This is a genomic window from Halodesulfovibrio sp., from assembly GCF_015482765.1.
GTDB lineage: Bacteria > Desulfobacterota > Desulfovibrionia > Desulfovibrionales > Desulfovibrionaceae > Halodesulfovibrio.
Genome location: NZ_JADMLB010000021.1, coordinates 1 through 57,671, shown reverse-complemented (window position 1 = coordinate 57,671; position 57,671 = coordinate 1). Strand labels below are relative to the sequence as shown.

At 45.4% G+C, this 57,671-nt stretch carries 54 protein-coding genes and 1 tRNA gene (1 of these 55 running past the window's edge); 23 read left to right on the top strand and 32 right to left on the bottom strand.

Annotated features, from left to right (window positions below):
• Positions 1 to 234 carry the end of an AMP-binding protein gene (locus tag QZY95_RS03780; RefSeq protein ID WP_290919505.1) on the top strand. It extends 1,419 nt beyond the left edge of the window, so 234 of the gene's 1,653 nt are visible here — the last part of the coding sequence; its start codon lies off the left edge, out of view; its stop codon occupies positions 232 to 234.
• Between the two features lie 82 nt (positions 235 to 316).
• Here QZY95_RS03780 and QZY95_RS03775 read toward each other — a convergent pair whose 3' ends face one another.
• Positions 317 to 2,443, bottom strand: coding sequence for a Tex family protein (locus tag QZY95_RS03775; RefSeq protein WP_290919503.1), 2,127 nt, complete (start codon positions 2,441 to 2,443; stop codon positions 317 to 319).
• Positions 2,444 to 2,536: 93 nt separating this feature from the next.
• Between QZY95_RS03775 and QZY95_RS03770 the strand changes: the two genes are divergently transcribed.
• Positions 2,537 to 2,773: a hypothetical protein gene (locus QZY95_RS03770; protein WP_290919501.1), complete on the top strand. Its 237-nt coding sequence runs from the start codon at positions 2,537 to 2,539 to the stop codon at positions 2,771 to 2,773.
• 151 nt (positions 2,774 to 2,924) lie between these two features.
• On the opposite strand, the gene QZY95_RS03765 is transcribed toward QZY95_RS03770, so the two are convergent.
• On the bottom strand, positions 2,925 to 3,377 hold the full coding sequence (locus QZY95_RS03765) for a hypothetical protein (protein ID WP_290919499.1): 453 nt from the start codon (positions 3,375 to 3,377) through the stop codon (positions 2,925 to 2,927).
• 285 nt (positions 3,378 to 3,662) lie between these two features.
• Positions 3,663 to 4,178, bottom strand: a complete 516-nt coding sequence (gene tpx / locus QZY95_RS03760) for a thiol peroxidase (RefSeq protein WP_290919497.1) — start codon at positions 4,176 to 4,178, stop codon at positions 3,663 to 3,665.
• A gap of 329 nt (positions 4,179 to 4,507) precedes the next feature.
• On the opposite strand from tpx, the gene QZY95_RS03755 reads away from it, so the two are divergent.
• Complete coding sequence (locus QZY95_RS03755; protein ID WP_290919495.1) at positions 4,508 to 5,860, top strand: NAD(P)/FAD-dependent oxidoreductase; 1,353 nt, start codon at positions 4,508 to 4,510, stop codon at positions 5,858 to 5,860.
• A gap of 32 nt (positions 5,861 to 5,892) precedes the next feature.
• On the opposite strand, the gene QZY95_RS03750 is transcribed toward QZY95_RS03755, so the two are convergent.
• The 5 genes from QZY95_RS03750 to QZY95_RS03730 all read right to left on the bottom strand — a co-directional run bounded on the left by QZY95_RS03750 (position 5,893) and on the right by QZY95_RS03730 (position 9,250).
• Complete coding sequence (locus QZY95_RS03750) at positions 5,893 to 6,630, bottom strand: amino acid ABC transporter ATP-binding protein (RefSeq protein WP_290919493.1); 738 nt, start codon at positions 6,628 to 6,630, stop codon at positions 5,893 to 5,895.
• A complete protein-coding gene (locus QZY95_RS03745; RefSeq protein ID WP_290919491.1) occupies positions 6,620 to 7,408 on the bottom strand; it encodes an amino acid ABC transporter permease in 789 nt (262 codons plus the stop codon). The genes QZY95_RS03750 and QZY95_RS03745 overlap by 11 nt, the downstream gene beginning before the upstream one ends.
• A gap of 85 nt (positions 7,409 to 7,493) precedes the next feature.
• Positions 7,494 to 8,234 carry a basic amino acid ABC transporter substrate-binding protein gene (locus QZY95_RS03740; RefSeq protein ID WP_290919489.1) on the bottom strand — a complete coding sequence of 247 codons (741 nt, stop codon included), beginning with the start codon at positions 8,232 to 8,234 and terminating at the stop codon, positions 7,494 to 7,496.
• Positions 8,235 to 8,376: 142 nt separating this feature from the next.
• Entirely contained in the window at positions 8,377 to 8,976 is a 600-nt protein-coding gene (locus QZY95_RS03735) for a lysine exporter LysO family protein (RefSeq protein WP_290919487.1), read from the bottom strand.
• Positions 8,966 to 9,250, bottom strand: a complete 285-nt coding sequence (locus QZY95_RS03730) for a LysO family transporter (protein WP_290919485.1) — start codon at positions 9,248 to 9,250, stop codon at positions 8,966 to 8,968. The genes QZY95_RS03735 and QZY95_RS03730 overlap by 11 nt, the downstream gene beginning before the upstream one ends.
• 204 nt (positions 9,251 to 9,454) lie before the next feature.
• Here QZY95_RS03730 and QZY95_RS03725 point away from each other — a divergent pair, with 204 nt between their 5' ends.
• Complete coding sequence (locus QZY95_RS03725) at positions 9,455 to 9,772, top strand: cupin domain-containing protein (protein WP_290919484.1); 318 nt, start codon at positions 9,455 to 9,457, stop codon at positions 9,770 to 9,772.
• 62 nt (positions 9,773 to 9,834) lie between these two features.
• Positions 9,835 to 10,170 carry a cupin gene (locus QZY95_RS03720; RefSeq protein WP_290919482.1) on the top strand — a complete coding sequence of 112 codons (336 nt, stop codon included), beginning with the start codon at positions 9,835 to 9,837 and terminating at the stop codon, positions 10,168 to 10,170.
• A gap of 105 nt (positions 10,171 to 10,275) precedes the next feature.
• Here QZY95_RS03720 and QZY95_RS03715 read toward each other — a convergent pair whose 3' ends face one another.
• From QZY95_RS03715 to QZY95_RS03680, 8 genes are all read right to left on the bottom strand, one after another.
• Positions 10,276 to 11,154: a VacJ family lipoprotein gene (locus QZY95_RS03715; protein WP_290919480.1), complete on the bottom strand. Its 879-nt coding sequence runs from the start codon at positions 11,152 to 11,154 to the stop codon at positions 10,276 to 10,278.
• 11 nt (positions 11,155 to 11,165) lie between these two features.
• Positions 11,166 to 11,825 carry an ABC transporter substrate-binding protein gene (locus tag QZY95_RS03710; RefSeq protein WP_290919478.1) on the bottom strand — a complete coding sequence of 220 codons (660 nt, stop codon included), beginning with the start codon at positions 11,823 to 11,825 and terminating at the stop codon, positions 11,166 to 11,168.
• 109 nt (positions 11,826 to 11,934) lie between these two features.
• Entirely contained in the window at positions 11,935 to 12,381 is a 447-nt protein-coding gene (gene mlaD, locus QZY95_RS03705; RefSeq protein WP_290919476.1) for an outer membrane lipid asymmetry maintenance protein MlaD, read from the bottom strand.
• A 37-nt stretch (positions 12,382 to 12,418) separates the two neighbouring features.
• Positions 12,419 to 13,237 (bottom strand): ATP-binding cassette domain-containing protein, encoded by an 819-nt coding sequence (locus tag QZY95_RS03700; protein WP_290919474.1) that lies wholly within the window; start codon positions 13,235 to 13,237, stop codon positions 12,419 to 12,421.
• A gap of 18 nt (positions 13,238 to 13,255) precedes the next feature.
• Entirely contained in the window at positions 13,256 to 14,062 is an 807-nt protein-coding gene (locus QZY95_RS03695) for an ABC transporter permease (RefSeq protein WP_290919472.1), read from the bottom strand.
• A 100-nt stretch (positions 14,063 to 14,162) separates the two neighbouring features.
• Positions 14,163 to 14,969, bottom strand: a complete 807-nt coding sequence (locus QZY95_RS03690; protein WP_290919470.1) for an SPOR domain-containing protein — start codon at positions 14,967 to 14,969, stop codon at positions 14,163 to 14,165.
• Between the two features lie 25 nt (positions 14,970 to 14,994).
• A complete protein-coding gene (gene argS, locus QZY95_RS03685; RefSeq protein WP_290919468.1) occupies positions 14,995 to 16,641 on the bottom strand; it encodes an arginine--tRNA ligase in 1,647 nt (548 codons plus the stop codon).
• Positions 16,642 to 16,949: 308 nt separating this feature from the next.
• On the bottom strand, positions 16,950 to 17,900 hold the full coding sequence (locus QZY95_RS03680) for an ACP S-malonyltransferase (protein ID WP_290919565.1): 951 nt from the start codon (positions 17,898 to 17,900) through the stop codon (positions 16,950 to 16,952).
• Positions 17,901 to 18,091: 191 nt separating this feature from the next.
• On the opposite strand from QZY95_RS03680, the gene QZY95_RS03675 reads away from it, so the two are divergent.
• Positions 18,092 to 18,736, top strand: coding sequence for a 16S rRNA (guanine(527)-N(7))-methyltransferase RsmG (locus QZY95_RS03675; protein ID WP_290919466.1), 645 nt, complete (start codon positions 18,092 to 18,094; stop codon positions 18,734 to 18,736).
• Positions 18,737 to 18,955: 219 nt separating this feature from the next.
• Here the strand turns inward: QZY95_RS03675 and QZY95_RS03670 are convergent, their stop codons facing one another.
• A complete protein-coding gene (locus QZY95_RS03670) occupies positions 18,956 to 19,171 on the bottom strand; it encodes a hypothetical protein (protein WP_290919464.1) in 216 nt (71 codons plus the stop codon).
• A 62-nt stretch (positions 19,172 to 19,233) separates the two neighbouring features.
• Positions 19,234 to 19,713 carry a 23S rRNA (pseudouridine(1915)-N(3))-methyltransferase RlmH gene (locus QZY95_RS03665; protein ID WP_290919462.1) on the bottom strand — a complete coding sequence of 160 codons (480 nt, stop codon included), beginning with the start codon at positions 19,711 to 19,713 and terminating at the stop codon, positions 19,234 to 19,236.
• Positions 19,714 to 20,002: 289 nt separating this feature from the next.
• Between QZY95_RS03665 and QZY95_RS03660 the strand changes: the two genes are divergently transcribed.
• The 5 genes from QZY95_RS03660 to QZY95_RS03640 all read left to right on the top strand — a co-directional run bounded on the left by QZY95_RS03660 (position 20,003) and on the right by QZY95_RS03640 (position 26,119).
• Entirely contained in the window at positions 20,003 to 20,641 is a 639-nt protein-coding gene (locus tag QZY95_RS03660; protein ID WP_290919460.1) for an L-threonylcarbamoyladenylate synthase, read from the top strand.
• A gap of 361 nt (positions 20,642 to 21,002) precedes the next feature.
• Positions 21,003 to 21,464 carry an NUDIX hydrolase gene (locus QZY95_RS03655; protein WP_290919458.1) on the top strand — a complete coding sequence of 154 codons (462 nt, stop codon included), beginning with the start codon at positions 21,003 to 21,005 and terminating at the stop codon, positions 21,462 to 21,464.
• 115 nt (positions 21,465 to 21,579) lie between these two features.
• Positions 21,580 to 23,034 (top strand): glycogen synthase GlgA, encoded by a 1,455-nt coding sequence (gene glgA / locus QZY95_RS03650; RefSeq protein WP_290919455.1) that lies wholly within the window; start codon positions 21,580 to 21,582, stop codon positions 23,032 to 23,034.
• Positions 23,035 to 23,058: 24 nt separating this feature from the next.
• Complete coding sequence (gene glgB / locus QZY95_RS03645) at positions 23,059 to 24,978, top strand: 1,4-alpha-glucan branching protein GlgB (protein ID WP_290919452.1); 1,920 nt, start codon at positions 23,059 to 23,061, stop codon at positions 24,976 to 24,978.
• Between the two features lie 235 nt (positions 24,979 to 25,213).
• Positions 25,214 to 26,119 (top strand): isoaspartyl peptidase/L-asparaginase family protein, encoded by a 906-nt coding sequence (locus tag QZY95_RS03640; RefSeq protein WP_290919450.1) that lies wholly within the window; start codon positions 25,214 to 25,216, stop codon positions 26,117 to 26,119.
• A gap of 66 nt (positions 26,120 to 26,185) precedes the next feature.
• Here the strand turns inward: QZY95_RS03640 and QZY95_RS03635 are convergent, their stop codons facing one another.
• From QZY95_RS03635 to QZY95_RS03585, 11 genes are all read right to left on the bottom strand, one after another.
• The gene (locus QZY95_RS03635; RefSeq protein ID WP_290919448.1) at positions 26,186 to 26,824 is read right to left on the bottom strand and encodes an NAD(P)/FAD-dependent oxidoreductase; all 639 of its coding nucleotides are present in this window, start codon (positions 26,822 to 26,824) and stop codon (positions 26,186 to 26,188) included.
• A 160-nt stretch (positions 26,825 to 26,984) separates the two neighbouring features.
• Positions 26,985 to 28,139 carry a dual specificity protein phosphatase family protein gene (locus tag QZY95_RS03630; RefSeq protein ID WP_290919446.1) on the bottom strand — a complete coding sequence of 385 codons (1,155 nt, stop codon included), beginning with the start codon at positions 28,137 to 28,139 and terminating at the stop codon, positions 26,985 to 26,987.
• Positions 28,136 to 30,583, bottom strand: coding sequence for a PEP/pyruvate-binding domain-containing protein (locus tag QZY95_RS03625; RefSeq protein WP_290919444.1), 2,448 nt, complete (start codon positions 30,581 to 30,583; stop codon positions 28,136 to 28,138). The genes QZY95_RS03630 and QZY95_RS03625 overlap by 4 nt, the downstream gene beginning before the upstream one ends.
• Positions 30,584 to 30,759: 176 nt before the next feature.
• Complete coding sequence (locus tag QZY95_RS03620; RefSeq protein ID WP_290919442.1) at positions 30,760 to 31,125, bottom strand: response regulator; 366 nt, start codon at positions 31,123 to 31,125, stop codon at positions 30,760 to 30,762.
• Between the two features lie 126 nt (positions 31,126 to 31,251).
• Positions 31,252 to 33,300: a PAS domain S-box protein gene (locus QZY95_RS03615; RefSeq protein WP_290919440.1), complete on the bottom strand. Its 2,049-nt coding sequence runs from the start codon at positions 33,298 to 33,300 to the stop codon at positions 31,252 to 31,254.
• Positions 33,290 to 34,282 (bottom strand): phosphate/phosphite/phosphonate ABC transporter substrate-binding protein, encoded by a 993-nt coding sequence (locus QZY95_RS03610; RefSeq protein WP_290919437.1) that lies wholly within the window; start codon positions 34,280 to 34,282, stop codon positions 33,290 to 33,292. The genes QZY95_RS03615 and QZY95_RS03610 overlap by 11 nt, the downstream gene beginning before the upstream one ends.
• 56 nt (positions 34,283 to 34,338) lie before the next feature.
• Entirely contained in the window at positions 34,339 to 35,025 is a 687-nt protein-coding gene (locus tag QZY95_RS03605; RefSeq protein ID WP_290919435.1) for a hypothetical protein, read from the bottom strand.
• A gap of 81 nt (positions 35,026 to 35,106) precedes the next feature.
• Positions 35,107 to 36,270 (bottom strand): sulfite exporter TauE/SafE family protein, encoded by a 1,164-nt coding sequence (locus QZY95_RS03600; RefSeq protein ID WP_290919433.1) that lies wholly within the window; start codon positions 36,268 to 36,270, stop codon positions 35,107 to 35,109.
• Between the two features lie 76 nt (positions 36,271 to 36,346).
• Positions 36,347 to 37,123, bottom strand: a complete 777-nt coding sequence (locus QZY95_RS03595) for a DUF169 domain-containing protein (RefSeq protein WP_290919431.1) — start codon at positions 37,121 to 37,123, stop codon at positions 36,347 to 36,349.
• 427 nt (positions 37,124 to 37,550) lie between these two features.
• Entirely contained in the window at positions 37,551 to 38,213 is a 663-nt protein-coding gene (locus QZY95_RS03590) for a DUF4136 domain-containing protein (protein WP_290919429.1), read from the bottom strand.
• A gap of 668 nt (positions 38,214 to 38,881) precedes the next feature.
• Positions 38,882 to 38,975: transfer RNA gene (locus QZY95_RS03585), tRNA-Sec, on the bottom strand.
• A gap of 218 nt (positions 38,976 to 39,193) precedes the next feature.
• Between QZY95_RS03585 and ftsH the strand changes: the two genes are divergently transcribed.
• From ftsH to cbiB, 11 genes are all read left to right on the top strand, one after another.
• Positions 39,194 to 41,227: an ATP-dependent zinc metalloprotease FtsH gene (gene ftsH, locus QZY95_RS03580; RefSeq protein WP_290919426.1), complete on the top strand. Its 2,034-nt coding sequence runs from the start codon at positions 39,194 to 39,196 to the stop codon at positions 41,225 to 41,227.
• A gap of 2 nt (positions 41,228 to 41,229) precedes the next feature.
• A complete protein-coding gene (gene folP / locus QZY95_RS03575; protein WP_290919424.1) occupies positions 41,230 to 42,087 on the top strand; it encodes a dihydropteroate synthase in 858 nt (285 codons plus the stop codon).
• A 47-nt stretch (positions 42,088 to 42,134) separates the two neighbouring features.
• Complete coding sequence (gene cdaA, locus QZY95_RS03570) at positions 42,135 to 42,860, top strand: diadenylate cyclase CdaA (RefSeq protein ID WP_290919422.1); 726 nt, start codon at positions 42,135 to 42,137, stop codon at positions 42,858 to 42,860.
• Between the two features lie 3 nt (positions 42,861 to 42,863).
• Positions 42,864 to 43,766 (top strand): CdaR family protein, encoded by a 903-nt coding sequence (locus QZY95_RS03565; RefSeq protein ID WP_290919420.1) that lies wholly within the window; start codon positions 42,864 to 42,866, stop codon positions 43,764 to 43,766.
• A 176-nt stretch (positions 43,767 to 43,942) separates the two neighbouring features.
• The gene (glmM, locus tag QZY95_RS03560; protein WP_290919418.1) at positions 43,943 to 45,295 is read left to right on the top strand and encodes a phosphoglucosamine mutase; all 1,353 of its coding nucleotides are present in this window, start codon (positions 43,943 to 43,945) and stop codon (positions 45,293 to 45,295) included.
• A gap of 13 nt (positions 45,296 to 45,308) precedes the next feature.
• The gene (gene galU / locus QZY95_RS03555; protein ID WP_290919416.1) at positions 45,309 to 46,172 is read left to right on the top strand and encodes a UTP--glucose-1-phosphate uridylyltransferase GalU; all 864 of its coding nucleotides are present in this window, start codon (positions 45,309 to 45,311) and stop codon (positions 46,170 to 46,172) included.
• A gap of 73 nt (positions 46,173 to 46,245) precedes the next feature.
• Positions 46,246 to 48,612, top strand: a complete 2,367-nt coding sequence (priA, locus tag QZY95_RS03550) for a primosomal protein N' (RefSeq protein WP_290919414.1) — start codon at positions 46,246 to 46,248, stop codon at positions 48,610 to 48,612.
• A 10-nt stretch (positions 48,613 to 48,622) separates the two neighbouring features.
• A complete protein-coding gene (locus QZY95_RS03545; RefSeq protein ID WP_290919412.1) occupies positions 48,623 to 48,976 on the top strand; it encodes a hypothetical protein in 354 nt (117 codons plus the stop codon).
• A 376-nt stretch (positions 48,977 to 49,352) separates the two neighbouring features.
• On the top strand, positions 49,353 to 50,606 hold the full coding sequence (locus QZY95_RS03540; protein ID WP_290919410.1) for an outer membrane protein transport protein: 1,254 nt from the start codon (positions 49,353 to 49,355) through the stop codon (positions 50,604 to 50,606).
• A gap of 107 nt (positions 50,607 to 50,713) precedes the next feature.
• Positions 50,714 to 51,172, top strand: a complete 459-nt coding sequence (locus tag QZY95_RS03535; protein ID WP_290919408.1) for a tRNA (cytidine(34)-2'-O)-methyltransferase — start codon at positions 50,714 to 50,716, stop codon at positions 51,170 to 51,172.
• A gap of 6 nt (positions 51,173 to 51,178) precedes the next feature.
• Complete coding sequence (cbiB, locus tag QZY95_RS03530; RefSeq protein ID WP_290919406.1) at positions 51,179 to 52,117, top strand: adenosylcobinamide-phosphate synthase CbiB; 939 nt, start codon at positions 51,179 to 51,181, stop codon at positions 52,115 to 52,117.
• A 99-nt stretch (positions 52,118 to 52,216) separates the two neighbouring features.
• Here the strand turns inward: cbiB and QZY95_RS03525 are convergent, their stop codons facing one another.
• Positions 52,217 to 53,380 carry an NAD(P)/FAD-dependent oxidoreductase gene (locus QZY95_RS03525; RefSeq protein WP_290919404.1) on the bottom strand — a complete coding sequence of 388 codons (1,164 nt, stop codon included), beginning with the start codon at positions 53,378 to 53,380 and terminating at the stop codon, positions 52,217 to 52,219.
• 99 nt (positions 53,381 to 53,479) lie between these two features.
• Here QZY95_RS03525 and QZY95_RS03520 point away from each other — a divergent pair, with 99 nt between their 5' ends.
• Positions 53,480 to 54,463, top strand: a complete 984-nt coding sequence (locus QZY95_RS03520) for an alpha/beta fold hydrolase (protein ID WP_290919402.1) — start codon at positions 53,480 to 53,482, stop codon at positions 54,461 to 54,463.
• 132 nt (positions 54,464 to 54,595) lie between these two features.
• On the opposite strand, the gene typA is transcribed toward QZY95_RS03520, so the two are convergent.
• Positions 54,596 to 56,443 carry a translational GTPase TypA gene (gene typA, locus QZY95_RS03515; RefSeq protein ID WP_290919400.1) on the bottom strand — a complete coding sequence of 616 codons (1,848 nt, stop codon included), beginning with the start codon at positions 56,441 to 56,443 and terminating at the stop codon, positions 54,596 to 54,598.
• 339 nt (positions 56,444 to 56,782) lie between these two features.
• Positions 56,783 to 57,610, bottom strand: coding sequence for a purine-nucleoside phosphorylase (locus QZY95_RS03510; RefSeq protein WP_290919398.1), 828 nt, complete (start codon positions 57,608 to 57,610; stop codon positions 56,783 to 56,785).
• Positions 57,611 to 57,671 lie beyond the last annotated feature (61 nt).

The following is a 57,671-nucleotide window of genomic DNA, read 5'->3' as shown; positions in this document are numbered from 1 at the left end:
GTTACCGGTGTTCCGGACGACTTACGCGGTCAGCTGGTTAAAGCAACAATCGTGCTTGCTCCTGATTACGAAGAATCTGAAGAGCTTACTAAAGAGCTTCAGAATCATGTAAAAAAGGTTACAGCTCCGTATAAGTATCCTCGAATTGTGAACTATGTGAAAGAGTTGCCGAAGACTATCTCCGGTAAGATTCGTCGTGTAGAAATTCGTCAGCAGGATGCTCAATCTGAATAAGCGCCAGTTGTTGAAATAACAAAGCCCCTCCGGTTTGGTGATACCAAATTCAGAGGGGCTTTTTTTATTGCATATATGTAGATTAGACGTTCTTCATGCTGAGTGAAATTCGCTTTCTAGCAGCATCCACCTCAAGAACTTTAACTTTTACCTTTTGTTGAACACGCACAACTTCGGAAGGATCGCTTACAAAACGATCTGCCAGTTGAGAAATATGCACAAGCCCGTCCTGATGAACTCCTACGTCAACAAATGCTCCGAATTTAGTCACATTGGTTACAATCCCCGGAAGTGTCATCCCCTCATAGAGGTCAGAAATTTTGTGGACATCGGCAAATTCAAATGCAGTGAATTGTTCACGCGGGTCGCGACCGGGACGAGCAAGTTCTTTCATAATGTCGTTCAAGGTTGGCAGGCCGATCTGGTCGGAGACATATTTTTCTAACTGTATTCTGGAAGCAATATCTTCCTTTCCGATTAATTCTGGAAGCTTTACCGCAAGATCTTTAGCAATCTGCTCAACCACTTTGTACGATTCAGGATGCACCGCAGAGGCATCAAGCGGGTTTTTAGCGTTATGGATGCGTAAGAATCCAGCGCATTGCTGGTAGGCTTTAGGGCCAAGACGCGCAACCTTTAACAGCTCCTTGCGAGAGGAGAATGCACCATTCTCTGCACGGTAACCGACAATGTTTTGGGCAAGCACTGGGCCGAGACCTGAAACATGAGTAAGCAGTTCTTTGCTGGCGGTGTTAAGCTCGACACCGACGCTGTTAACACAAGATGCAACAACATCATCGAGAGATTTTTTAAGCTCAGTCTGGTTTACATCGTGCTGATATTGCCCGACTCCGATTGATTTAGGATCAATCTTAACCAATTCAGCCAGAGGGTCCATAAGTCTGCGACCGATGGAAACAGCGCCTCGTACCGTGATGTCTTCATTTGGGAATTCTTCACGGGCAACTTCGGAGGCAGAGTAAACTGACGCTCCAGATTCGTTTACCATATTGATGGTTACGTCGGGAATATTGAGGGCACGTACAAAGCTTTCTGTTTCGCGGGAAGCAGTACCGTTGCCAATGGCGATGGTTTCGATGTCGTACTTTGCCACAAGGCTTTTAACACGCTCACCAGCCTGTGCCTCTTTCGCTGCACCAGATGTGGGGAAAATAGTCTCGTTGTGAAGCAGATCGCCATGTTCAGAAAGACAAACAAGTTTTGCGCCGGTTCTGAAACCCGGATCAAGTGCAAGGACTCTTTTTTGACCGAGCGGCGCGGCAAGAAGAAGTTCGCGCAAGTTGGACGCAAAAACAGAGATAGCTTCTATATCCGCACGAGTTTTTAATTCTGTACGGATGTCGTTTTCCAAAGAAGGTGCAAGAAGCCGTTTATATGCATCTTCGCATGCCAAACGAACTTGTTTCCCGCATTCGTTACCGGAAGTAACAAAGTGTTGGGAAAGTGCATTCAAGGCAAGTCCTTCCTCTGGTCGTATGGAGAGGCTAAGGAGTCCTTCCTGCTCTCCGCGAAACATTGCAAGAAGGCGGTGACCGGGGGCTTTGCTGATAGCTTCTTCCCAGTTTATGTAATCTTTATAAGTTGCAGCATCCTCTTCCTTTTTTCCACGGGCAAGCTTGGATGTACAAATACCTTTAACCGTAAAAATTTTGCGAAAAACAGTTCGAGTAGGCGTGTCTTCACTGATTCGCTCTGCGATAATATCGCGTGCACCTTTTAAAGCAGCCTCGGCATCGGGCACATCTTTTTCATCAGAAATATACGCTGCAACCAGAGAGCTTAGCTTGCAATTTTCCTGTTCAAAGAGAAGGTTGGCCAGAGGTTCTAACCCTTTTTCTCGTGCTGTCTGTGCTCTGGTGCGCCGCTTAGGCTTGTAAGGCAGGTAGATGTCTTCCAGTTGAGAAAGAGTGGTTGCTTGTTGCAATGCCGTTGTGAGCTTGTCTGTAAGCTGGTCACGTTCTGTGAGAGATGCTATAATAGAATCTCTGCGCTTGTTGAGAGCTGTTAACACTTCATGCTTGTCTCGAATATCCGCGATAGCCACTTCATCCAGCGAACCGGTTGCCTCTTTTCTGTATCGGGCGATAAAGGGAACCGTTGCTCCTTCTGCTAATAAATCTAAAACAGAAGCGACGTTTTTTTCGTTCAGTCCAAGTTCTTGAGCTATAATTTTTTGTGAGTTTGTCATTATAAATAATGCTCTCTTTCTTGCGTATGGTATGTTAGTAGTTACTTACAGTGTATTCAAAACCGCATTGCCCATGTGGGAAAGGAGGAAGTTATGACGTTTACGTACAAAGATCTGCCAGTAGTTCTTCACGAAACAGAGTTACTGACCCTTAAAGATGGTACGCAGTTGCGTTTTGAGTCCAACGGCGGGGCGCAGGAAGTTTTTTTAAATGATGACTGGACCTCATGCGCCTCTTTGTTCCAAGGAATGGACCACAATCTTAACGCGGGTGGTGAGCAGATTCATCTTATCTCAGAACCCGATGGTCTTCGAGTAGAACTGAAGTAGCTTGATATGACAAGCGGGAAATTGTGTACCGTTGTTTGGGGCACCCTAACAATGTAAAAGACCAAATACCGAAAAGGTATTTGGTCTTTTTTAGTTTTCAACCTACGAAACTATTTAGCTTTTGAGCAGTCTTAGTAATTGGTGCAAAAAATTACTGTTGTACTTGTTCTTCTCCTCGCGCGCCCAACGCGGTTCGAAGGTAGTCACCAAGAAAATTGCCGACTTCATCTGTGTTGCCGGCTTCTACGCCAAGCTCTGCCAAATCTTTTGCTATCTGTTCTTCCATTCGCTCTGATTCCATGAACATGAGGTACACTAGAGCGATAGTTGCATTACTTTCTTCTGTGTTGTCACACATATCAACAAGTTGTGCTGTTTTAACGGTTTGCAACATGCGGTCTGCAAACATTTCAGCCCATTTTTTGTAGATTGTGTCCGGTAGGGTTGGAATATGCTGAGAGATTTCAGCAGAAGCATCTTTTCCGATGTTTGGAAGTGTTACGTCCATAAATTCCTTAAGCGCCTCTGAGCGGGTGCCTGTGGAATCGTCTATACGGTCCATAACTGTTGCAATGAGGTGTTCACGTATTGCAAGTATATCCATAGTAAATCCCTTTGTTTCTGGCGAAAATACATAAAGGCATTTTCCAAAAAATGCACGTGCAGAGTACAGAATTGTGACTGTTGGGGCAATAGGAATGCCGAAAAAAGATGCAACTATGCATTAGTTAAAGAAATAGAAAGACGTAGCAGAACTAAAGGGGGAGAGAATAGTTTTTGAGGAGGCGGTAGGGTGTGAGAAATACAGTTCCCATAAAAAAACAGCTTAGCCCCTGTTCAACGGTCATGAACAGGGGCCTTGGGCTTTTCCAAAGAGGATGTATGCGTATTATAAAGCTGCATGTGCAGCTTGGATTGCTGCGTCATAATCTGGTTCGTTGGTTACTTCCGGTACGATTTGGGAGTAAACAATTTTATGGTCACGGTTGATGACAAATACTGCGCGTGCAAGCAGACGAAGTTCTTTGATTGCAACACCGTATGCATGACCGAGAGAAAGATCTTTATGATCTGAAAGTACTTCAACAGATTCGATACCTGCTGCACCGCACCAGCGTGCCTGAGCGAAAGGAAGATCTGTTGATACTGTTAATACTTCGATATCTTCGTGAAGGTCTGCTGCTTCCTGATTGAAACGACGAGCTTCCACGTCGCATACCGGGGTATCAAGAGAAGGAACAGTAACTAAAAGGATAACTTTACCTTTGTAGTCTTCAAGAGTTTTAGGAGTCAGGTCAGTGGTAAGCAGTGAAAAATCAGGAGCTGCGTCACCCACTTCTACTGGGGAACCTTCGAGAGTCAGACCATTGCCTTGGAAAGTGATAATACCGGAACGTTCAATCATGTGAATTCTCCTGACAATAAAGTTTATAGTATGGCGTTGTTAAGCCGTGTTCTCTTCTGTTGAATACTTTCTACACAAAAAAGAACTTAATGGGAATAGTTATTGTTAATAAAATTAGAAAAAGTTATCGTCCAACTAATCTTCATCTTGGCACTATCCTGTTTATACCGGAAAAAGGGGTGCTTTCACTTATTTTATGATCGGGGTACGAACCCTTGAGACGTTATAAAAACGGTATGTCAGCCAAGTGAATTGTAGTAATAGTTGGAGAAAGATTGAGTCAGAGATAGTATTACACGTCTATACTGGTTGCGTAAGGAGAGTTGTTCATGACCAAAGTGGAAAAGCCGGATGTACTTGTTATCGGATCAGGGCCAGCAGGTGGTGCAGTTGCCAGAACTTGTGCTGCTGAGGGCAAAAGCGTTGTTGTTGCCGACTACCAGCCCTTTGGTGGAACGTGTCCTCTTCGAGGATGTGAGCCTAAAAAATTTCTTTTTGATGTAACGAATGTCGTCTTGCGCCGTAAACATATGACAGAGCGTGGGTTGCGTGGTTGCCTTTCTGTTGATTGGAATAAAATGATGACAGCCATGGCGGAAATGAGAGATCCAATACCGCCTTTGGTTGAGAAATTTTATGAAAGTCATGGAATTACAGGTGTTCATGGCAAAGCACAGTTTTCATCTCCTGATGTGGTTACGATAAATCGGAAAAAGTATGAGCCCGAAAAGATTGTTATTGCAGCAGGTGCAACTCCACGAAGTTTGGAGTTTCCGGGGCATGAGCTGCTGACATCCACAGATGAATTTTTTGAGATGAAGGAACTTCCTTCACGCGTAGTATTCATTGGCGGTGGATTTATTGCGTTTGAACTTTCGCACATAGCTGCCATTGCCGGAGCGCAGGTTGATGTTGTTTTGCGCAGCGAGCGTTTTTTACGCCGTTTTGATGCATCACTCGTGGATAGTATGATTGATGCCAGTCGGGACATGGGCGTGCGGTTCCATACTATGATGCCTCCAAACTCTTTACGAAAAGAAAGTGATGGGCTGGTACTTACTGCCGGTGAAGATAATATTGAGTTTAAAGCTGACTGTGTTGTACTTGCTGCCGGACGGGTAGCTCATGTAGATGCTCTTAATCCCAAGAAAGGACAGTTGGAACTTAACCAAAAAGGCGGCATAAAAGTTAACGAATTTATGCAGAGTACAACAAACCCTCGTGTATACGCCGCAGGAGATGTTGTGGGAAACAGTATGGAGCTGACTCCGATTGCTTCTATGGAAGGCATGGTCGTTTCACATAATATTTTACATGGAAACGAAGAGCGTCCGGATTACTCCGTTGTGCCATATACGTTGTATACACACCCACCGTTAAGTACTGTCGGCATGCGTGAAGAAGAGGCTCAGGCGCAAGGTTTGTCGTATAAGGTCTATGAAGGAAGTGCGGCAGGCTGGTCAGAGTATCGCCGTATCGGTGAATTGTATCCTTCCTATAAGATTCTTGTATCAAAAGAGGATGATACAATTCTCGGTGCAAGTATGAATGGACATAATTCAGAAGAGATTATCAATATTTTTGCATTTGCGATGCGCACCGGTACAACGGTGGCTGAGCTTAATAAATGGCTTTGGGCGTATCCGTCATTCGGGTACACACTGCGCTATATGCTAAAGTAATAAAAAAAGCCGGCTAAGCCGGCTTTTTTATTTTAAAGGATCTGTTCAAGGAATTGTTTGAGGCGAGGATGTTTAGGGTTTGTGAAGAACTCTTCAGGTGTACCCTCTTCAATAATTTCGCCGTGATCCATGAACACAAGTCTGTCTGCAACTTCGCGGGCAAAGCCCATTTCATGAGTTACGCAGACCATTGTCATGCCTTCTTTTGCAAGGCTGGTCATTACATCCAGAACTTCACCGATCATTTCTGGATCGAGTGCGGATGTAGGTTCGTCAAAGAGCATAATTTTTGGATTCATAGCCAAAGCACGGGCAATTGCCACACGCTGCTGCTGACCACCGGAAAGCTTAGCAGGGTAGACGTGTGCTTTATCTGAAATTCCAACTTTTTTAAGCAGCTCTAAGGCGATAGCTTCAGCTTCTTCTTTAGGCATTTTTTTGAGTCGCATGGGAGCCATAACCAAGTTCCCGAGTACGGTTTTATGCGGGAAAAGGTTGAAGCTTTGGAACACCATGCCCAGCTCTTGACGGACAGTGTTGATATTGCATTCCGGTGCAGTAATATTCTGACCGTCTACAATGATGTGCCCTTTGTCTATTTTTTCAAGACGGTTGATCGAGCGTAACAATGTTGACTTACCTGAACCTGATGGTCCGAGGATAACGACTTTTTCACCTGAAGAAATGTTCAGGCTTACATCATTAAGCGCTGTGAGCTGTCCAAAAAACTTATATACGTTTTCTACTTGGATGATTGGATTAGTCGTCATAGTAATTCAGTTTGTTTTCCATGATACTTACTGCTTTGGAAAGAAGCAGGGTAATCACAAGGTAGATGAGAGCTACCATAAGGTAACATTCAAAATAGTTAAACGTAACGGACGCGTACTCTCTGCCTCTGCGCAGTAATTCAGAAACTGCGAGAATGGATACCAGAGAGGAGTCTTTAAGCAGTGCAATAAATTCGTTACCGACAGGTGGAAGAATAGTTCTCCAAGCCTGAGGAAGAATTACCATGAACATGGTCTCGGTTTTGTTGAAGCCGAGAGAGCGGGCTGCTTCTGCCTGTCCGGAGTCTACAGCATCAATCCCTGCGCGGAAAACTTCACCCATGTACGCGCCATAACAGACGGACATGGCGATGATTGCGGCGGTAAGGTCTGGAAGCTGTACGAATTCACCGATTGCATAGTAGATGAAAAACAGCTGAACCAGAAGTGGAATACCGCGAATAATTTCCACATAGGTTGAAGCAACAAGGTTAATAATACGGTTTTCAGACAAACGTCCCATACCGGTGGCAAGTCCGATAGGGATAGTGAGCAGAATGGCACTGATGGTAACTTGGAACGTTACCAGAATACCGTCTGGTAAAAATTTCAGAATATCAAGGTACGGGTCCGGATTTTTGACGCAAAGGTAGATGATGGAACAGATCGCAAAGATAAGCGAGATGCTCCATGCAGTGATTACGTTTTTGTCTTTACCGGAGGGGATAAGCATACCGTCTGTGACGGCAATGCGTACTTCTTTTTTTTCTACGCTCATAGTGTGTATCGCTGTTTTTTGCAGTAAAAAGAAAGGACTGGCAGCTCCATACGTACCAGTCCCTTGTTGGTTCTATAGAGGCTTCTTATTGACCGATCCACTTTTTGCGGAGTTCGGCTTCGATACCTTTAGCTTTTACTGCTTTGATACCTTTGTTGAGGAGATCAAGAAGTTCTTTGTTACCTTTTTTAACTACGAAGCCGTAGTATTCAGGCTTGTCAGATTTTACGATGAAAGCAAGTTTGAATTTGCCAGCATATTTTTTGTTACGAAGCACGTAGTCAGCAGCAATTGCGTCATCGCAAATTACGCCGTCAATACGGCCTGTGTACAATGCTTCAACAGCAAAGCCGATTTCATCATATTCTTTAGTGTTCACACCTTCAGCGCGTTTTGCCATGAAAACACCGGTGGTGCCGATCTGTCCGCCGAGTGTTTTGCCTTTAAGGTCAGCAAGAGAAGCGCCTGAAGCGTCAACAGGAAGGATAACAGCCTGAGTTACTTCAAAGTACGGATCAGAGAAGTCAAATTTTTTCTGACGTTCTGGAGTGATAGATACGGATGAAGAAATCATGTCGTATTTTCTGCCAACCAGACCAGCAAAGATGCCATCCCAAGCAACGCTTTTGTGCTCAACGGTAATGCCAACTTCTTTAGCGATAGCATCACAGTAATCTACAGAGTAGCCGACAATGTTTTTGTTTGCGTCAACAAATTCCATTGGAGGCCAGGTAGCATCGTGTGCAATTACAATAGATTTCTGTGCAAATGCGAAGGAAGCGGTCATAGCAACCATTACCAGCGCAAGAACTATTTTTTTCAGCATAGGATTCTCCTGCTTTGCAAAATTTGTGTTTGATAAACGTCCCGCTTATAAACTGGCGTTGTGAGCGCTAAATGTCAACAGGTAATCGCTTGAATTACGTGAAAAAATACAAAAAAGTAATTTTATGTAGTACTTTTAGGTACTACGTCATTATGAACGTTACAATAAACGGTACAAGTATTGTTAAAACCATGCCGCTGAAGACTGCTATGATGCCGTAACGTTCGCTTGTAAACTTAACAATTATTGGAAGCGTGGTATCCATAGCGGTTGCGCCACCGGATGCAACAGGAGCAAGTTTACCAAAAAAGCGAACAAGAACAGGTGTGCATAAAAGTGTGATTATTTCGCGTATAATATTCGAAAGTAATGCAACAGACCCGAGGACAGGATCACCTAAATTCGTGATAATTACAGTGGAAAGAGAATAGTATCCAAAGCCGGCACCAACGGCGAGCACATCCCGTAACGGCATATCTGTAAGGATACACCATGCCGCAAGAGAGCCGGCAGCAGTTCCAGCAATTACTGCAACAGGTACGAGCAATACTTTTAGATGCATTTGGCGGAGTATTTGCCAGCAGTGGGTGTCAAACCCGATGGACATACCTACAAGAAAGAGCAGCGCGTAGAGCGTGTAGGTGGATAACGCGTCATTCAGCAGCCATGCCGGAACAGATTCCATATGTCCTACGATGCAGCCGGCGATAAAGAAGGACAGAATAATAAGGCTACCTTTCATCGAATTTTCCCTTCAGAAACAATTTATCAAGTAAAAAGACTGCGCAGGCACTGCCTAATACACATAACCCGCTGATACATGCAGCTTGAACGCCGATTGTCCCTAACTGGGTAACAATGGTTTCATTGGAACCGGTAGTAACGCCGAGCATAAAAAGCAGAACGTAGATTGACCACATGGTGAGGCGGTTAACAGTATTCACAACGCGTGTGTTGTTACGGAAAAGGAATCCCAGCGGGATGCCAATAAGTATGCAAAGAACGGTGATAAGCACATCGCCTCCGGACAGGTGATAAAGATATTGAGAGCAAGCTCTAAAAAAGTGCGGGTATACTCCCATAGAATTATTGTCAAATAGCTCTGCGAAAAAATAAGGAGCAATGTGATGAAGATCACACAAAAGGCGTGACTTTCATCACATATTTATACTGTCAATTCGTTAGGGTGGAACCATACACTGAATCAAAGGAGCTTTCCTATGCATAAAAATAGAATTCCTAAAAGTCGTAGTTTTAATCCGGATAGAATGCATGTGCAGTTGGTTCATGAATCAGAGCATGTAAAAGTTATGAACTTTAATCTCAAAGCCGGACAGGAAATGCCTGTGCATTCTCATAATCTGGACGGCGAACTGGTTATGGTTGTACTCAGCGGTGAAGGTCAGCTTCTGGGAAAAAACGGAGCGCTTGATTCAATTGCTGCTGGTGATGTGATCATATGTGAAATTAGAGTACCTCACGGAGTTAAAGCCAAAAAAGACATGAGTCTCGTGGTGACAATAGCACCTCCGATTTAAAGTAATATACTATCTGCATAGGAGCTTTTCCGAGTACACTGTAAAGTGGAAAGGAGGCTCTTATGCTAAAATATAGTCTTATGAAAAACGAGGTATTCCATCCGGAAAAGGTGTTTGAAGAGCTTGTTCACGAATCTGATGAACTTAACATTACAACGTTGCATATTAAAGCCGGGTATGAGTTACCGGCAAAGGCTTCTGATGAAGCTGGTGAGGCTATGCTTGTGGTGCTGAGCGGTGAAGGTTTGCTGCTTGGAAAGCATGGTGTATTGGATTCGCTTGTTCGAGGAGATGTGATTTTAACCGATTTACGAGTTCCTCATGGGCTACGTGCAGAAAAAGATATGTGCGTACTCGCAAGCTATACACCTTTGATGGAAGCATGTGATAAGTCATAAGGGAAGTGCTTATTACATGGTACTGCTACACTCTTAGCATGAAGAATAACAAGTATGAAAAAGCATAAAAAAAGACGCCGTATTCAGTGAATACGGCGTCTTTTCTTAGTTTTCAATTTGTGCTTTTCGCAACTGGGAGTAAGCATTTCGTAAGCCGATATATGGCTCTACAGCAGTGCTGACGATATTCTCGTATACTCCGATTCGCTTATCTAACATGTTAAATTGCGAACCAGCAAAAAGAACGTAGTTCAGATATACAGGATTTAAAGAAGGAGGCAAGAAAGACTCTCCGACTAACCCTGCGGTATCTCGGAAGTTTGAAGCACCGAAAAATGGCAGTACAAGGTATGGCCCAGCGGGAATTCCCCAAGTGCCGAGTGTTTGACCAAAGTCTTCACGCTCACCTGTATGCGGAATAACTGGCTTAAGGTCTTTTGCAAGGTCGATAAGACCGCCGAAACCAAATGCTGTGTTAACGATAAATCGGGACATCTCGATACCTGCTAACGCTAATTTGCCTTGCAAAATTGCGTTCACAAAGCGGCGAGGCATACCGAACCAGTTTACAACAACATTATTAATCCCTGTACGTGCAAAGGAAGGAACAACAATTCGGTACGCAGCATGTGCAGGCTTACCAACATCAATGTAGATCCAGTCGTTTACAGCAAACCACATTCTGTTCCACCCTTCAAAAGGGTCGCTAACAGTAACGGCTTCGTTTTCTGCTTCGTATTCTGAATCATCAAAGTAGTCTTCAGAGTCTTCAAAATAGTCGTCATCTTCAATGAATGGCTCATCACCTTCGGTATATTGCACATCGTTCTCTGCTATCAACGGTGTTGAAGAGTAGAGTAAAGATCCCGCTGGAGCAGTCACAGAGGTATCTTTTGTCATTGCAAGCGGGATTTCGCCATCTGCAAAAACTGGTTGTGCACTAAAAAAAAGTAGAGCAAGAATAAGCCAAAAACCGTGTCTCATTATTACCTCAATTACTGTTTATCGGCTGCTTCTTCTGCCTGCTGCTGACGAATGAGCACGGCTTTTTGCTGAAGCTTGGCAATAAGTTCATCAGGTGTACCGTTACGTAACAGCTCTTTGAACTGTGTGCGGTAGTTTTTTACAAGACTTACGCCTTCTACCAGTACGTCATAAACCATCCATTTGCCGTTTTCACGAAGCATACGGTAGTTTACCGGCACATTTTCGCTTTTGTACTTAATAGATGTACGAACTTCGACTTTGGTTCCTTTTTTGTTTGTGCGGGAACCGAGAATGTCGAGAGTTTGTCCGCTGTAATTACTTACTTGTTTGAAGTACGTCGCTTTAAGCAGTTTTACAAAGGCATCTTTGAATTCTGTCTTTTGGGTCGGAGTGAACGTTTTCCACTTTTTGCCGACAGTGCGCATAGAGAATTGATCCATGCTGAAGATATCAAGAATCAGGCCTTCAAGCTGTGAGATGACGCTACTGTCTTCTCGCAGGTTATTCAAGTTTGCATTGTTCAGCGTCAATGTAATTTCATCGACAGCATGTTGTAAGGTTTGTTCTGCCTCTTGTTGAGCATTCGCAAATGCGGAGCAGGTGAAGAGCAGGGTTGCTATCAACAGGCCACAAGTTGAAACTAGAATATTTTTGCAGGTTTTAGGCATAAAACCTCCCCCGTATGTATATGTATAATTTAAAACGTGTCGGTGTATGAAAGAAGTGCTGCATGTAGCCCACGTAACTGGCGTAGCTTACGTGTGGATTACGTGCGTATTACACACCGCCGAAAACGTATTTACTGATGAGTTCTTCAATATCGACAGCTGACTCAGTATCTGTGATTTCGCTGCCTTCTTCCAAGTAATCTTCAGAACCGCCGGGTGTGAGCTTAATGTACTTATCGCCAATAAGACCGCTGGTTTTGATTGATGCAATAATATCATCGCTCAGTTGAACATCATTTTCGATTTCGAGAGCAACTTGTGCGAGATATTGGTCTTGATCCAAGGTTACAGAGGCTACTTTACCAACTGGAACACCCGCGATTTCAACTGCAGCACCGGCACGGAGCCCTGTTGCAGATTCAAAAATTGCGTAGACTTTATATGTATTGGAAGAGCCAAGCTGCATTTTGCCCAGCTGGATAGTCAAATATCCCACACAAAGTAGGCAGATTAATACAAAAATGCCTACGGCGGTTTCTTTGTTGTATGCTTTCATAGAGACTGCTCTTATTATTTATTATAGAATAATTCTACTACTTTTTTAGCCACTTAGACAATTCTTCCTGTACATCGGCTCCAAGGCTGATGACAGGCTGCGTTGTGCTGTTCGGTTGGCGACCGAGCAGTTGCTTCAAGTACGGATCGTTATGTTTTTTAAGACCCTCAAGGTCACCGCAGTAAGCAGCTTGTCCTTCATGGATGACAAGAACATTGTCTGCAATTTTATACAGACTTTCCAAGTCATGGCTGACTACCACTATAGACATAGAAGGAAAATGTTCTTTCATGCTCAGTAGCAGTTGATCCATCTCTGCGGCATTGATCGGGTCCAGACCGGAGGTCGGTTCGTCACACAGCAGGATTTCAGGATCCATCACGATTGCCCGTGCCAGACCGGCGCGCTTACGCATACCGCCGGAAAGTTCGTTGGGGTAGTAGTCTATATAGTCCGCCAGACCAACCAATCCAAGTTTGTGAAGCACAATAGTACGAATGGTCTTAGGCGGAAGTTTTGTATGTTCTGCCAAAGGCAGACCTACGTTTTCTCCAAGAGTCAGTGACCCCAGCAGCGCTCCGTCCTGAAACAGTACTCCCATGCGGCGACGAATTTTTCTGAACTGATCTTTCGGTAAAGAAAAAAAGTCATGACCACCTATGTGGATTTTCCCTTGCATGGGATGGTTGAGTCCCAGAATGTGTCGAAGCAGGGTCGATTTGCCACAGCCTGAACCGCCAAGGATTACAGATATCTTCCCGGCGGGTAAGGAACCGTTAATTCCTTTGAGGATTTTCGTATTGTTGTATCCACCCCAAAGGTCTTGAAGGTCAATATCCCAAGTCGTTGTTGACATAGTGTTATCCGCCCTGTGCTATAAAAGGAAGGAAGTGATTATATAGTCACTTACAAGAATTAAGACACAGGAGAGTACAACAGCAGCAGTTGTGGAGTTTGATACACTCTCAGGCCCTACGCTGTCAGTTCGTCTATGGGTGTTGTACCCTTGGTAGCAGCTGATGGTGGCAACAATAATCCCGAAGACGAGTGCTTTCAAAAAGCCTCCGGTTATGTCTGCCATGACAACGTTGGTATCAATTCGGTAAAAGTATACACCGGAATTGATGCCAAGCATTGTGACACCGGTCAAATAGCCACCTAAAATTCCAATTACATCGAAAAGTGCCGTGAGTAGAGGGAAGCAGATAATGCTGGCGGCAATTCGTGGAGACACGAGATATGCCATCGGATTGATGTCCATGACATCAAGTGCATCAATCTGGTCGGAGATACGCATAACCCCGATCTCAGCAGCCATGGATGAGCCGGCGCGACCGGTAATCATGATAGCTGTAAGAACAGGACCGAGTTCTCTGATGAGTGTGAGTGATACAGCAGCACCGAGTAAGCCCTCGGAGCCGAACTTGACGAGTGTATAGTATCCCTGAAGTCCTAACACCATACCGGTAAAAATACCGATAAGGGAGATGACGAAAAGGGATTTTGATCCGATAAAATACATCTGACGAATGATCTTAGTCAGCTGCTTCGGAGAGGAGAAGATGAGGCGTACACCTTCTATGAGAAAAAGAAAAATTTCCCCGAGACTGGAAACAAAGTCGATAGTTGATCGACCGAGTGCTGCAATCGCAGTAGTCCGGGTGCCTGTTTGCTGTTGCATGTATGCAGGCTCCTTGTAGTCACAATTTGAGTCGGACGATGATAGTGAAGTTATGTTCAGTCCGTCAAGTGAAGCCTGCAAAACATGCTATAGTAACTTGTTAACGTTGTTTTTTCTTTCGAAGCAATGGTTTGCTGTACCCTGCGACTGCAAGGCGGCTTTTAAAGCTTGAGAGATCGTCAGGAGACCCCACAAAGTGCACGTTTACGCGATACCATTTTTTTGTATCAATAACGGCAGTTGCAAGAGAAGTAGTAAAACCTTTAGCAGAAATTTTACTACGCAACTTTGTGGCGGCTTCTTTGTTAGTAGATGCGGCAACCTGATAAATGTATTCAAATGTTGCTGCACTCTTTTGAAGTTTTTCTTGTTTTTGCGCGACAGTTTTTGTCGGAGTGACAACAGGTTGTGTAATTGGTTGAACCTTTTTAACCACTTTTGGAGCCTCTGCCTTATGCTTTACAACAACCTGTGCTTTTTGGGGTTGTTGTGCAGTTTTCGGACTGTTTGAAGCTTCTTTGGCTTTTAATTGCTCGAAGAAATTGAGCTGTTCCGGTTCAATTACAGTGCCCTTTTGTTTTGCATCAGGTGTTACCTGTGCAGTACTCTGGACGCGCGGGGTGGATGTTTTGCTGGACTGTTCTGTAGAATTGGCACCAATGTTCTGCTCAACAGGCACGGTGGTTACTTCTACTACCTGCTGCTGAGAAGGCATTATGTGCTTTAATTCCGGCAGCGCTTCTTCCGGCTGGTATCCTCGACCTACAAGCAGACCGAAGATAAAGACCCAGATAAATCCGACAAGAATAATAACAGTCAGGCCAATCAGTTCAGGAAGACGCAGGGAAAAAGTGAAAATCTTTTTCCCTGTGTCTTTATCTTTTGATGTAGTCGGTGCGAAGCCCATTCAGGCAAACATCCTCGTAGTTAAATTACATAGACTCAGGCGCTTCAACACCCACAAGGTTAAGACCGTTACGGATAACCTTGGAAACGCTCTGAAGCAGGCAAAGGCGAGCTGCAATAACGTTTTCGTCCTTAGCATTAAGGATTGGGTTGTTTGCGTAGAAGCTGTGCAATGCACTTGCGAGTTCCTGCACGTAGAAACTAATCTGGTGAGGAGCAAGCTGACGTGCTGCTGAATCAACAACATCTTCAAATTGATCGAGAAGTTTAATCAAGTCAAGCTCACTGGCTTCTTTTATTGCAGAAAGAATTTCCGGAGTGGCTTTTTCAGGTACAGCAATGCCGCGTTCCGCTGCTTTTCGCAGAACAGAACAGATACGGGCGTTTGCATACTGAACGTAGTACACAGGGTTGTCCATGGACTTTTGCTTCACGAGTTCAAGGTCAAAGTCGAGATGGCTGTCACTTTTACGGGAAAGGAACATGAAGCGTGCTGCGTCGCAACCAACGTCTTTAACAACTTCTTCAAGAGTGTCGAACTGGCCGGCACGGGTGGACATAGCAATCTGTTCACCGTTGCGGAGCAGGTTAACAAGCTGAATAAGGATAACGTCGAAGCTGTCTTTAGGTTTACCAAGAGCTTCAACAGCTGCACGCATACGAGGAACGTAACCGTGGTGGTCTGCACCCCAGATGTCTACGTTCAGCTCGAAACCACGGTCATATTTATTGTCGTGGTATGCGATGTCTGAAGCAAAGTAGGTAAGAGAACCGTCAGACTTACGGAGTACGCGGTCTTTGTCGTCACCGAATTCAGTGGTGCGGAACCAGAGTGCACCGTCCTGCTCGAATGCAAGACCGGCTTCTTTAAGGCGGTTGAATGTTTTTTCAACTGCACCTGCGGTAACAAGGGAGCGCTCAGAGAACCAGTTCTGGTGCTCTACGCGGAATTCAGCAAGGTCTGTTTTGATACCGTCAAGGATCTGGTTCAGAGCGTATTCGCGGCAGACTTCAAGGGCATCATCTTTTTTAAGCAGATCCGGATGCTGTTCCAGAACTTCTTGAGCGATGTCTTTGATGTAGTCGCCGCGGTAAAAATCTTCAGGATCAGGAAGGTCTTCGCCTTCAATCTGACGTGCACGGAAGAGAACAGACTGGCCAAGGATAAGCATCTGACGGCCAGCATCGTTGATGTAGTATTCAGTGTGTACGTCGTAGCCTGCAAAGCGCAGAAGACGTGCAAGGCTGTCACCAACTGCTGCACCACGGCCGTGGCCAATGTGCAATGGACCTGTAGGGTTTGCAGAAACGTATTCAACCTGAACTTTTTTGCCTTTGCCCTGATCGATGGAACCGAAGCTTTCGCCGCGTTCTTCGATGATAGCAATGGTGCTTCTCCAGAAATCAACGGAGAAGGTAATGTTCAAGAAGCCCGGGCCTGCAATCTCAACGTTGTCGATCATTGGATCTTCAATGAGCTTTTCAGCGATGAGAGAAGCAAGTTCGCGCGGGTTACGTTTAGCAGGTTTAGCCAGAACCATGGCAATGTTTGCTGCCATGTCACCGAATTTTTTCTCTTTAGGAGGTTCAATGGTTGTTCTGGCAGGCCATTCAAGATCAAGGTCAGCCACAATTGCCTGCAGGGCTGTGTATAAATGATTCTTAGCGCGCATGTCTTTCCATTCACGTATAAAGTTGAGTATATCAAATAAGCCAAAGCAACGAGAATTGTATGCTTTGGCGGGTCTAGCGTATAGTAGTACCGGAGTGTGTTCCGGTCAGCGGGGCAGTAACTCCGCTATGCACTTTCGCGGCGCTGCAACCGGTTCGTCGATTGTTAATCACTTTTGCAGGGTGCATAAAATAAAAAAGCGCCGAAAAAGGAACTAATCTTTTTAGCAAACTTTTCGACGACTGAAAAGGCGTGCTGTGTGAGTAAATTCGGGCGCGGAATGAATTCACTCCACGCCCGACAATACGCTTATTTTGAAGCTTTGAATGCTTCTACTGCTTCAAGATTGCCAAGAGTCAGACTTTCCCATTCAGAAGAGTCTGCAACAGGCTTCAAGATTTGTCCGAGCATTTTGGAGAGAACACCTTTTGGACCAACTTCAACAAACTGACGAATGCCGGAGTTGAACTGGTTGGTAATGGTGTCGATCCAGAACACGGATGAGGTCATCTGCTGAGGCATAATCTCTTCAAGGTCTGTAGATTTGCTTGCAGGCTTACCTGTTACGTTGCAGTAGATCGGGTATTTAGGATTATTCCATGACAGTTTTGCAAAGTAGCCGGAAAGCTCTTTTGCAGCGTCAGCCATAAGCGGGCTGTGGAATGCACCTGAAACTTTTAATGGAATAGCGCGGCCTTTCTGTTCTTTAATCTTTACGCCTGCTTCCGCAATCGCGTTTTTGGTGCCGGAAAGAACAAACTGACCAGGAGTGTTGTAGTTGGCGATGCGAATCATTTCCCCTGTAGATTCAGCAACATCAGCAACAACAGCTTCAACAGCTTCAAGCTTCATTTTCATGGCAGCAGCCATTGCGCCTGTTCCATTCGGGTCAGCTTCAGCCATAAGGCGACCACGCAGAGAAACAGCTTCAAGCACAGCTTCAACAGAAAGTGCTTCAGATGCAGCAAGTGCGCTGAATTCACCAAGAGAGTGACCAGCCATGCAGGTAGGGCGTAAAGAACCGGAAGCTTCAATCCACAAGCCGAGGTTTACAAGGGTAAGCGCCGGCTGAAGGTTGCGGGTGTCTGCCATAGCTGCTTCATCGCCGTCCCAGTAAATACCGCGAAGGTCAATGCCGCTGATTTTTTCAGCTTTTTTCCATAAGGACATGATATCGGCATTTGCTTCTGCAACATCGCGTCCCATGTTCGGCTCTTGAGAGCCCTGTCCTGGAAAGAGAACTGCTATATCGGTGTTCATTGTCATGTTATGCTCACATTTTGTTTGATTCATTTTTTATACGTCGCTTGGTACAGCCTAATAGGCTATCTGAGTTTCTCTTGCAAGAGGTCACAAGGTACAGTACCAAGCCGATAAAGCATTAATTGATGAACTGACGGTGTCAGTATTACAGATACGAAGACACTTCTCTATAAGTAAGGATAGATGTCGTGAAGAAACATGATTCTCCAACAACTGCCGATGTAGCCAGCCTGCTGAAACAGAAAGGCTTTACTCCTTCAGAATCTGAATTGGAAACCCTGACAGGGTACCTCACCCTTGTTATGAAATGGAATAAGGTTATGAACCTTGTGGGACCATATTCATGGCAGGATGTGTTGACTATCCTTATCATCGATAGTCTGCATCTTAATCAATTCTTACGTTCTTTGTCACTTCCTTCAGCACCGGTGGCATGGGATTTTGGTGCTGGAGCAGGGTTACCGGGGATTCCTCTTCGCGCTCTCTGGCATGAAGGGCAGTATCATCTTGTGGATGTGCGTGAAAAACGCGCCATGTTTATGGAGCAGACAGTCAAGCGTCTAAAGATTACGGATACAAGTGTGTACAAAGGTCGTGTCGAAGATTTTATGGAAGAGCACGATCCTGCCGACCTTATGCTCAGCCGCGCGTTCATGCCGTGGAAAAAACTTCTTGAATTTGTAGGGCCGAACATCAAAGCGCAGGGACGTATTGTCATTTTGGCGTTGGAATCTGTTCCAGCAGAATTGCCGGAAGGGTGGAGCGTTGAAAAAGAAGTGTCGTATGCGGTCGGAAAAGACACAAGATACTTCTGGTCACTCTTAAAAAGCTAGTTTTCGTGTGTAATTTGTTTGCAGTAAACAAATTTTATTACAAAAATATAAAAGGTTGCTCCTTCGTAAGGGAGCAACCTTTTTTTGTAAAATGAAGTGAAGTTTTCTTGTAGGGAAGGTACAGTCCTCCGTTCACGAGTACTTCAGTTCAATAAAATTTTTTGGTCAAAGATGGCACGCGTCAAAAGAGACTGTATGCCGGATGACGTTAAGGTAGAACTATTTGGTTCCGGTTAACGCGCCAAGCTGTGAATTTTTAAAGATCAGCTTGGTGGCAGTTTCATCAGCAACCTCTGCAACATCCATAAGAGTCTCCAGAAATTCAAGCATTTCAAGTCGACGTTCTTCGGGAGAGCATTCAAAGTCTTCCTGCATACGACCGGATGTCATGTACTCTTCGAGTTCCTGAAGATATTTCAAATGTAGGGCAGCCATGGTTTCTCCTTGCAGTTGTATCACGCGTCAGCCGGAATCGGCGTTCGGCAAAAAAATATTTGTTATCTGACTTCTACGTGGTGGTACGGGCTTCCGCGTAGAATAGCATCGGCACGGTACAGCTGTTCATAAAGAACTACACGCGCCATCTCATGTGTAAAGGTCATGGGAGACAGGCTTATTTTGTACTGGCATTTTTTCAGTACATCCTGCGAAAGTCCGTATGCACCGCCGATAATCAAGGTCGGTGTCCGGTTGTTGTCCATGCCGATTCGGTCAAGCATTTCAGAAAATTTTACGGATGTGTATGTTTTTCCGTGCTCATCCATGCAGATAGGTATATCTGTTGGAGCGAGGGCAGCAAGAATTCGTTTGCCTTCATCGTTGTTACGTTCAAGCGGCTTCATTTTTGCGTTGCCGTCTTTAACGATGATCTCTTGAAATTTATAACTGCGCTTTAAGCGGGTAATGTAGTGTTCTGCAGCATCTGCCCAGAAGCGTTCTTTAATTTTGCCGACGGCAATAATTTTAAGCTGAATCATGTAGAAACTCCATCATTGGAGATATATTCAGATTGCTGACAAGCCCGCAGATTGCGGCGCACCAAGGGCATTTGCTCCTCTTCGGCGCGAAAACCTGCCTACGGTTGACTTGCATTTTTGCGAAAAAGTCAGGCTCTCAGATACGTCCAATTCCTTGCATTGCATACAGTTATCGTAAACTGTCAGGTAAGGACTTTGTCAACAGTCTCATAATCGGGTTAATGAATCCGTGGCTGCCTGTGTATCGTGTAATGGGCAGTTTCTCAATGAAAAGGATAGAGGTAGGTTTATGACCGTATCAACATTTAGCATTCCAGAAGCCGTAACTGCCCTGAAGCAGGGAGAAGTTATTTGCTATCCCACTGAAACATTTTACGCAGTGGGTTGTAACGCACTCGATCCACTTGCAGTAGAGTCCGTATATAAAGCTAAGAAGCGTTCAGGTTCTATGCCGCTACCTGTGCTTATCGGCAGCATGGAACAGTTGTCGATGGTGACAGATGTTCAGTCAGAAATTGTACAGGCGATAGCCAATCGATTCTGGCCGGGAGCTTTATCTGTTCTGGTGACTGCATCAGACCGAATCAGCCCTGTTTTGACAGGGGAAACCGGAAGAGTGGCAGTGCGTGTAACACCACACCCTGTTGCCCGTGAGCTTTGCCTTACTGCCGGAGTGCCTCTTGTTTCCACAAGTGCTAACATGAGTGGTCGTTCTGCGGTGACAGTTGCATCAGAACTCGATCCTGAGCTTACAGAGAATGTTGCCGGAGTGGTTGATCTTGAGCCGGCTCCAGCCGGTGGCATGCCGTCAACATTGATCGAAATTGTCGGCCCTCGTGCAGTAAGTATTGTTCGCAACGGTGCTGTATCTGAGATTGAACTCAGAACTTCAGGCCTTGCTGTAGTGCCGAGAACAGCAGGCGCATAATTTCTAGAAAAATACTTAAAAATGGCAGCAGACGTACTGGTAGCTTGCAGCAAATAACATGTTGTGGGTAAAAAGTTTTTTATACGTTTGCTGCTTTTTTTTTAATCCGATTCAAAAATTTTGACAAAAAACAGGATGTGATTTTTTTGTCCAATATTCCGGATGCCGCGTACAGCATAGGCTGCGAAGATTCTAAGACGAATTTTGAAAAGCTGGCATTGTTTGTGCAAAAATAGGCATATCCTTCTTTTTTTAGAAAGCGCCTCTCAAGTGGTCTGAGAGGTGCTTTTTTGTTTTGTAGTTTCAATATACTATACAGCGGCTACACGTACTCACGCTATGTAAGAAAGGAGAGATTTTCATGAGTATCACTCACGATGTACCGTGTCCCAATTGTTCTGCACCGGTAACAATGTACCGGAATCCGGCTCCGACCGTTGATATTGTGATCTATGACCCTGTGAAAGGAGTTGTACTTATTGAGCGTGCGAATGAACCGCACGGTTGGGCATTGCCCGGCGGGTTTATTGATTATGGTGAAACTTGTGAGGCTGCTGCAATTCGTGAGGCGAAAGAAGAAACAAATTTGGATGTTGTTCTAACGGGAATCATTGGTGTGTACTCTGACCCTACTCGTGACCCGAGACATCACACCATGAGCGTAGCATATAGTGCTGTGGCAAAAGATGTATCATTGTTAACTGCTGGTGATGACGCACAAAACGCTCGCTTCTTTTCGCTGGAATCCTTGCCGCATATAGTGTTTGACCATAATCTTATTGTTGCAGATTTTGCAAACCCGCTCAAACGATTGAATAAGTAATGCGTCGAATCCGATAAATCATGTCCTGAAAAAAACTGCTGCGCTATCGTCTTTTGAGGTCGACATTTGAATGAATGTCGGCCTTTCAATACGAAAGCTAACGAGGAGTTTTAGTGTGGGGGCAGACGTCGTATTTATCGCATCTGAGATTTTTCCGTTCTCTAAAACGGGTGGTCTTGGAGATGTTTTGGGTGCATTGCCTTTGGCTTTACATAATAAGGGAATCAAAACAGCGGTTATTACTCCTTTTTACGGAAGGATAGGTACTGCTGAGTACGATATTCGTTTAGCATGGTCTGATATTCCAGTCGGTTACCCTTGGGAACCTATTACTGCTGATGTCTATCAGGCAGATTACAAAGGAATGCCTGTGTATTTTATTCACCGCAGTGAATATTTCGACAGGCGTTTTTATTATTGTGACCATCGAGGCGACTTTTTTGATAATGCAGAGCGGTTTATCTTTTTTAACAGGGCTGCGCAGTCATTAATGGAACGGTTTTCTTCCGCTCCACAAATTATTCATGCGCACGACTGGCAGGCGGCGCTTTCGCCTGCCTATCTTTACTTCAATCGTATGAGTAATCCTTTCTGGGAAGAGACCCGTTCTGTTTTTACCATCCACAATCTCGCATTTCAGGGGCGTTTTGCTTCTCGTCTTTTTGAAAATTGCGGACTCCCTCCTTCTGCATGGTCGATGAACGGTGTAGAATTTTATGGTGATTTTAATTTTATGAAAGCGGGCATTTCCTATGCCGATAAAATTACCACCGTTTCTCCTAACTATTCTAAAGAAATTTTAACACGCCAGTTCGGTTGTGATCTTCATAACGTCCTTATGGGGCGTAAGGAACGGCTGCATGGTATTTTGAATGGTGCGGATTACGAAATATGGAATCCGGAACATAATAAATATTTGCCCAAAACATACACGACGAACAATGTTCGGGGTAAACGAACATGTAAGAGTTGCCTTATTGATGAACTTGGGTTGGACGCTTCGCTAAAAAAGCGGCCGATGCTGGGATTTATAGGTCGTTTGCGTGAACAAAAAGGCGTTAACATGCTTGTGGATATCATTCCAAAGCTTATGGAGAAAGATGTCAGCCTTGTTGTGCTGGGTGAAGGTAATCTGGAGCGCGAAGCGCAACTCTTGAATTACATGGAAACATATCCGGACAAGATGTGTACTATTGTTGATTACACAGAAGAGCTGGCGCACAAAATTCAAGCCGCTTCAGATATTTTCCTGATGCCTTCAACATATGAACCATGCGGGCTTACTCAGTTGTATGCCTTGCGTTTTGGAACCGTGCCGGTTGCCAGTGCTGTGGGAGGGTTGCATGATACAATCATGTCGTGGCCTCATCCGCATGCAACAGGCTTTACCTTTGAAAATATTAACAGTGGTGCTTTTATTGATTCCATAACAGACGCAATTGATGTGTGGGAGAATAACCCCCGCGAATTCCGCAGAATTATTGGTCGGGCAATGGCGAAAGATTTTTCATGGGACAGTGCGGCAGATGAGTACGTAAAACTGTATTCCGAACTTGGCTTGCGAAGATAACCGTTCAGGACATTGGAGAAGAACATGAGGGGTACACAGAAAAGCGTTCCTGCATTTGTTGAGCCGTTCGATTTATACTTGTTCGGTGAAGGAACTCATTGGGATTTATACAGGTTTCTTGGTGCTCATCCTGTCGAAATGGACGGAGTGAAAGGATATCGCTTTGCTGTTTGGGCTCCTAATGCGCAAGAAGTACACGTGGCAGGGGATTTTAATGATTGGCACTTTAGAGAATTACCGTTGTACCCTGTCGGCGTTTCCGGTGTGTGGGCAGCCTTTATTTCCGGAGTGGAAAAGGGGCAATTGTATAAGTTTAGCATTGTCGGAAAAGACGGACGGGACACCTACAAAGTTGATCCTTTAGCATTCCATTGTGAGCTTCGTCCGGGAGTTGCGTCATGTACATGGGATCTGGACAACTATACTTGGACAGATGACGCATGGATGCAGGCTCGAAGAGAACAGGGGCCTCCACTCGATAAACCCATTTCAATTTACGAAGTCCATCTAGGTTCTTGGTGCCGCGATCATGATCCGGAGGGGAACGGATTCTTGCGGTACGGAAAGATAGCCGAACTGCTGATTAATTATGTGACCGATATGGGATTCACGCATGTAGAGCTGCTTCCGGTTGCAGAACATCCGCTTGATGAGTCGTGGGGGTATCAGACCAGTAATTACTTTGCGCCGACGTCCCGCTTTGGAACTCCTGAGGAGTTTAAAGGATTTGTAGATGCCTTACATAATGCGGGGATCGGTGTTTTTCTGGATTGGGTGCCCGCGCATTTTCCTAAAGATGATTGGTGCCTTGGAAGGTTTGACGGAAGCGCACTTTATGAACATTTAGACCCGCAACTTGGTGAACATCCGGATTGGGGCACATATATATTTAATTATGGTCGTCACGAAGTTCGTAATTTTCTTTTCGCAAATGCTCTTTATTGGTTGCGTGAATTTCATATAGATGGACTGCGTATAGATGCTGTCGCTTCCATGCTGTATCTTGATTACTCCCGATGTGAAGGACAGTGGTGTCCAAATCAGTATGGCGGTCGAGAAAATCTTGAAGCAATTGACTTTCTGCGTGAGTTAAATCGGGTGGCGCACGATCAGTTTCCGGGTGTTGCCATGATAGCAGAAGAGTCTACATCGTGGCCGGGAGTATCTCGTCCGCTCTATACGGGCGGGCTTGGGTTTACTTTTAAATGGAATATGGGCTGGATGAATGACAGCCTGAAATATTTTTCGACCGACCCTGTTTATCGAAGCTATAGCCATAACAGCCTTACCTTCAGCATGCTGTACGCGTTCAGCGAAAATTTTGTTCTTCCTTTGTCGCATGATGAGGTTGTTCACGGCAAGGGAACTATCCTTAGCAAAATGAGTGGTGATGTGTGGCAGAAGCAGGCAAATTTAAGGCTTCTTTATGCATACATGTGGGCACACCCCGGTAAAAAAATGTTGTTTATGGGGAGTGAGTTCGGACAGTGGAATGAATGGAATCCCCGTGAAGAGCTGGATTGGTGCCTTCTTCAGTTCCCTGCCCATGATGGAATTAGGGCGCTTGTTCGCGATTTGAATCGTGTTCTTGTTTCTGAAGAGGCAATGCATAAAGATGATTTTAGTTGGAAGGGATTTAGGTGGGTGGATTTCTCTGACTATGGCGCTTCCGTCATAAGTTTTGTCCGAACAGGGGGCGACGGAGCACCGTTGTTCTGGATATTCAATTTTACTCCTGTAGTACGGCATCATTATCGTGTTGCGTGTCCAAAGGGCGGAGTCTGGAAAGAAATTTTGAATAGCGACAGTATGTATTATGGCGGCTCAAATGTCGGAAATGTCGCTCAGATTGAGACTTGTCCTGATGATTTTGGAGGACAGGGGTATCTCGAACTGACATTGCCCCCGCTGGGTGCCCTTTGTTTAAAATATCAGGGTACTTGATGTTGCCTGTCATCCAGAGTGAAGAGTTAAGAGAAGTGGGGTTTTAATAAGAGATTGCATCCCGCTTCAGCTCTGATGAAATAATGTAAGGATTTCGAAAACAGATAGTGGTGTCAGGATGATGCTCAAGGCAAAGTCCTTGCACCATTTTTTTTGTAGAAGTACAGATTGGTAATAATGCAGGGCAGTATTCTGTCTATGAAATAGGTACTGATAAAAAGATAGGTGAGAAAGAATGGAACCGAAGATTATTGTTCACGGTGGTGCTTGGACAATTCCGGATGATCGCAAGCAGGCTCACCTTGACGGGTGCCGTCATGCTGTTGAAGCTGCGTATCCTTTACTGCTTGATGGAGCAAGTGCGCTCGACGCTGTACAAGCTGCAATCAATGTGTTGGAAAAAGATGATACTTTCGATGCAGGGCGCGGAGCAGTGTTAAATGCAGATGGCCAGATAGAGCTGGATGCATCTATTATGGATGGACGTGATTTGAATTTTGGAGCTGTTGCCGGAGTGCGACGGTTTATGACTCCTGTAGATATAGCGCGTAAGGTTCTGGAAACAGAATTTTGTTTTTTAATCGGAGATGGAGCAGAGCGTTTTGCGCGTGAACAGGGATTATTGGAGTGCGATCCTCGAGATCTGTTTGTAGAACGAGAGCTTCAGCTTTATGAAAAACTTCGCAGTCAGGACGGATACTCAACTCACGAAGCCTTTGCTCCAGTCCCTCAGGGAACAGTCGGAGCGGTTGCGATAGATAAAGACGGTAACATAGCGGCATCGACCTCCACAGGGGGAACACCGTATAAATTACCGGGAAGAGTTGGCGACTCACCTATTTGCGGAGCCGGAGTGTATGCAGATAATGAATTAGGCGGAGCCTCATGTACCGGATTCGGTGAGGGAGTAATAAGAACCCTCATGTGTTCAAAGGCTTGTGAATATTTGAAGCAACACCCTGCGGATGGTGCGGCAAAGGAAGCTATTTCGATGCTGTATCGGAGAGTTGCAGGACATGCCGGAGTTATTCTGCTTGATAAAGACGGCAATTATGGAATTTACCATAATACAGATCACATGGCGCATGCGTATGTGTTGCCGGATGGCACTATTCACACCACTGTCCATATGAATGAATAGATTTATATAATAAAAAAAGCGGATGCTCATATGAGCATCCGCTTTTTTAGGAAAAGTGCGTGGAACTTACACGCCCATAGTTTCACGGATTGCTTCAATGCCGTGTTCTTCAACGTAACGTGCTACACGCTGTTTTTTCTTAGCAGTTTCGTTGTAATGGGTGAGGAAGCGATCGAGAAGATCAAGTGCTTCTTCTTCAGTAAGGTTCTCTGCAAGGGTATCCGCGATACGTGGACGGGAACCGGAGTTACCACCGATAACCATGGTCCAGCCTTTTTTACCGCCGATAAAGCCGATGTCACGAATGTGGCTTTCGGAGCAGCCGATCGGGCAACCGCAAACGCCGACTTTGATTTTTGCAGCAGTTTTGAGTGTACCGATTTTTTCGGTAAGGGTCTGTCCGAGACCTAAGGAATCGCACTGACCCATTTTACACCAGTCTGTACCAGGGCAAGCCTGAATGTAGTGACCACCGATACGGAATGGTACTTCTTCAGAAGCGTTAGCCATGTCTTCTTCATTAAGACCGATAAGAGCGATACGTTGACCGGAAGTAATTTTAAGAAGTGGTACTTCGTATTTGTCAGCCACGTCTGCAAGCTGGCGAAGTTCGTCAGCAGTAATAACACCGGATGGTGGGGTAAGACGAATCTGGTATGTTTCTTTGTCGCGCTGGATAAGAGCGCTAGCAGGTAATGTTGCCATGTTTGACTCCAATATATGATGGTACATAACTGTACGTTTGCTCAGAAGCAATGAAGTCAGATAGCAAAACACATTTACCTTGTGCAAGAAGGAATTAGATAATGAATTTTGTCACGAACTAAGTGTAGTAAAAACAAAAGGTTGTGCTTTTTGTCATTTGTTATTTTGAATTAGATTTTAGTACGGAAAAGAGTTTTTGTACGTATTTTCCTGAAAGAACTTCCGGGATTGTAAACATAAGTGTTGTATGATCCGGCAGTGTTCCTGTGAGGTTGAGGTATACCTGTGAAGAGAGGTGTTCAAGTGGTGTATGCAGAATATCTTTCCAAATGCGCGTGCTTAATTCAGGTGAAATTCCTGAGAGTCGGCATCGCAATGGACGGTAATCGTACAGTAAACATGCCCCGTCTTTCAGCAGAGGGCACGCAATGTCGGTTGCATACAAACAGAATGTGCCCGACAACCCTTGCGCATTCCCTTTCTCAAGGCGCACAGCCTCAGCGGCGCGTTCAATAATGTCTGTACGTGCGGCACTTGGAATGGATGTATTGAGATGCGTTGCAAGGGCAAGCGACTCAATAAGAGTCAAAGGAACGCAAGTATGACAGCAGGCGTTATCTTCCATTCCGCAAAAAGAGTCTGCGTGATGCATTGCAAGCTGGTCATCAATTGTTCCTCTGAGATGATCGTAGTCTGCAAGGAATGGGGTAAGCGCCTCAGCTGCTCCCTCGCCAAATTCCAATGTAGGATTTTTAATGGTTAACGGTGGATGCTGTGCACCGTATTTCCGTACAGTGCGCCATTGCGTAAAATTGGTCGGCTCAGCCCGAAGCTTGTGCAGAACCTTTGCAGCGCGCTTGTGTCCTAACCCTCGTCGCAATAAGTATGCATTAAGAACGGTTCCCGTTCTCCCAATGCCGTGCCTGCAATGGATGTATACGTATTTCCCCAAGAACAGCTGTTCATCCAGCCAGTCCAACGCCGCATCAAGCTGCTCCAATTCCGGTGCCTCTTCATCCTCGATTGGCATGAAGTACACTTCAAAACCGGCTTGTTCTTCCAGCGAAGGGAGTTCTTTCATTTCAGCGCAGAGGTTAAGAATGCAGGAAATTTTCTGCTCTTTTATTGCCGCAAAGTGTCTTTGCGTACTGGGTGCAGGGCCGAGCGCAAGGTGCGAGGAAACCCAGTGCACCGGAAACACAGAATGTTCCGAGGTACCGGCAGGGGCAGTATACGTAACAGCCTGCCACATGCATGAGGCAATGTGTGAAGCGCTGGAGCGTATACGGGTGAGCAAAGGACGCGGATCAATCAATAGGTCAGGCTCCCGAGATCCTGTATGAATTCTTTTTCAAGGGCATCAATATCACTTGGGTCTTCAAGGCGCATATCAAGCATACGTGTCTTGGCCAGAAGTAAACCGAGCAGAGCAAGACGCTGCTGGATAATGTGCTCTTCTTCCATTCCGTGACGTGCATTCAACATGTCGCCTTTACGTTCAATGGCGAAGTTGTTTTTCGAAAGAATACGCTCAATAAAGTCGAGACGCAGCGTGCGCTGGTGCGATTTACCACCACCGCCCATGAAACGGAAGCGGATATAATTCTGCCTGTCTTTATCTCCGCACATGCAGTCAACAACGGAGAAATGGTAGCCGAAACGGAGCATTGCATGCATGTATTTATCAGAAATAATCGCGTAACTTGCGAGCAACGGTGAATCTTTGGAAATGATTCCGGCACTGACTTTGTCAAAATGCTCCCAGTCAAAATGCGGAAGAGCATCGTGCCATGTGACCAGTTCAGAAGAAAGCCCGAACCAGAATGCCCACATTGGCACTGAGGCGATGTCACTTTGTTCTACTTCTTTTTTTCCGGCAGCAGAGTGGAATAACCCGTTATCAAGGTTCAGCACGTACATACTGAGTGGCAGATGCGTCTGTAATTTGCGGGAGCCGGATAATCCTCGATTGGATTGATCCACCAGTGAGAACATTTCTTCCACGCCTTTTTCGTGCACGAAACGGACAAGGTCATGTAATGACTTGCAGTATTCCGGAGCAAAGGATTCTGAAGAAGGGTCAAGAAGAGTCAGACGAGCAATACGCGGAAGTACTTTTCCCAGTCGGGGAATAACACCTTGCTGCGCTTCATTATTTTCAAAATGGCAGTCAGGAAGAAGCCCGTCAAAGACTGAGCCGTTGGTTCCATCGACCGTCACCAGCTGATCATTTATATATCGTGAACATGCATCAGTAACACCGCTCAACACAGGAACATTGAATTCTCTGGCAACAGAGGCAAAGTGGCTGGCAGCGCTGCCGCGTTCAGCAATGACACCGTTAAGGCGGTGAATCACACGGGTAAGCACAGGGCCCAGTCCTCGAGTGACTAGGATTGTTCCGTGGGGCAGTTCGGTAATATCCTGACAGTTTGCCACGACGCGAACTTTACCGCTGGCAATGCCCATGGAGGCACATTCTTGACCTGTTTCAAGTGCCTTGAGCTCATGTGGTGAACATTCTGCCTGCTGAGCTCTTCTGCTTTGTGGGATAGGGCGACTCTGAACAATAAAAATTCTGCTGCGGTGGTCAACGACCCATTCAATATCTTGCGGCTCGCCGAATAGCGCTTCAAGCTGTTGCGCTTGAGCAGCTATGCGTTTCAGCGTCGGTACGGGGACAATTGATTTCGCCGGCTTTTCAAGAATCTGTGGTTTGAGTGCCTTGTTCACATACGTAGTCTGCGCCGTGACAGAACCGGAAACAAGCTTTTCTCCAATGCCGGATGTGGCATAAATCGCAACGGCAGGCTCTTCAATCGCAGCGGCCTGATCAGGTGACACTGTGGAGTACGCAACACCCGCGCAGACTGCATCAACCATTGGCATAAGCAACACTGCCATCGGAGTTTCAGTATCGGCAAGTCCGTTCATGATTCTGTAAGCTAAGGCGCGGGGAGTATATTTGGAGGCAACAACTTCTTTCCATGCCTGAACAATATTGGCTGGTGTAACATCCAGAACGGAAGTGTATTGCCCTGCAAAAGACGCGACACCGTCTTCAGCAACAGCACTTGAACGTACGGCAAGTTTGATACCGTTCTTTCCAAGCTCCATTGCTGCAATTTCCATTTCATTTGCAATGGGATCTGGCATCTCAGCCTGAAGAATCAGCTCCTGCATTTCATGCGCAAGCTCATCCAGTGCAGCAGCATCTGTGAGGGACACAGAACTAAGACGTTTGTCTAGTTCTTCCCGCAGGTCATTTACTTCAATAAAATAGTGGTAGGCATGTGCAGAAATTACACGTGCCGGAAGCAGGTTAATTCCTTTTTCGCTGCATATTTTAGCCAAATTAGCTGCCTTTCCGCCAGCAGCGTGCGGCATCTCGTTTGCTTCTTCCAGAGTGAAAATAAAAGGCGGTTCAATGTGTGGATCTTCGACACTGACTCCCATTCGAACATAGAAATTCAACTTGGTCGCATAGTCCTGTAAGTCCATATATTTTACAGGGCTCATCAGCTGTAATTGTTCGATAAGTCCACGAATGTCACGCCCGAGGTCTTCCGTCAGTCGTACTACACGTGTCCAGTCAGCCTGTTCTCTTCCGTAGTGAATTTCTTCAAGGTCGGCGATGTGTTCAAGGCATCGTTCATCCAGACGAAGGAGTTCTTTGAAGGCATTGTATTTTGTGCGCAAAAGAGTACCCGGAGCGAATGCCCGGAATGTCCAGTGCTTAAACAGCTCTGTAATAAACATAGTCCCTCTGAACTCAGTGAGTTAGATAACAGATCAATTAAAAGAGAAGATAACACACGTGACTGCGTGTTTGAAATACGATTCAGAGAACGGGCAAAGAAGACACCGGCAGTGTCATGCTGACAAGGTAACGTAAAGGCAGTTTTGCCCGTTCTACAGAAGGTGCCCGCACAAAACTATACTGCGGCGGAAAGCACTTCCTGTACTTTGTTTTCCAGTTCTTCTTTATCAATCGGTTTAACGCAATATTCGTTTGCACCAAGTTTAAGGGACTCCCGGGCTGTCTCTAGCGTCGGATAGCCGGTGAGCATAATGACCTGAGTATCAGCGGAGCGTTTTTTTAATTCAGCCAACACTTCCACACCGGTCATCTTGCGGAGTTTGATATCAAGAATTGCAAGATCAGGGGTTTCTTTCTGGGCAAAGGTCAGGGCTTCTTCTTCGTCTGTAAATACCAGTACGGAATGTCCTTTGCGCTCTAAAATGCGTTTAATAAGAACACCTGCGTCAATAACATCGTCGAGCACCATGATTGTTGCCATAGCTATATCCTTGTTGCAGTAAGGTAAGCGTATAAACAGGCAGTATCTACCTGCTGAAAACTGAAAAGAGCCGTTGAGCTGCCTGAGGTAAGACTACAAGGCAGATTGCTATCTCTTCAGCATTAGTTATTCGTATCCAATTTCGTCTAACGGAAGAACAACCTGAAAGGATGTTCCCGGTCCCCAGTTTTCAGTGCGGGTGGCACCATCTTCAAGCAGACTCTTCGGAGCAGGACTGATAGCGGAAATCTGCCCGCCATGATCCTGAATAATACCGAATGAAACAGATAATCCCAGTCCAGTTCCTTTTCCGACAGGTTTTGTACTGAAGAACGGGTCAAAAATGGAATCAATGTCATTAGTGGCAATGCCGGTTCCGGAGTCTGTAAACCATGCAGAAATGGTTCCTTTGTTAATATCCAGTTTTGTATGGATGTTGATAACACCATTGTGACCTATGGCCTCAATAGCATTAGACATAAGGTTCATCCAGACCTGTTTTAGCTGCTCAGGATTTCCGTAAATAATAGGGAGCCTGTCATCAAGGTTTGGAATAATTTCTACGTTATCAAGCTTGAAGGCGTGACGCACCAACTGAACAACTTCCATAATGGAGTTGTTGAAGCACATCTCTTTTTTCTGACTTTTGGTCTGGTGTGAAAAATCAAGCAGGTCAGCAACAATTTTGCGGCAGAATTTGGCTTGTTTTTCAACAACAACAAGATCTTTATGAACCTGCTCCTCTTTATCAAAATCTTCCTGAAGAAGCTGTGAGTAGCCAAGGATAATGCCGAGCGGAGTGTTGATTTCATGCGCAACACCACCTGCCAGTTTACCGATGGACTCAAGTTTTTGTGAGTGGATGAGCTGATTCTGGTAATCTTTTACATTGGTTATGTCGCGCGCAGTACCTAGTACGCCGATAGACTGCTTATGTTCATCATGTACAGGAACTTTAAGGACGTTAAACCATTTGCGTGAGCCGTCTTCAAGCACGATACGGACTTCACGGTTAACCGGAGTGCCGGAAGAGATAATTTGCTTTGTTTCCTGAAGAGTGTCTGCCGTATTGAGCAGAGAAGGAATTTCGTATTCCTTTTTCCCTACAATTTCTTCTTTTGTCTTTTTAACAAAGGAAGCAAATGCCTGATTGACGGAAACATATGTTCCTTCCTTGTCGATAAGTGACAATTGATCAGGGCTGGATTCAAAAATAGTACGGAGGATCTCCTGCTGCTGGGTGAGATCATTTTTTGCTTCTTCAAGCTCTGCAATATGCCCGCGGAGCGAAAGAGACATAACATCGAACGTTTCAGCAAGTTCATGAATCTCGTCGCCTGAGTTTCGTGCAAAAACAGGGCATTCTTCGCAGTTATCAAGATCACGTGCGGATTTATTACTACAATAGTTTGTGCACAGCGTTTCGCCAAATTGCCAACAACGCCTGTCAGTATTTCCGTAGGCAGGGCATTCCGTCTGTTCACACTTGTAGACCTCCCAGCAGTTTCTATTAAGGCCGGAAGTCTGGTTAAGCTTGAGTTCTCCTCGGACAATGCTTTCGGCATATTTACCGAGCATGCCGAGACGGTGGGTAATTTTGTGTGCAAATTGTGTCGATATGGCAACGCTGATAAGCAGTGTGATACCTGTAACAATGGAAATTGTTAGTATCAGCCCGTTCACGACGCTTTGCACCTGACTGCGGGATAACCCGAGGCGTGCCTGCCCGATAACGTGCCCACCTGCTTTGACCGGTACAGCAAAGTCATAAAATTTATCAGATCCGGTATCGACAAGCTTAATAGATGGTTGATCGGTCGTTGTGATGCCGTTGGCATATTTCAAATCAACAGGAAAGCCGTTTGTAAAAGTATGTGCCAGTATCTGGTTGTTACTGTTGATAAGAAAAGCATACGCAACATCTTTATCTACTGTACGTAGTTCATCTACCATTTCCTTCATCTGTAACAGATCTCCGGAAAGCATAGAGCTGGTAGTGCGCAGGGCAATGTTGTCCGCCAGTACCTGACCTCGCCGTTTGGTTTCGTGTACCAGAGAGTTGGCAGCAATATGCGTAACCAGAACGGCAAGAATAAGAGAAAGGGAAATGATGATTAAACTCATTCCCGCGTTAAGTTTTGTACGAAAACGCATTGTGCTTATTCTATTCAGCATTTGTCACCTGCTGTACTGGTAGTGAAGGTACTTTCGGAAGTGATGATGTAACTCTATCAGCTTCTATTTTATGAATAAGAGTGCGAACGGCGTCATAGTCGGTATCAGTCGCAGGAATGATACCGCTTGTACGCGCATTGGATAAAATAGCTGCCTGTGAAGAGTCTTTCATGGAAAGTTTAAACATGGCATCAGCAATTTTGGAAACAATCTCTTTATTCATGCCTTTTCTGGCAGAATATACCCACCCCGGATACTCCGGAGTTACTGCCAGCACACGGATGTGCTGTAAGTTTATTTTATCTTTAACGGTATCAAGTGCGCCTTCGCGAACAGAAGCAACATCGTACTTTCCGGCGTAGACAGCGAGCGCGGCTTTTTCCTGCTTACCACCTGGACCCGGAGCAAAAGCAATTTCTCTGAAATTGTGCGCATGAATGCCGTGATCTAAAAAATATCCTAACGCATACAGGTAGCCACCTGCAGAGTAGGGATCAACTGCGATCCAGCGTTTGCCTATAACGTCTTCCAGCTTTTGAATCGCCTTGTTCTGAGCATGCACAATAATTTGTCCGCGAAATGCAGGGCGACCATCCGGCTCTTTTATACGGGCGAACGCTGTAGAACCGAGTTGAGCCAGCTTTACGTAGACAACAGGGTTGGAGAAAGAAATATCGATTTCTCCGCGTTCAACCATGCGGATGTGTTCTTCAAATGTGTCTGGAAAAACTTGGCGCATTGGAAGACCAGTTTCTTTAGCAAGGTACTGGATAAGCGGGTTATGACGGGCATACGAAATTTCGTGGGAATACTGCGGGAGATAGGCATAGGTTATCGCAGGTTCCGGCACGGGAACTTTGATGGATTCCCGCTTGCTGAAATCTACTTTAACAACGGGAACTTCTTCTCCGCATCCCTGTAATAAAAGAGGGAAGCACAGAAGAAGAACTAGGAAAAAGGCACGGAACGTATGGTGTTTCAAGTAACAACCTCATAAGAGGATAGCTGTGTTCAGTTTTTTTAAATAAAAGCTGCGTGCTATCCAGCGGTAACTGTGTCTTCTTTTGCCTTCTGCAAGGCAGGTGCTTCCTGTGCAGAAGTATTGAGTTCTTCCCATGATTTGATCTGGTCGATCAGTTCAGCATCTTCTTCACGCATAGCTTCAATTTTACGAAGATACGGTATGTACTTACGTGTTTTATAGAGTGCATAGCGCAACAAAATATAACAGGTTAACAGCACAAAAGCATACCCTAAAGACAGCGTGGTAGAAGAAATAAAGTCTGTACTCAGGGTAGTAAGACTAAATTTATCAAAGTCAATTGAAAGCATAGGAATGCTAATAATGTCAACACCTGTGAAGCGTGTCTGCATCCAGCCGAGTGCGAAAGGAACAGGCCACAGAGAAACTGCAAAAAACGCAGCCTGCGCAAAGAACACTTTTCCGAAGTATTCGTTTGCCCACGTGTTTGCAGCTTTAAAGTTTGTTTTGTCTTTTTGTTTGATGGCCTCAATAGAGAGGTTGTGCATGTGCACCATCTTGGCATTCAGCTTAGCGTAATATGCTCTGTTTACATGGTAAATGAAGATGGAAGAAATTTCTCCTGCAAAAACGCACCAAAGACTGAGCACAAGTGTGCCCGCCCAGACCGCGATAGCCGGTTCGCTTATCCAGCGGTAGGGAGCAATAAAAAAAGGGTCAAGTGCTAAGAAAAAACTCTGCATATCCATGCGTCACCTCATAAAAAAATATAGGTACAGGGGCGAGACAGGCATAGTCTCGCCCCTGAAAGATGCTGTGTGTGGCTAGAATGGAGGGAGAAGACTCATTCCAAGGAAGCCTTTGGATGCGTATCTGATACCTACGTAGAAGGCGAGGAAGATGAAGAGGCGTTTGAGCCATACTTCAGGGATGTACTTGGAGGTGCGTGGGCCGATAAAGGAACCTACGAGTACACCAAGAAGTTCAACACCGATAAGAGGCCAGAATACAGGGGTATCTTTTACAACCATGTATGTGAAGATAGAGGTTGTCATACCTACGAGTACAGCAAGCGCAGACGTGCCGGCAACGAGGTACATAGGCAGTCCTGCAACACTTGTGAGGAACGGAACCAGAAGGAAGCCGCCACCTACACCGAGGAAGGAAGCAAGGCCGGCAATAACAAAGCCGCCGCAAACTGGAACGAGTGGGTTAAAGGAGAACTCAACACCGTAGAAAGTGAATACGCATTTGGTAAGAGAGAAAGAAACTACTTTTACGCCAAGTGCGGATGTGTCTACGGAAGAGCCGGAGCGTTCTTCTTTAATGGTAGCTTCAAAAGCACGAGCTGCTTCTTTTGCTTTCTTTTTGTTAGCCTGACCACGTGGTGTGGTTTCGTAAAGCAGGTAACAGCCTAAGAAGAGTACAAACAGACCGAAGTAGCCGATGTACGCTTTAAGGGAAATCTGCCCTGCGGTAAGCCAAGGGATAAGGTATGAACCAAGAATGGAGCCGGTTGCGAGGGAAAGACCCAGTGGCAGCACAAGACGACCCATCTTGTAGTAGTTGAAAGAAGACATACCGGCAGAAGTACCAACAAGCCACTGGTTGGAAACACGGATGGAGTCTGTAACCAGTTTGTTGAGTACAGGGGACTGTTTTTTAAAGCTGGAAGCGTAGTTGCCGAAACCGAAAATGGTGATGTGACCTACACCAGCCATGATACCGCCGAATGCACCTACGGTTGAGAAAATCCAACCGACCCAGATTGCCCATAAGAAACCGATAACGAGGTTTACAGACGGTGCACCCGGAATACCTAAGAAGCCGGTAGCTGCTGAAGGATCAATTTGGCCAGCGCCAGTACCTTTAGGGGTAGCGTTAATTGCGTCAGCAAGACGGTCAGCCAGAGCGGGCTGAGAAAACATAAGCAGAATAGCTGCGGCGAGCAGGCTGAGACCTACCCAGTTACGTTTGTTGGAAAACACGTGTACCTCCTCACGTAAATTGCGTTCCATTATGAGGGCGGCATGTGCGCACCGCCCTCTATATTTATGACAATGTCTATTTGGATTTTTTAAAGATAATGAGTGGACAGTTCTTACATACGTCCTGACCAGGGAAGCCGTCGCCCGGTTTTGTAATAGAAGAGCTGCCAAGATTTTCCATACGTTCGAGAAGACGTTCGTATGTAGCGATCATTTTTTCACCCGGAATCATTACGTTGATTTCACCGCGTTCTGTTTTACCGGCATTGTAACTACCGGAACATGCAGGAACCATATTGAACTCATTTGCGATGTGAGAATATACAGTACCGCCGCAAGCAGAAGAGTTCATGGTGATTGCAGGGCGCAATGGGTGAGTGTCTGTGCCTGCCATGTAGTCAACAGCAAGGTGATAAGCCTGCATGTTATCTACATAGAAGTGAACTACGTCTGGAGTTTCAGTGGCGTTGGCAAGCGGCATAACTGCCATACCTACCATGCCTTCAGGCATCTGGGATTTCGTTTCGATAAAACGCTTCGCCTGTTCAGGGTTGCGTGTGTATTTTGCGTGGCTTTTGATTTCTGCTTCATCAAGGCCTTTCCAGCCAAAGCTGTAGTGAGCATTGGAGCAAGAGAGCATTTCTTTAGTGCCGTATACGTTCTGACCTTTCATACGTGCAGCAATTTCCCACTGACAGTAAGTCATAGGCTTAAGCGGAACATGTACTTCGTTTTCTTCAAGGTACTTGTCTGCTTCTGCCTGATCGTAGAAAAATTTGATAGCGATCGGGTAGTGGTAGAGGCGCATTTCGCGCATCAGGGTTGCTTGCATTTCTTTAAAATCTACGGACATGATTCTTCTCCCGTTTGTTTCTTGTGAAGATTCAGTCATTCCACCAGGTTTGGTGGTTGAGCTCGTTGTTATCTGAGGGTGGAATTACCAATGGGGGCATCAGCCAGCAATAAAAACTGCAATAAAGAATTAAGTCACATTAATTCACAAGCAAAGTAGTAAAAATGAGCTTCTTACCATCAAATTTTGTGATTTAATTCACATGATAAAATATAAAGTCCAGTAAAACAGATAGTTATATATTGAAATTAATATATGAACATTTATTTATAGAATAAGGTGAGCTTATGCTGAAGAATTGTTATGAAAAGAAGGTGAGTGCACTGGGAAAATGTACTGGTTAGTCATGGGCTACAATCTTTTTGCTTGTAGTACCCGTAATAAGCATATGAAAAATGCAGCCAAGGTAAACTTAGCTGCATTTACATTACTTCTCGGAAGAACCGTTAATTTCTTGGATACGACTGTCTGATTCATCCATCTCAACTTCTACAGTGTGAGGTGTTTTTTCTCCAAAATATTTCATACCGGCAGCTACCAAACGCGGGAAGATTTGACGCAGATCGCTGTTCGAGCCTGATGACCACACTGTCGTTGTCCAGATTTGCTTATTTGTGTGAGCCTTAAAGTACGTCTTAAAGTCAACTGCTTCGAGAATGAAAGATTTCGTGTAGGTAGTATAGTGGGCGACGTTTGTTTCGTACCCATCCAGTTGCTTAATGGGGTAAGGTGTGGCTTTTTCACCATGTAGATCGTAATAATAAACAGTTTTATAAACAGGAGTGGAGTAGGTGTACTCCTCCTCTTTAGGCTCGCTGATGTAGTATCGAAGAAGTATTGCGATATCTGCTTCTGAGTCTTCTGTTACCCGTGTAAATCCTTTCAAGGCAAGGGCGTTGTGTATATAACTCGCATACTCTTGAAATTGTAGATCATCAATGTTGATATTTTTATCACCGGAAAGCAGGACATAATGTTTTTTAGTTGCTGCATCGGGTGTGCAAAGGGAGTCCACATTGACATAAAATTTTGAGCCGCACCCTTGGAGTAAGAGAAAACAGAAAATAATGAGAAGTCGTTTGTAGAGCATAGTGCAGCCATCCTCGGATAGTTAATTTCGACTCAGAGTGTATCTCTTTAAGCAGAATAGTTTTTTGAAAACGGGAATGGACAGTATTTTGAGAATATACAGAAGGTCAAGCTTTTCTGATGCTTATAGTTTTTTTGAAGTGAAAAGGGCTCCACGCAGGCGATTATTGTTTGCTAGTAGGCTATTTATGACGTGCGCACGATCGGGAGTTAGTAACGGTTGAGAGTCTATGAAGTGGAGTTTTCATGACCTGATTGCGAGCAGGAGAGTGGGCAAGGCCGGCAGGCATTAGGGATGAGCATGTTGAGAACTCTCTTTAGACTTCGTTTAAAGTTAGCAGAAAGGTTTTTTTTGCTCTGTGAACATGCTAAGTTACTGGTAAGAATTTGTGTGATACAGTCTTTGGTATTCCTACATGATCTTCACGTAGTGCGTGACGAGAGATCGAAGTTGCCAGTTAAAAAATTTATAACGTCTCGTTTACTTGGCGGGTAGCATGCGTCAGATAGCTTGCAGGGAGAACTATATAACTTCTTGTGGTACGAGATTGTTATGATTTGAATACATGTGGTGAGAGGGCTGCTGAGGCGTTAGAACGTAGAAGTTGCTCGTGTTTTTTTGTTTCTAATAAACAAAAAAAGCCCTGCAAAAACAGAGCTGTATGATCATGGCGGAAGCGTATAGGAGTCGAACCTACCTAGGACATCACTGCCCTACACCGGTTTTGAAGACCGGACGCCACACCGGTGACGAAACGCTTCCATTTGCTGATTGTCTTTTAACACTGGGCGTTCTAGCAGGAAAGCCTTTTAGGCGCAAGATTAAGATGCATTTAGTACAAAGTTCAATGTAAATTTTGAAAAAGAGCGTTTCAACCATTGTCAAATCGCGTTCGAGTAATTAGAAATATAAATTCGAGTAAGAAAATACATTTGAGCAAGTAAATTAAATCCGATTCTAACTTCGGAGGGTAAAATACCTTGAACCAGTTTTCCCGGAACTTGATTCTCTGGGCTGTCATCTCCCTACTCATGGTTGTATTGTTTAACATGTTCAGCCAGCCTCAAAACTCGCAGACAAAAGTCAGCTATACTAAGTTTTTGGAGCTGGTAGACAAAGGCGATATCGCTGAAGTTTCTATTCAGGGACAAAAGCTTCTTGCCAAGGAACATGGCGGCACTGTTGTTAATACCTATGCACCTGACGATCCCAAACTTGTAGATCGTCTTGTTGGTAAAGGTATTGTTGTTAATGCCGAGCCAAAAGAAGATTCTCCGTGGTACATGACCTTGCTCGTATCATGGTTTCCTATGTTACTCCTTATTGGTGTGTGGATTTTCTTCATGCGCCAGATGCAAGGTGGCGGTGGAAAGGCCATGTCATTTGGTCGATCCCGCGCAAGACTTATCTCACAGGAACAGACAAAGGTTACCTTTGCAGATGTTGCTGGTGTAGATGAAGCAAAAGAAGAACTGAGTGAAGTTGTTGACTTCCTCTCCAATCCTAAGCGTTTCACACGCCTCGGTGGTCGTATTCCTAAAGGTGTGCTCCTTGTGGGCCCTCCGGGTACCGGTAAAACCTTGCTTGCCCGTGCTGTTGCCGGTGAAGCAGGTGTTCCGTTCTTCTCTATTTCCGGTTCTGACTTCGTAGAAATGTTTGTCGGTGTTGGTGCATCCCGTGTTCGTGACCTGTTTGTTCAGGGTAAGAAGAATGCTCCATGTCTGATTTTTATTGATGAAATTGATGCAGTTGGTCGACAGCGTGGTGCTGGTCTTGGTGGCGGTCATGATGAACGCGAACAGACTTTGAACCAGTTGCTGGTTGAGATGGATGGCTTTGAGTCTAATGAGGGTGTAATCCTTATTGCCGCTACAAACCGTCCTGATGTTCTTGACCCTGCTTTACTCCGTCCTGGTCGATTCGACCGTCAGGTAACCGTACCTGTACCGGACGTAAAAGGTCGTAAGCGTATTCTGGAAGTGCACGCACGCCGTTCTCCGCTTGCTTCCGATGTGAATATGGAAACCATTGCGAAAGGTACTCCGGGCTTCTCTGGTGCTGATCTTGAAAACCTTGTTAACGAAGCTGCTCTTCAGGCTGCTAAAGAAAACAAGGATCAGATTAACATGTTCGATTTTGAACAGGCTAAAGATAAGCTTATTATGGGTAAAGAACGTCGCAGCATGGTTATGAGCGAGGAAGAGAAAAAGATTACAGCATACCATGAAGGCGGTCACGCCCTGTGTGCAAAGCTTCTTCCTAAAGCTGACCCTGTTCACAAAGTATCCATTATTCCTCGTGGTCGCGCTCTCGGTGTTACCATGCAGCTTCCGGGTGAAGATCGTTACGGTTACTCCCGTAGCTTCCTTGAAACCAACCTTGTGGTGCTTCTTGGTGGCCGTGTGGCTGAAGAAATTATCTTTGACGATATTACTACCGGTGCAGGCAACGACATTGAACGTGCTACAAAAATGGCACGTAAGATGGTCTGTGAATGGGGTATGTCTGAAGCCATTGGTCCTTTGAACATTGGCGAGCAGGGTGAAGAAGTATTTATTGGTCGCGAATGGGCACAGTCCCGTAACTTCAGTGATGAGACTGCACGTCTTGTTGACGCAGAAGTTAAGCGCATTGTTGATACTGCCAGAAGTACTGCCCGTCAGTTGCTTGAAGATAATATTGAAATTCTTCACAGAATTGCAGATTCCCTTCTTGATAGAGAGACCATCAGCGGTGCTGATATTGATCTTCTTATTGACGGAAAAGAACTTCCTCCGCAGGAAGACACAAACGGTAAAGATTCTGCACCAGCAGAAAAGCCTGAAGAAGCTCCGGATGCCTTTGCAAAGGCAGCGGCAGCTTACAGAGAGCAGCAACCAGAAGGTGCTGAAGAGTCCGGTGACTTCATTTTGGGAACTGAAGAACAGGAGCCGAAAGATGCAGCTCCGGTTCAGGAACCAGATGATAAGAAGGCCCCGGAACAGACAGCAGAATCTCCAGAAGAGAAAAAATAATAATGAATACCCCGTTTTCTTGGGAAGTACGAGGGGGCAGGTCCATAGGCCCTGCCCCTTTTTGTATTTTCGGCATTGTAAATGTTACACCGGACTCTTTTCATGACGGTGGTGAGTATAATTCAGCTGCGGCGGGTATCGAGCATGCTCGTAAGCAGGCCGCAGAAGGTGCTCATGTTCTTGACATAGGAGGAGAATCTTCTCGTCCGTTTGCAGATCCGGTTTCTTTAGAAGAAGAAATAGAACGTGTCTTGCCAATCGTTTCCGGTGTGCTTGGAGATTGTTCAGATGAGACTCTCCCGTGGGCTGTTTCAGTAGATACCTATAAAGCTGGAACAGCAGCCGCAGTGCTTGAAGCAGGAGCACATATCATCAATGATATTTCGGCGTTTGAATTTGAGCCGGAATTAAAAGATGTGCTCGGGCAGTATAAACCCGGTTATGTTCTCATGCACAGTCAGGGAAAACCTGATAATATGCAGGTAGCACCAACCTATGAAAATGTGATTGATGATATTTTGGCGTTCTTTGACAAAAAGTTGAAGGCGTTAACGGATGCCGGCCTGCCGGAGTCCAGAATTATGATTGATCCGGGAATTGGTTTTGGTAAAACTGTAGAGCATAATCTGATAATTTTACAAAATATTGATCGCTTTCAGCGCTTAGGCTTTCCTGTAATGGCAGGGATTTCAAACAAGTCTATGTTTGAAAAAGTTTGTGGTGCTCCAGGTGGAGAGCGTGAAAATTGTACGCAGGCGACAACTGCTATCCTTGCATATCGCGGGGTAGAGGTGCACAGGGTGCACAACGTTGCAAAAACGCGTGAAACTTTGTTGTTGGCTGATGCCTTGCGCAGCTAGAGGTGGTGTAGAGCTTGTTTTCAATAGATACATTTGGATATTTAAGCATGACGTGGCGTGATGCTATTGATATCGTTCTGGTCACTCTTTTGTTCTATCAGGTGATGATAGTAATTAAGGGGACTAGAGCTGTATCTGCTATCTATGGTCTGTTGTTACTTATAGCTGTATTTGCGTTTTCCGAATATTTCGGCTTCTACACATTGCATTGGATTTTACAACAGTTCTTAGGATCGTTCTTCCTCGTTGTAGTGATTCTTTTTCAGGATGATATAAGGCGCGGACTTTCTAATATGGGGGCACGAAGTTTTTTCAAAAAGAAAGAAGTCGAAGACTCCTTTCTGGATGAGATTATTGGTGCTGTCATGAACATGTCTAAGCGTAGAGTGGGAGCTCTTATTGTTCTGGAGAATCAGGTACAGCTTGGTGATGTTGCCCAGCGTGGTGTTGCTATTGATTCACAGGTGTCTAAAGAGCTGCTTGTAACAATTTTTCAGGTAAAAGCCCCCTTACATGACGGGGCTGTGATTATTCGAGACGGTCGGGTCGCTGCAGCCGGATGTATTCTTCCTTTAGCGGTGGGTGAACAGGACAGACCTGAGTACGGTACGCGTCATAGAGCTGGACTCGGGATTACAGAAGGTACCGATGCGATAGCTATTGTTGTCTCTGAAGAGCGAGGCGATGTAACTGTGGCGGTTAACGGAAGGTTGACCAGTAATCTTGATAAAACACGTTTGAAACGTGTGTTGCGAAATCTTTTGGAGCGGTAGTTCATGAGTGTAAGTTGGCGTCATTTTCTTTTGGCTTTTGTAATGGCTTCCTGTCTGTGGGTGGTCATCTCAGGTCGTGAGAAAGTGGAAATATGGGAAAAGGTGTCTGTAGAGCTGAAAGGGATGCCTGAAAACCTAACGCTGCTGAGCGGACTACCGCCTGAAATAGAGATTCGTGTTCGTGGCCCTAAGGGGCTTGTTCGTACTATTACAGATCGTAAATTGACATATGTTCTTGATCTGTCAAAGGTTAGTCCCGGATTAAATGTTCTGCCGGTTCAAGCTGGCGGTATCCGGCTTGGTAAAGCCTTTGATTTGGTTGAGGTTCGGCCTTCACGATTGACTCTTGAGGTAGACAAGCTTGTTGAAAAAGAATTGCCTGTAGTGCCCCGTTGGTCTGGGGAGCTTCCGACAGATTTGTTTGTTGAATCTGCATCTGTTACCCCTCAATTTGTCACAGTAAGGGGGCCTAAGTCAGAGCTTGCAGCGTTAAGTGATGTTGAAGCTGTAACGCCTGCTCCTGATGTGAGTCAGCCGGGGAGTGTTACATTAGACGGCACCGTTGCCTTATCGTTAAGAGCCAAAGCAACTCCTGCTGTGGTTCAGGTTACCTATATGTTAGGGCTTCTTTCTCAAGAAAGGACAATTGTTCGGGATGTAGTTGTTCTTCCAAGAAAAGGCTTGTCGATTGCGTTAAACCGACCCGCCGTGAAGTTGACTATTTCTGTGCCTGAGTCTTTAAAAGACAACAGCGCACTTATTGATACCGTAAGAGTTATTTTGGATTTGCCACGGGATATAACCCCGGGTGAATACCAACTTCCTTACCGCCTGGAATTGCCGGATAAAATTACAGTTGTGAAAGCAGAGCCAGAAATTTTAACTGTGACTGTAACCGCAAAATAGGCTGTCTGTTTTTTTCCACTCTTTCCTTTCGTTGAAAATAATGCACATCTACGTTACGTAAATGTATTCAAGCTGTTGCAGTTTGCGCGCATGGTACTTGTGTTTAAATACGCTACCAGCAAGTGGAGACTGCTTCTGATCACTATACGATAAAATAAGTAAAAACGGGAGCTTCCATGGGAAGACGTTTGTTTGGGACGGATGGTATGCGAGGTACTGTCAATCAGTACCCAATGGTTCCTGAAGTAGCCATGCGTTTGGGACTTGCAGCAGGAACAACCTTTCGCACCGAAACTGGACGAAATAGAGTTGTAATCGGAAAGGATACTCGCCTTTCCGGATATGTATTTGAGAATGCTTTGACTGCCGGTTTTTGCGCGGCAGGTATGGATGTATATTTAGTCGGGCCGATGGCAACTCCTGCTATTGCGTTTTTGACTCGTAATATGCGTGCTACCATGGGGGTTGTGATTTCCGCTTCACACAATCCATACCATGACAACGGAATTAAGTTTTTTGATTCAAGAGGGTATAAACTTGATGACCTCGTTGAAGAGTCGATTACAGAAATGGTTCTTAATCCTGAGCATGAATGGGATTATCCGACTCCAGATAAAGTAGGTAGAGCAAAGCGTATTGATGATGCCGTTGGGCGCTATATTGTATATTTAAAAAACTGCTTCCCAACCAACCTGAGCTTAGAAGGCATGCGGATAGTTCTCGATTGCTCCAATGGTGCAAACTATAAAGTTGCTCCATTGGTTTTAGAAGAGCTTGGCGCAGAAGTGGTATCCATTGGTGTAAACCCTAATGGGGTGAATATTAACAAAGGGTGCGGCTCTCTTTATCCAGAAGTAATGGCGCAGAAGGTTCGGGAAGGGCATGCAGATATCGGCCTTGCTCTAGATGGTGACGCAGATAGACTTATCGTGTGTGATGAACACGGGACAGTACTTGACGGCGATCAAATTATGGCTATCTGCGCAAAAGATATGATGGGATCCGGAACACTTGTAGACGATACTCTTGTCGCGACTGTTATGAGCAACATGGCGTTGGAAGTGTTTATGCGTGAACAGGGTGGTAAGCTTTTGCGGACTCCTGTCGGTGATCGTCATGTTGTTGAAGCGATGCGCAGAACCCGTGCAACTATGGGCGGCGAGCAATCTGGTCATCTTGTGTTTACCAACCATGGAACTACAGGGGATGGTCTCCTTGCCGGACTGCAATTACTTCGTATTATGCGTGAACAAGATAAGCCTTTGTCCAGTCTGGCCGGCTTGTTGAAGCTGTATCCTCAAGAATTGATTAACGTGAAAGTCCAGCGCAAAGTTCCTTTTGAGGAGTGTCCCGCACTTCTAGCCGATATAAAAGATGCAGAGCAGGAGTTGGGTGATAAAGGCCGTGTGCTTTTACGATACTCTGGTACAGAATCTCTTTGTCGAGTTATGGTAGAAGGCGAAGATGAAGGACTGGTTAAAAGGCTTGCAGCTGACCTTGCTGCATCTGCTCAGAAAAATTTAGTGTAATTTTGGATAAGATATGAATATTCGTAAAGTAGTTGTCCCTGTTGCTGGTTGGGGAACGCGTTCTCTTCCTGCTACCAAGAATATCCCAAAAGAAATGCTTCCTATCTATAATAAACCTGTTGTTCAGTATATTGTAGAAGAAGCAATCCGTTCAGGTCTTGATGATGTTGTTTTTGTTACCAACCGTGAAAAAAAGATCATTGAAGACCATTTTGATAAAAACCTTCAACTTGAAGCGTTACTCAAACGAGCAGGTAAGGACGAATTGCTCCGCACCGTTCAAGACGTTGCTCAAATGGCAAATATTATTTCTATTCGCCAAAAAGAGCAGTTAGGACTTGGTCATGCCGTGTTGTGTGCAAAAGATCTCATCAATGAAGATGCTTTTGGCGTTATGCTGGGTGATGACCTTATGTTCGGCATGGAACCGGGCTTAAAGCAGCTTATTCAGGTTGCTGTGGCTGAGGGACTTCCGGTTGTCGGTGTAATGGAGGTTGAGGCTGACAAGGTTGATCAATACGGTATTGTTGCAGGTGTCGAAAAATCTCCTGGAATCTATCAAGTTACAGATCTTGTTGAAAAGCCTGCCATTCAGGATGCTCCGTCCCGCCTTGCTATAGTTGGGCGTTACATTTTGACACCAGAAATTTTTCCTGCCCTTGAACAAACCAAAGCTGGTGCCGGCGGTGAGATTCAGTTGACAGATGCTCTTCGCACTGTTGCCAAGGAGCGTGGTTTACTGGCAGTAAAAATGCGCGGTATGCGCTTTGATGCAGGTAACTGGGCAGAGTATTTGACTGCTAATATTTATTTTGCATTGCAAGACGAATCCATACGTGAAGATTTAATAAAACACTTAAAACCACTGCTTCCATAATGATGTGGTTTGTACGTTGAATAGCAAAAAGGTGGTCTTTGTGATCGCCTTTTTTTCTTTCAGGGATATATAGATGCTCTCGATTTCTCTTTTAAGCCCTCCTTACGCAACATTAAGCTACTCCAAACCAGTGTGGCTTGATTCTTCTTTATGGAAATGCGGGCAGCGTGTGATTGTGCCTTTGGGGAAAGGAAAAATGTTGCGGGCAGGAATTATTGTTGCACTTGACGATAAGTCTGCGGTGAAGGAGGGGGTAGAGCTTAAAGAATGTTTATGGGCTGCTGAGCGTGAGCCGTTATTAAGTCAGCAATACTTGGCTATGGTGAAGCAGTTAGCGCTTCGTCATATGGTTACAGAGGGAGAAGTGTTAGGCGGCCTTCTTCCGGCAGGCTTACGTACTTCAAAGTTACGGTTGCGAGTATTAAATGGCGGGAAACCTCGAACTGTTGCCATGCGTGATGTAGCAAACATGTCTGAGGCAGAGCGATGTGCATTGGGCGAGCTTTGGGGGAAAGGGGCAGTAGAGATTCTGGATAGTTCTTTTGATGCTGAAGAGCAGGAGTTGTGCAGCTTACTCGTTGATCCGCCTTGGTCTGTTCGCCCTTCTGCAAAACGGCAGCTTGAAGTCTTAGAATATTTGTATGACAAAGGTGTTTTATCGCGAGCAAGGTTGCTGCAAGATCTAGGATCTCGAGTGTCCGCAGCATTGAATACTCTTGCTGAGCGGAACCTTGTGCGCATTGGCCCTCGAGAAGAGGGAACCTGTAAAGAGTGCGAAGTCGATGATCCTGAATGCTCCCTGTCTACAGGTGATGGCTTTACACTTTTACCCGAACAGCAGGAAGTTTTTGATAATTTTTTAGAACTGATGGAGTCTGATTCTCCTCGCTCTGCACTGCTTTATGGAATTACCGGAAGTGGTAAAACAGTTGTTTATTTAGAGCTGGCTGCAAAGGCACTTGCTGCCGGACAATCTGTCATGTTGCTTGCGCCTGAAGTTGCTTTGGCTTGCAAATTAGAACATGCAGTGCGTAATCGCTTTCCGGATCAGGATTGTTTTTTTTATAATGGCTATCAATCCCCAGTTGAAAGAGAGAAAACTTTTCGAGCACTAGCTGAGCGTTCAACTTCGTGTATAATAGTAGGTACACGCTCTGCATTATTTTTGCCTTCTCCTCCTCTTGGATTGGTTGTTTTGGATGAAGAGCATGACACTTCCTTTAAGCAGGACGAAGGGCTTGTCTATCAGGCAAAAGAAGTCGCTTATTACCGCGTGCAGCAGAGCAATGGTTTTCTTTTGCTCGGCTCTGCTACACCGGATGTTAAGACTTTTTATGCAGTGCAACAGCAGGCTGTGAATATGGGGGTTATGAAGCAGCGTGCTGGTGAAGGTGAGCTACCGGAAGTTTCTTTGCTGGATATTAAGCACATGAAACGCGCTGACGGAATGCTGGCTCCTGAGTGTAAGCGTCAGATAAGAGAAACAGTAGATCGCGGTGAGCAAGTTGTTATTCTTTTAAACAGGCGCGGATATTCTCCCCTGATGTACTGCCTTGATTGCGGGCATGTTGCAAGGTGTCCCCATTGTGAGGTCGGGCTGACGTATCATAAGGGACGAGAGCGGCTTATCTGCCATTATTGCGGGTATTCTATTTCATACCCGACAGTGTGTACTAAATGTAAGGGCGTTCATTATCTTCCCATGGGGGAAGGAACAGAGAAGTTGGAGGAGAGCCTTGTAGAGCTGCTTCCTCCCGAAACAAAAATTTTACGTCTGGATAAGGATTCTACTCGTCGTCCAGGGAAAATGCAGCGTATACTGGATGCTTTTGCAAATCAGGAAGCGCAGGTTCTTGTTGGAACGCAGATGTTGTCCAAAGGGCATCATTTCCCCAATGTAACACTTGCTATTGTAGCAGATGGCGATCTTGGGCTGAATTTGCCTGACTACAGGGCTGCGGAGCGAACATTCCAGCTGCTTGTACAGGCATCGGGACGTTCTGGTCGCGGTGAGAAACCCGGTAAAGTTCTTATTCAGACGCGTGACCCCGAGCACTACTGTTGGCAGTTTGTAGGTAGTGCAGATTATGATGGATTTTATGCAGAAGAAATTGAGCGAAGACGTAAACGAAAATATCCACCTTTCATCAAACTAGCGCTTATCCGAGCCAGTTTTCCACTGGAATGGAATAGAGGGATGGAATGGGTGGAGTCGTTAACTGATGTGGCAAGGAACCTTGGTAAAGAACATGATGTCCGTGTGTTAGGCCATACGCCGTCTCCTTTACCTCTTTTGAGAGGAAGAAAGCGTTTCCAGTGGACACTTAAGTCAGACAGCTGGGTGAGTATTCGAACGCTATATTATGCAATGCGTAAAGCGGTTCCTCGTGGTTCTAAGCTTAGGCTCTCTCTGGATATTGATCCCGTGAATATGTTGTGAGGAGCTAACTATGATTTTTGTTGTACCTGCCTGCGCGGCATGCCCATTTTATCTTTCAGATAATGGCGGTAACTGTAGCGGGCGTTTTCCGGAAATACGGCCTGTTGATGTGGATCCTGAAGCTGGAAGGCCGGAGTGGTGTCCAGTTTGTGATGAAGCAATGAGGGTGACAGAGCCTGCTGCAAATAATACAGGCTTACCTGCAATTGCTGTTGACGAGTGTGAGCAGTGTCCGTTCTTTTTTCAAAATGAAAAGCGTCGCTGCAACATCGCAAACCCTAAAGGCCGGCCGATTTTGACGGAAGAAGAGCGGCCGGTGTGGTGTGTATTACGAAAAGAAGTGATTGTGATCAGAGGTCACTAACTTTTTTTCAGGTTGAAGTAATAGTTGATTGCAAAGGCAGGAACATGAGTTCCTGCCTTTTTTATATACAAGAAATTTTTCAATTCACATTTTTTATAAGTAACCATTCTATATTGCAGAGTAATATTTTTCTCTAAAGAATACTGATTAGGTAGAAAAGTGTAAAAAGCGTTGCCAAGTGAAAGTGTTACTATTATAGACCCTGTAATTTACATTTTTGGGTAAGTAGCAGTTACGGCAGAGGGGCCTTGTTACTTGCTCTTTTGCATGTCTTAAGGGGAAACACTGTTCATTTTTTCTAGTTACCTGAAAAGATTGAACAGAGTGCTGAACAGGCACTTAAAGACATGCTAACTAAGAATTCGAGGGGAAAATAATGAAGCGACATTTCCTGTCTATTGTTGCGTCCTGTGTTCTGCTGTTAGCGGTTGCAACATCTGCATCTGCTGCGGGTTTTGCTCTGTATGAATGGAGTGCTCGTGGTAACGCTCTTGGTGGTACTCTTGTTGGTCGTGCTGACGATCCTTCTGCTGTTGCATACAATCCTGCTGGTATCACTCAGCTCGAGGGTACTCAGATTGCTTTTGGTGTTTCCTTAGCATCTCCATATGCTGAGGTTGTTACTACCGACCTTGGTGGCGACACCACTACTACTAAAAGCAAAGACGCTCTCTTTCCAATTCCGCATTTTTACGTAACGCATAAAATTAATGATAAATGGGCTATTGGCTTTGGCGAGTTTTCTCGTTTTGGTCTTGGCTTCGGTTACGATAAAGACAAATTTCCTGGTGCATACAACGTTTACAATGCAGAAATCCAAACGATTTCTTTGAACCCGAACATTGCTTATAAGATCACAGATCGTTTATCTGCAGCTGTTGGTCTTGAGTATGTATACGTTGATGTTGCAATTAAAAAGAAGCTTCCTGTAGGTGGTGGTCTTGCAGGCGGTAAGTCCAAGCTTACAGGTAGTGGTGATGGTATTGCGTTGACTGCAGGCCTTCACTACAAATTAGATAATTGGCGTTTTGGTGTAGGCTATCATAGTCAGGCAAAAATTGATGCCGATGGTGAAACAAAAGTAACCGAAGCTGGCGCGAGTCCTATTTTTCCGAATGGCACTTACGATACCGAAACAGCGATTGTTCTTCCAGATATGATCAGCTTTGGTGTTACCTACTACCCAATCAAAGAACTTAGTATTGAGGTTGCCGCTGTACATACTCGTTGGTCTACTTACAGAAATTTTGATCTTGCAATCTCTGGCACTCCACTTGGTGATATTGATAAACAACAACCAAAGGACTGGAATGACGTGTGGCGTTTCAGCATTGGCGCTGAGTACGATATCAATGAAAGCTGGACCGTACGTGGTAGCTACGCATACGATGAAGCTCCAGAAAATGCCAAATATGTTGATTACATGATCCCAGCTGCGGATCGTCATCTTATCGGTGCAGGTGTAGGTTACAGAATTGATGACTGGACTATTGACCTTGCATACACGTATATCATCGCGGAAAGTGTTAATTATGATAACGCAGCAAGTTTGGAATCTGGCGTAACTCCTGGTAAATCTCAGAATGGCGTAACCCACATGGGTGCAGTAACTGTTGGTTACTCTTTCTAAGTTGCGAGAGCAGATAGTTACTGTTCGCTATCTATAGTTGCAATGATGACCGGCTCGGGGTAATTCCTGAGCCGGTTTTTTGTTTTTTTATAACGAGGTAATAAAGTATGCATGTTGTATTGTTTGAACCGGAAATTCCACCTAACACTGGCAATATCGCCAGACTCTGTGCAGCAACTGCAACTGATCTGCATTTAATTGAGCCGCTAGGGTTCAGTCTTGAAGATAAGTATTTAAAACGTGCCGGTCTTGATTACTGGCCGCATGTTTCGGTTTCAGTCTGGAAAGACTGGGATGCATATATGGAGGCTGTGGGGCACAATCATAGGCATGTGATGGCAAGCTCAAAACGGGGGGGTGCGGTTCATGAAGTTGAATACGATGTGAATGACGCTCTCGTTTTCGGGCCAGAGACGAGAGGGCTGCCCGACAGTCTTATGGATAAGTATCCTGATCACGTACGCATTCCTATGTGGGGAGAAGTGCGCAGTTTAAACCTTTCAACAGCTGTAGGCATTGTACTGTATCAGGCCTTTGCTGCAACTGGAGTACTCAACGGAAAGTAGGTAGTTATGAAACTCTTCTGGATTCCTTTGGCTGCGTTTGTCATCGATGTCGTTTTTGGTGACCCAAGGTCGTTACCGCATCCTGTTCAGTTGATAGGTCGTCTTTTGAATAAATTGGAAAAGACCGCCCGTCGAAACTTTCCCAATAAGTTTGGGGGTGTTCTTTCACTTTTTATTCTGTTGCTGATGGTGTTCATCGTTGTGAACATATGTATTGGCATACCGTATGTGGGATGGGTATTTGCTTTGTATTTTGCATGGTCCGGCTTGGCTCTTGGGAGTTTGCTTTCTGAAGGGACAAAAGCAGTTCATGCTGTGGCATCCGGTTCTCTTAAAGAAGGCCGAAAGGCGGTATCTATGCTCGTCAGCCGTGATGTTTCAGAATCAACAGAAGAAGAACTATACAAAACACTTGCAGAAACACTCTCTGAAAATTTTAATGACGGAATTATTGCCCCGTTTTTCTGGCTTGTGCTGTCAGGGCCAGTTGGCCTGTGGCTTTATAAAGCGACCTCTACAATGGATTCAATGTGGGGATATAAAAATGAAAAATGGAAAGAGTTGGGATGGGCCGGTGCAAAATTTGATGACTTATTGGCGTATCTTCCAGCGCGTTTTTCAGCAATGTTCCTTCAATGTACTGCGAATTTGGCAGGCTTAGGTACCGGGCGCGGTGTTTGGGACGGTGTCGTGCAGGATGCTGCCAAAATGGAAAGCCCTAATGCCGGATGGCCGATGGCAATGGCAGCGCACCTCTACGGTAGACCAATGGGGGGCAGTGCTGTTTATTTTGGAAAGGTTAAAGAAAAACCAGTGCTCGGCAGTGGGACAGAAGAGTGGGATAGCCATTCGTTGATGCAGTTGATAAAGCACATTCGCCTTGCAGCAATTTTTGGTTGCGGTTTATTGTGGCTTGTTGTCTCGTTACTGCGCTTAATCTTCTAGCACTACGAAGCTAGAGTGTTTATACGTACTATGATTAATAGAAAAGGCTGCCTTGTTGGGCAGCCTTTTTTGTAACGACAATAGCAACGATGTTCAGAGCTACACAACTTCACCGGCAGCATTGCCGGATGCCCATGCCCAATGCAGATTGAATCCGCCAAGATCGCCGAGCACATCAAGAACTTCACCGGTGAAATATAATCCCTTGCAAAGTTTGCTTTCCATTGTTTTGGAAGAAATATCTGCGGTATCAACTCCGCCGCCTGTTGCTTCAGCTTTTTTCATTCCTTCCGTGCCCGTCGGAACAACATTGAAAGCATGGATGCTGGCATGAATTTCCTGCATATCTTTTTTGCTTAGCTGTGCCAGTTGCTTTTCGCCAAGCTCCTGTCGGATGAGTGCAGACGCAAGGCGTTCTGGGAAATGGCGATTGACGATTGTTTTTAAAAGAGGCTTTGAGCCTGCTTCTTTAATGCTTTCTTCAATAGAAGCGTATGGGAGGAGGTCTATCTCGATTGAATCGCCTTTTTTCCAGTGTGCTGAAATTTGTAGTACTACAGGTCCACTGATGCCTTTGTGAGTGAACAGCATGTTCTCAGTAAATTGTTTTCCATTGCTGCTGATTGTTACGGGAAGAGCAATTCCGGAGAGATTTTTCAATTTCCAGTTTGATGGCATCATTAGTGGAACCAGTGCCGGAAATGTCGGAATTATCTTGTGTCCGAACGTACGTGCAATTTTGTATCCGGCATCAGTTGCTCCCACTTGTGGCCATGCGCTGCCGCCAAGCGCAACAATAACGGACGGTGCTTGGTGAGTACTGTCTGTTAATTGAACGTCAAAAAGGTCATCTTTTTTTTGTACACTTGTAATTTGTTCGGAAAAAAGAAAGCGTACATTATGTTCAAGGCAGTCGTTATAAAGTGCCTCTGTAATATCAGCAGCGCTGCGAGTGCAGAATAATTGGCTGTGCTCCCGCTCTTCCCACGGTATTTCGTGAAGAGATAAGTATTCAACCATGTGCCTTGGTGAAAAGCGTGCAAGTGCAGATTTACAAAAGTGCCTATTTTTACAATGGTAGTTAGCTGGACTTATGTCTATATTGGTAAAGTTACATTTGCCACCACCAGCAATCAAGATTTTGCGTCCGGCTTTACGAGCATGGTCTACGACCAGAACGGTGCGACCGCGTTTGGCTGCGGTAAGGGCTGCCCAGAGACCTGATGCCCCTGCGCCTAAAATGATAACGTCATGTTGATTCATGCGTGCTCCTGAAAATATGTGTCGTTACTGCTTACATGAAGCCAAAGGGACGTATACTGTTATGGTGTAATTGTCACGTTATCCTCTGAGGTGAGCACTATGCCTATTTATGAAAACACACTGTATCCGGCTCCTTTTTTTCTTCCCGGCGGGCATGCACAAACGTTGTACCCGGCATTATTCAGAGCGTTGGAGCTACCCGCGTGTACTGTTCAACGAATAACAACACCTGATAATGATTTTTTAGATATCGATTTTCATCATGTTACTCCCGGTAGCCCGAAAAAGCGTCTGGCGATAGTTTCTCACGGCCTTGAAGGGAATTCTAAGCGTTCATACGTGAAAGGGATGGTTAGAGCCTTAGTGCGCGCGGGATGGGATGTTGCCGCATGGAATTTTCGAGGATGCAGCGGAGCACCGAATAGAACGCTGCATATGTACCACAGCGGCTCAACAGAAGACTTGAACTCTGTAATCCAATACTGCGCTTTAAGAGGGTATCAGGATATCGTTCTGGTCGGGTTCAGCATGGGAGGAAATCAGATTTTGAAATACCTTGGTGATCCTGATAGCAACGTTAATTCCAGAGTGCAGGCGGCGGTTGTTTTCTCCGTCCCTTGTGATCTTGTAGGGGCAGCAAAAGCAATGGATAAACCTTCCAACGCTATCTATTTAAAAAACTTTATGCGGACGCTAAAAGATAAAATAACCCAAAAGCATGAAGCGTTTCCAGATCAAGTAGATATATCACATTTGCATGAGCTTAAAACCTTCAGGGATTTTGATGAGGTGTATACCGCACCGTGGTTCGGTTTTAAAGATGCTTTGGAATATTGGAAGGAAAGTTCAAGTATTCAATTTTTGGATAAAGTAAAGATTCCTACGTTGCTTATCAGTGCCCGAAATGATCCATTTCTTTGGCCGACATGTTATCCCACAGGGCAGGCTCACAGGAGTGACTACCTTTACCTTGAAACGCCAGCCGAGGGCGGGCATATCGGATTTGTTAGGTTGGCAGATGATGAATACTATTGGTCAGAGATTAGAGCCGTAGAATTTATCGGACAAGTCATGGGCGTGTAATACGTCGTTTGTAGAACTGATTATTTCTCAATAGACATAAAAAAGCACCGCAACAATCCTGCTGAGCAGTACTGTCGCGGTGCTTTTATTTTCTATTTAGGACGTGTTGTGCATCGTCCCGCAGTCGTGAGGCTATTTGCCCTCAGCTGCTTTCTTTTTACGGCCTGCAAGGCGGTGACGATCCTGTCCGGAAAGAATGTTCTTACGCAGACGGATGGACTCAGGGGTAACTTCTACACATTCATCTTCAGTGATGAAGTGGATAGCGCGCTCAAGAGTCATAGGACGAACAGGAGTAAGTACAACTGCATCGTCTTTACCGGAAGCACGTACGTTGGTGAGTTTTTTACCCTTACATGGGTTTACATCAAGGTCGTTGTCACGGTTGTGCTCACCGATAACCATGCCTTCGTATACAGGCAGACCAGCATCGATGAAGATTTCACCGCGTGGCTCAAGGTTGAAGAGAGCGTACGCAACGGACTGACCAGAACGGTCACATACGAGAGAGCCGGTGTGACGGGTCGGGAACTCGCCACGGTATGCTTCGTAACCGTCGAAGAGGGAGTTCATGATGCCGGTTCCTTTGGTGTCAGTGAGGAACTCGTCACGGTAGCCGATGAGACCGCGGGAAGGAATAGTGAATTCCATACGTACGCGACCGGTACCGTTGTTCACGAGGTTGGTCATGCGGCCTTTACGTGCAGAAAGTTTTTCAGTCACTACGCCCATGAATACGTCGTCGCAGTCGATGAAGAGTTTTTCCATTGGCTCGGAAAGAACACCGTCTACTTCTTTGAAGATTACTTCAGGACGACCAATGGTCAGTTCGAAACCTTCACGGCGCATCTGTTCAACAAGAATAGCCATCTGGAATTCGCCGCGACCTTTTACGATAAAGCTGTCACGCTCTTCACTGTCTTCAACACGGATAGCTACGTTAAGCATAGTTTCGCGGTTAAGACGTTCACGGATTTTACTGGACTGAACGTGTTTACCTTCAGTTCCTGCAAGTGGTGAAGAGTTGATGCTGAAACGCATGGAAACAGTTGGTTCATCAACGTTAATACGAGTCAGTGCTTTCGGGTCTTCTTTGGTACAAATGGTATCACCGATTTTTACATCTTCAATACCGGAAATTACTACAATATCACCCGGAGAAGCAGCGCTGGCTTCAGCAAGTTTCAAACCTTCGTAAGTCTGAATTTTGGAAACGCGAAGGCTGCGCGGGTTGTTGTCAGCACCAATGCATGCAAGCTGGTCGTTGCTGTGGATTGTTCCGTGGAATACACGGCCTACTGCGAGACGACCGAGGTAGTCAGAGTAGGAGAGGTCGGCAACAAGCATCTGGAACGGCTGTTCAGGATCGTATTTCGGGCCGGGAACTTCTGAAAGAATAGTTTCAAAAAGAGGAGTGAGGTCTTTCTGTTCTTCTTCAGGAGAGTTCATTGCCACGCCGTCACGACCGATAGCATACAGCACTGGGAACTCAAGCTGTTCGTCTGTAGCTTCAAGGTCAATGAAGAGGTCATATACTTCATCAAGAACTTCGTTGATGCGTGCATCAGGGCGGTCAATTTTGTTGATAACAACAATAACTTTGAGACCGGCTTCAAGAGTCTTTTTAAGAACGAAACGAGTCTGAGGAAGTGGGCCTTCAGAAGCGTCAACGAGCAGGATAGCGCCGTCAGCCATTGTCAAAGAGCGTTCAACCTCACCGCCGAAGTCGGCGTGACCCGGAGTATCAATGATGTTGATCTTGGTTTTACCCCAAGAAACAGCACAGTTTTTAGCAGCAATGGTAATACCGCGTTCGCGTTCAAGATCCATGCTGTCCATTACACGGTCATCAACTTCCTGGTTCGCACGGAAGATGCCGCCCTGTTTAAACATGGCGTCAACAAGAGTTGTTTTGCCGTGGTCAACGTGCGCGATAATCGCAACGTTACGAATTGCATCGTTATGAGTAGTCTGAGTCACAGATAAGTCCTTATATAATGCAAAAGTTCTATTGTTGCTGCTGGTTGTGGCGGCATAGCAAACTTTCGCGGTTATGCGTTGTGTCGGAGGCATATACCTAAGTGGAGGAAAGGGCAAGCTCTCACGCACTGTTTTCTTCGTAATGTAACATACCCAAGGGTTGAAGACACCATAAACAGAGCACCGCGGGTCTTTTTTGCAAAAAGCCCGCGGTGATTTTTTGTTCAATAGATACGAGTCTAATGAAAAGGCGTAACGTTCCGATAAGAGGGGTGAGGAATCAGATGTTCCCTGTGCTTACGGTACGCTTGGATCAATAAGGGGTGGGAGCTGCTTGTGTTAGCACTGTTTAGCGACAATTGCCTGCAGCAGAGCAGAAAGGTTTGCACCTGCTTTGTTTGCTGTGCGGATAATCTCTTCAAGCGGAACATCACCCATGCAATCGGGAAGGTTTTTATTGGTCAGGCAGGATACACCGAGAACCCGTAAGCCGAGATGTCGGGCAGCGATGACTTCCATAACTGTGGACATGCCTACAGCATCAGCCCCCAGACGTTTGTACATACGTGTTTCAGCAGGTGTTTCCATTTGCGGGCCATGAACCCCGGCATAGATTCCGCGTTCGAGTCGGATACCGAGTTTGGCGGCCTCTTCCATTGCGCAGGAAATAAGCTGTGGATCGTACGCCTGACTCATGTCGGGGAAGCGGGGACCCCAGTCGTCAACATTACTGCCGGAAAGAGGTGTGCGGCCTGTAAAGTTGATGTGGTCGGTGATTGCCATAAGAGTGCCTGCGTCCCACTGAGGAACAAGGCAGCCTGCGGCATTGGTTGCAATATAGGTTTCAATACCTAAAGCAGCCATCACGCGAACCCCCATACTTACTTCAGCAGGAGAATAACCTTCGTACAAATGGTTTCTTCCCTGTTGAATTACTACAGGAACATCGGCAAGAGTGCCGAAAACAAACTGTCCTGCATGCGATTCTACAGTAGAGTGCGGGAAATCAATGATGTCGTTGTAAGAAATAGTCTCGGTTACAGTAACTGAGTTTACAAAATCACCAAGGCCGGTGCCGAGTGCAATGCCGATTTTTGGAGAAAGATCGTTTTTTGCAAGCTCTTTGATTGACTGTACGGCGTTATGTACTTTATTCAAACTTTGCATAACCTGCTATACCTATTGATAGATTGTAGGGAAACATGTTCCGTAATGGGTTTGACGGAAC

Bases quoted from the DNA above. Each gene is read 5' to 3' on its own strand.
- QZY95_RS03615 (WP_290919440.1), bottom strand. From the start codon at position 33,300: ATGCTGAATAGAATAAGCACAATGCGTTTTCGTACAAAACTTAACGCG.
- glgB (WP_290919452.1), top strand. From the start codon at position 23,059: ATGAGGGGTACACAGAAAAGCGTTCCTGCATTTGTTGAGCCGTTCGAT.
- QZY95_RS03660 (WP_290919460.1), top strand. From the start codon at position 20,003: ATGACCGTATCAACATTTAGCATTCCAGAAGCCGTAACTGCCCTGAAG.
- priA (WP_290919414.1), top strand. From the start codon at position 46,246: ATGCTCTCGATTTCTCTTTTAAGCCCTCCTTACGCAACATTAAGCTAC.
- QZY95_RS03755 (WP_290919495.1), top strand. From the start codon at position 4,508: ATGACCAAAGTGGAAAAGCCGGATGTACTTGTTATCGGATCAGGGCCA.
- QZY95_RS03640 (WP_290919450.1), top strand. From the start codon at position 25,214: ATGGAACCGAAGATTATTGTTCACGGTGGTGCTTGGACAATTCCGGAT.
- QZY95_RS03695 (WP_290919472.1), bottom strand. From the start codon at position 14,062: ATGCAACAGCAAACAGGCACCCGGACTACTGCGATTGCAGCACTCGGT.
- QZY95_RS03735 (WP_290919487.1), bottom strand. From the start codon at position 8,976: ATGAAAGGTAGCCTTATTATTCTGTCCTTCTTTATCGCCGGCTGCATC.
- QZY95_RS03540 (WP_290919410.1), top strand. From the start codon at position 49,353: ATGAAGCGACATTTCCTGTCTATTGTTGCGTCCTGTGTTCTGCTGTTA.
- galU (WP_290919416.1), top strand. From the start codon at position 45,309: ATGAATATTCGTAAAGTAGTTGTCCCTGTTGCTGGTTGGGGAACGCGT.
- QZY95_RS03740 (WP_290919489.1), bottom strand. From the start codon at position 8,234: ATGCTGAAAAAAATAGTTCTTGCGCTGGTAATGGTTGCTATGACCGCT.
- cdaA (WP_290919422.1), top strand. From the start codon at position 42,135: ATGACGTGGCGTGATGCTATTGATATCGTTCTGGTCACTCTTTTGTTC.
- QZY95_RS03765 (WP_290919499.1), bottom strand. From the start codon at position 3,377: ATGGATATACTTGCAATACGTGAACACCTCATTGCAACAGTTATGGAC.
- QZY95_RS03545 (WP_290919412.1), top strand. From the start codon at position 48,623: ATGATTTTTGTTGTACCTGCCTGCGCGGCATGCCCATTTTATCTTTCA.
- QZY95_RS03680 (WP_290919565.1), bottom strand. From the start codon at position 17,900: ATGAACACCGATATAGCAGTTCTCTTTCCAGGACAGGGCTCTCAAGAG.
- QZY95_RS03770 (WP_290919501.1), top strand. From the start codon at position 2,537: ATGACGTTTACGTACAAAGATCTGCCAGTAGTTCTTCACGAAACAGAG.
- QZY95_RS03670 (WP_290919464.1), bottom strand. From the start codon at position 19,171: ATGGCTGCCCTACATTTGAAATATCTTCAGGAACTCGAAGAGTACATG.
- QZY95_RS03525 (WP_290919404.1), bottom strand. From the start codon at position 53,380: ATGAATCAACATGACGTTATCATTTTAGGCGCAGGGGCATCAGGTCTC.
- QZY95_RS03745 (WP_290919491.1), bottom strand. From the start codon at position 7,408: ATGAGCGTAGAAAAAAAAGAAGTACGCATTGCCGTCACAGACGGTATG.
- QZY95_RS03620 (WP_290919442.1), bottom strand. From the start codon at position 31,125: ATGGCAACAATCATGGTGCTCGACGATGTTATTGACGCAGGTGTTCTT.
- folP (WP_290919424.1), top strand. From the start codon at position 41,230: ATGAATACCCCGTTTTCTTGGGAAGTACGAGGGGGCAGGTCCATAGGC.
- QZY95_RS03655 (WP_290919458.1), top strand. From the start codon at position 21,003: ATGAGTATCACTCACGATGTACCGTGTCCCAATTGTTCTGCACCGGTA.
- QZY95_RS03625 (WP_290919444.1), bottom strand. From the start codon at position 30,583: ATGTTTATTACAGAGCTGTTTAAGCACTGGACATTCCGGGCATTCGCT.
- QZY95_RS03590 (WP_290919429.1), bottom strand. From the start codon at position 38,213: ATGCTCTACAAACGACTTCTCATTATTTTCTGTTTTCTCTTACTCCAA.
- QZY95_RS03510 (WP_290919398.1), bottom strand. From the start codon at position 57,610: ATGCAAAGTTTGAATAAAGTACATAACGCCGTACAGTCAATCAAAGAG.
- QZY95_RS03775 (WP_290919503.1), bottom strand. From the start codon at position 2,443: ATGACAAACTCACAAAAAATTATAGCTCAAGAACTTGGACTGAACGAA.
- QZY95_RS03710 (WP_290919478.1), bottom strand. From the start codon at position 11,825: ATGCCTAAAACCTGCAAAAATATTCTAGTTTCAACTTGTGGCCTGTTG.
- QZY95_RS03535 (WP_290919408.1), top strand. From the start codon at position 50,714: ATGCATGTTGTATTGTTTGAACCGGAAATTCCACCTAACACTGGCAAT.
- glmM (WP_290919418.1), top strand. From the start codon at position 43,943: ATGGGAAGACGTTTGTTTGGGACGGATGGTATGCGAGGTACTGTCAAT.
- QZY95_RS03595 (WP_290919431.1), bottom strand. From the start codon at position 37,123: ATGTCCGTAGATTTTAAAGAAATGCAAGCAACCCTGATGCGCGAAATG.
- mlaD (WP_290919476.1), bottom strand. From the start codon at position 12,381: ATGAAAGCATACAACAAAGAAACCGCCGTAGGCATTTTTGTATTAATC.
- QZY95_RS03565 (WP_290919420.1), top strand. From the start codon at position 42,864: ATGAGTGTAAGTTGGCGTCATTTTCTTTTGGCTTTTGTAATGGCTTCC.
- QZY95_RS03520 (WP_290919402.1), top strand. From the start codon at position 53,480: ATGCCTATTTATGAAAACACACTGTATCCGGCTCCTTTTTTTCTTCCC.
- QZY95_RS03725 (WP_290919484.1), top strand. From the start codon at position 9,455: ATGCATAAAAATAGAATTCCTAAAAGTCGTAGTTTTAATCCGGATAGA.
- QZY95_RS03635 (WP_290919448.1), bottom strand. From the start codon at position 26,824: ATGGCAACATTACCTGCTAGCGCTCTTATCCAGCGCGACAAAGAAACA.
- QZY95_RS03700 (WP_290919474.1), bottom strand. From the start codon at position 13,237: ATGTCAACAACGACTTGGGATATTGACCTTCAAGACCTTTGGGGTGGA.
- QZY95_RS03665 (WP_290919462.1), bottom strand. From the start codon at position 19,713: ATGATTCAGCTTAAAATTATTGCCGTCGGCAAAATTAAAGAACGCTTC.
- QZY95_RS03720 (WP_290919482.1), top strand. From the start codon at position 9,835: ATGCTAAAATATAGTCTTATGAAAAACGAGGTATTCCATCCGGAAAAG.
- cbiB (WP_290919406.1), top strand. From the start codon at position 51,179: ATGAAACTCTTCTGGATTCCTTTGGCTGCGTTTGTCATCGATGTCGTT.
- QZY95_RS03605 (WP_290919435.1), bottom strand. From the start codon at position 35,025: ATGCAGAGTTTTTTCTTAGCACTTGACCCTTTTTTTATTGCTCCCTAC.
- QZY95_RS03690 (WP_290919470.1), bottom strand. From the start codon at position 14,969: ATGGGCTTCGCACCGACTACATCAAAAGATAAAGACACAGGGAAAAAG.
- tpx (WP_290919497.1), bottom strand. From the start codon at position 4,178: ATGATTGAACGTTCCGGTATTATCACTTTCCAAGGCAATGGTCTGACT.
- QZY95_RS03750 (WP_290919493.1), bottom strand. From the start codon at position 6,630: ATGACGACTAATCCAATCATCCAAGTAGAAAACGTATATAAGTTTTTT.
- argS (WP_290919468.1), bottom strand. From the start codon at position 16,641: ATGCGCGCTAAGAATCATTTATACACAGCCCTGCAGGCAATTGTGGCT.
- QZY95_RS03715 (WP_290919480.1), bottom strand. From the start codon at position 11,154: ATGAGACACGGTTTTTGGCTTATTCTTGCTCTACTTTTTTTTAGTGCA.